Genomic DNA, 44,324 nt, shown 5'->3' with positions numbered 1-44,324 from the left:
GTCAGCCAGAACAGGTTGCTCGTCATATCCGCCTCCTTGCGGAGCCGTGAATCACGACGAGCCAGGCAGATCAATGGGTCCTGAGCCTAGTGCAACCGCGCCCCGGTGCGCGAAACGAGGTTCTGCGCGCAACTCGATACCTCGGTAGGGCTTCCGGACGGAATGGACAGGCTGCCACGCCCGAAGCCGCGTCGAGGCCCAGATGAACCGCCTCAAGCTCTTCGGCGAACGGATCATGTCGCGAGACGCCGGCCGTCCTGCTGCCCTCATCCAGATCCGAACTGCCATCGTGAACCGCTGCTCGGCCCTTGGAGGGGCTGAAGCCGAGGCCATTGCGCGAGGCCTGCGGGGAAAGGGGCAAGGCGTCCTGTCGTTCGATTGACGCACCAAGGTTGAAGCGGAAGCGCAATCGCCAGTAGAAAGTGTCTCATTATTTGGATTGCTGACCAACTATTTGACGCCGTCTCGCAGTATGTGGTACGAGTGCGCCGCGCCAGGGAGGGCGACGATGGGCGCTGAAAGCAAATCAGAGAAAAAACTCGTGCCCGGGACGCAGACGCTGTCCCGAGGCTTGGCCTTGCTCGAGCTGGTGGGCGAGGGGCTCAGTGACGTGCGTGGGATTGCCGAGCGGCTCGACATCCCGCGGAGCACGGCGGCACGGATGCTCTCGAACCTCGTGGCCGAGGGCTATCTTCATCACATCCCCTATCGCGGCTACACGCTCGGACCCAAGCTCATCCTGCTGGGGCAGCGCGCGACCGAGCAGCGGCCGCTCGTCTCAATAGCTCATCCGTTTCTCGAGGCGCTGGCCCAGGAGACCCGCGATACGGTGCATTTCGGTGTGCTGGACCGGGGCGAAGTACTCTACCTCGAAAAACTGTCGGGAACGCGCGGGCTGGAAATGCGCTCACGCGTCGGCTCGCGGATGCCTGTCGCATCGACCGGTCTTGGCAAGTCGATGATGATGGCGCGTCCGAAGCGGGAGTGGCAGGCATTCTACCAAGATGCCTGGACCTTCGCGGCGACCCAACCGGATCGGCCGCCGCTGTGCAGCTTCGACGCCTTGTGCGCCGATCTGACAGAAGCGGCGGCGCGAGGCTGGACCTACGACCTGGAAGAGAACGAATGGGGCATTCGCTGCATCGGCGCCCCCGTTCGCGACGCGAGCGGTCAGGCGATCGCAGCGGTCAGCGTTGCCAGCGCCATCACCTTCATGCCCGAGGACCGCATGGAGCGGCTTGGTCCGACCGTCGCGCGCATCGCCCGCGAAATTTCCGAAAGCCTCGGATGGAGAGCAGACCAATGACCGACCTTATCGCCCTCGACTGGGGCACCTCGAGCCTGCGCGCTTTCCTGATGCGCGATGCACAGGTCGTCGAGGAGCGGTCGAGCCCACATGGCATCCAGAAGCTGCCCGAACCGGGCGGTGAAGAAGGGTATCGCGCGGCCTTCACCCAGATCTGCGGCGACTGGGCCGCGCTTGGTCTGCCTGCGGTCGCAGGCGGCATGGTCGGCTCGCAGCAGGGCTGGATCGAGGCGCCGTATGTGCGCTGCCCCGCCGCCGTCACCGATCTGGTCAGATCCGAAGGTCTGGTCGACACGCCGCAGGGCGGTCAGCTGCACATCGTGCCGGGCGTGCTGCTTGACGATCCTGCGCTGCCGCCGGACGTGATCCGGGGCGAAGAGATCCAGATCGCGGGCGCGCTGGCCGATCGGCCCGACTGGGCACGGGCCGCACTTTTCGTGATGCCGGGGACGCATTCGAAATGGGTCACGGTGCGCGACAGCGTGATCGAGACCTTCTCGACCTACATGACCGGCGAGATCTTCGCGGTGATGGCCGACCATTCGATCCTGGGCCGCCTGATGACCGATGACGCGCCCGCGGCCGACGTGGCCGCCGACGCCTTTGCCAAGGGGATCGAGGTCGCGCGGGCCGGTGGCGCCGGGGATCTGGGCCATCAGCTGTTCTCGACCCGGACCATGGGCCTGACCAAGCGGCTGCCGAACAACGCATTGCGCGACTACCTCTCGGGCCTGCTGATCGGGAACGAGATCCTGTCGGCCGCCCGGGCGCTGGAAGGTCGGGCCGCCGCCGCGATCCTGATGATCGGCGAGGGCAGGCTTTGCGACCGCTACCGCGACGCGATGGCGATGTTCGGGCTGACCGTCACCGCCCAGCTTGGCAACACCGCGCCGCAGGGACTGTGGCGCTTTGCGGAAACGAGGGGGCTCGTGGCCCCGGCAAGCCAGCCGTCGCTGGCCTGAGATCGAGGAAGAGTAGCATGAAAGCTCTGGTCTATACCGGCCCGAAAAGCGTCGAAGTCCGCGAGGTCGCGACCCCCGCGCCCGTCGCCGGGGCGGTCAAGGTCAAGATGCGCTTCTGCGGCGTCTGCGGCACCGATATCGGCATCTTTTCCGGCAGGCATCCGCGCGCCAAGGCGCCGCTGGTGTTGGGCCATGAATTCGTGGGCGCAGTATCCGAAGCGCCTGCGGGCAGCCGCTTCGCCGTGGGGGACCGCGTCGTCGCCTATCCGCTGATCTCCTGCGGGGAATGCCGCCCCTGCCGCACCGGCACGCCGCATGTCTGCCAGACGCTGCGCCTTATCGGCATCGACCGCGACGGCGGCATGGCCGATCACCTGTGGGTCAAGGAAGACGTGCTGTTCAAGGTGCCCGACGGCGTGTCGGATGAAGTCGCGTCGCTGGTCGAGCCGCTGGCGGTCGTCGTCCGGTCGCTGCATCAAGCGCAGTTCCAGGCGCTGGACTCCTGCGTCGTCATGGGCGCGGGCCCGATCGGCATCCTGACCGCGATCGTGCTGAAACATGCGGGCGCGTCGAAGATCATCATCTCCGACATCGACGAGGCGCGCCTCGCGATGTGCCGCGACTTCGGCTTCGACGCGGTGAACGTGCGCGAGACGAACCTGATCGAGCATGTGAACGCCGTCACCGAGGGCACGGGCGTCGATATCGTCTTCGAATGCTCGGGCGTCGAAAGTGCCGCGCTCGACATGACCAAGCTCGCGCGCGTCGGCGGCATGCTCTGCATCACCGCGACCCACAAGGTGCCGCATGCGGTGGCGCTGATCGACATCAACTTCAAGGAACAGCGGCTGGTCGGCACCCGCGTCTACACCCTGCAGGAATTCGGGGACTCGGTCGCCTTCGCAGGCCGGATCGCCGACGACCTGTCGAAGCTGATCACGCAGGTCGTGCCGCTGTCGGATGCCGCCTCGGTCTTCGACATGATCGCCGACCCGTCGGTCAACGCCGTGAAGATCCTCGTCGATTGCCAAGCCTGAGGAAGACCAGATGACCAGTTTCGACCTGACCGGCCGCAAGGCCATGGTGACCGGCGGCACCCGCGGCCTTGGCCTCGGCATGGCCGAGGCGCTGGCGGAAGCGGGCGCCGAAGTGGTGATCTTCGGCACTTCGGCCAAGGTGCATGATGTCGCGGCCGACCTGACCGCGAAGGGCTTGAAGGTGCAGGGCACCGTCTGCGACCTGTCCGAAGCCGAAGGCCGCCGCGCAGGCTTCGACGCGGCGCTGGCGCAGTTGGGCGGCAAGCTCGACATCCTCGTGAATGCGGCCGGCATCCAGAAGCGCCACAAGGCCGAGGATTTCCCGCTGTCGGACTTCGCGGATGTGCTGGAGGTCAACCTGACCGCCGTCTTCGACTTCTGCCAGCTGGCAGGCCGGATCATGCTGGAGCAGGGCCATGGCAAGATCGTCAACGTGGCCTCGCTCCTGTCGTTCTTCGGCGGGCTGACCGTCCCGGCCTACGCGGCCAGCAAGGGCGGCGTGATGCAGCTGACCAAGGCCCTGTCGAACGAATGGGCCCATCGCGGCGTCAACGTGAACGCCATCGCGCCGGGCTACATGGCGACCGAGATGAACACCGCGATCCTCGCCGATGCGGGCCGCAACGCCGAAATCACGGCGCGCATCCCCGCCCGCCGCTGGGGCACGGGGGCCGACATGAAGGGCCCGACCGTGTTCCTCGCCTCCCCCGCCTCCGACTACGTCCACGGCGTCGTGCTGCCGGTGGACGGTGGCTATCTCGGCCGCTGACGCGCTGACCCAAGGATTTGGCTCCATGAAGATCATCATCTCCGACCTCGACCACGACTCGCACCAGATCGAGAAGGACGTTCTCGGCGCGGCAGGGTTCGATTTCGACCTGCTGCAGTGCAAGACCGAGGACGACCTGATCGCGCAGGCCAAGGGTGCGAACATCGTCATCAACCAGTACGCGCCGTTCACCGAGCGCGTCTTCGCGGCGCTGCCCGAGGTCAAGCAGATCATCCGTTACGGCGTCGGCGTGAACAATGTCGATCTGGCCGCCGCGACCAAGGCGGGCGTGCAGGTCTGCAACGTGCCCGATTACGGCATGAACGAAGTGTCGGACCATGCGCTGGCGATGACGCTGGCCGTGGTGCGCAAGATCGTTCCGATGAACGCCTCGACCAAATCCGGCACCTGGGACTATGCGATCGCCAAGCCGATCCGCCGCCAGTCGGAAATGACCGTGGGCGTCATCGGTCTGGGCCGCATCGGAAGGCTTTACGCCAAGAAGATGAACGCGCTCGGCTTCAAGGTGCTGGGGCAGGATCTGTTCTACGTTCCCTCGGCCGCCGACGGCACCGACTACATCACCGCCGCCAGCGTCGATGAGATCATCCTCGGCGCCGACATCATCGCGACCTTCTGCCCGCTGACCCCGGACACGAAGCACATGCTCGACGCAGATGCCTTCGCCCGGATGAAGGATGGCGTCGTCATCGTGAACACCTCGCGCGGCGGGATCATCGACGAAGACGCGCTCGCCGCGGCGCTGACGTCCGGCAAGGTTTCGGGCGCGGGCCTCGACACCACGGAAATCGAGCCGCTGCCGATGGAGAGCCCGCTGCGCGGCATCGAAAGCTGCCTGATCACCCCGCACATGGCTTGGTATTCCGAGGATGCCGCGCGGGAACTCAAACGCAAGGTCGCAGAGGAAGCCGTCCGCTTCGCCCGCGGCCAGGCCGTCAACTGGCCGGTCAACAAGCTCTGACCACTTCCCCTGATTTCACTGCATGTAGGAGGCATGACTTGAAGCATTTCGCCAAACTCGCCGCAGCGGCCCTGATCGCTGCGACCACCCTTCCGGCCCAGGCCGAGTCGCTGCGCTTTGCCAGCGTCACCTCGGTCTCGGCCAAGGAGGCCAGCACCAAGTTCGCCGAACTGGTCAAGGAAAAGACCAATGGCGAGCTGACCGTGAACGTGTTCATGGACAACCAGCTGGGTGACGACCGCGTCGCCACCGAAAGCACCATCTTCGGTGACATCGACATCGGCCTGTCCTCGACCAGCCCGCTGGCAAGCCTGTTCCCCGACCTCTACCTCTTCGACGCGCCGTTCCTGTTCCTGTCGCCGGAAGAGACCTATGCCCAGCTCGACGGCGAAGTCGGCCAGACCATCCTCGCCACGCTGGAAAGCAAGGGCCTGAAAGGCCTCGGCTTCTGGGAGAACGGCTTCCGCAACTTCACCGACAACGATGTGGTCGTGAAGCTGCCGTCCGATCTGGCGGGTATGAAGGTCCGCACGATGGAGAACGAGGTGCACCTGAGCGCCTGGCGTGCCTTCGGCGCGAACCCGACGCCGATGGCCTTCACCGAACTCTTCACCGCGCTGCAGCAGGGCACCGTGGACGCGCAGGAAAACCCGCTGGGCATCATCGACGGCAACCGCTTCCAGGAAGTGCAGAACCACGTCTCGCTGACCCAGCACGTCTACACGCCCTACATGTTCTTCATGAACCTCGACAAGTTCAACGGTCTCTCGGCCGATGAGCAGAAGGCGATCACCGACTCGGCGGCCGAGGCCATGGCCTTCCAGCGCGAGCGGTCGCAGGCGATCGAGAAGGACATCCTTGCCCGCTTCGCCGACCATGGCGTCACCGTGACCGAGCTGACCGCGGACGAGAAGGCCGTGTGGCAGAAGGCCGTCAACGACGCCAAGATCTACGACCTCGTGAAATCGAAGATGCAGCATCCCGAGCTGCTCGATGAGGTTCTGGCCGCCGAGTAACCGGCCCGGCCGACATCCTCCGCCGCGGTCCGGCAGGGCCGCGGCGGGGTCCTTTCCCGCAGCCGACGCCTGTCACGCCCGCGGGTCATCTCTGGAGGAGAGAACGACATGAGCGTCCTGCGCTGGCTGGACAGATATTTCGAGATCTCGATCGGCGTGGCACTGATGTCTTCGATGACCATCATCCTCGCGATCCAGGTCTTCATGCGCTATGTGATGGGGGCCTCGCTCTATTGGTCCGAAGAGCTCGCGCGTTACATCTTCATCTGGCTGATCTACCTCGGCATCAGCTATTCGGCCCGCCAGATGACCCATATCAAGGTCGATGCGGCACTGGGACTGTTCCCGCTGAAGCTGCGCCCCTGGGTCGTGTTCCTCGGCGATATGCTGTTTCTTGGCTTCGCCCTCTTCATCGTCTGGACCTCGTGGACCGTGGTGCAGCGTCAGATGATGCTGGGCCAGACCTCGACCGCGATGCAGATCCCGATGTGGTTCGTCTATTCGGCGCCGCTGGTGGGCTTTGCCCTGACCGCGATCCGGCAGGTGCAGACGCTGATCTGGCGCGCCCGGAACCCCGACAAATACATCAGCGAGGAAGTCTGAGACCATGGTCGCTGCCGTTCTCTTCCTCTCGCTCGCGGTCTTCCTGATCCTGAACGTGCCCGTGGGCATCGCCATCGGCCTGGCTTCGGTCGCGGCGATCGTCACCGGCGGCGGGCTGTCGATGGGCTATGTCGCCCAGACGCTCGTCTCCTCGACCGACAGCTTCCCGATCATGGCGATCCCGCTCTTCATCCTTGCCGGCGACCTGATGGGCGCGGGCGGGGTGTCGCGCCGGATCCTCGACGTGGCCAACGTCTTCTTCGGCCGCATCACCGGCGGTCTGGCCATCGTCACCGTCGTCGTCTGCATGTTCTTCGCGGCCGTGTCCGGCTCGGGCCCTGCCACCGTGGCGGCCGTGGGCTCGATGGTGGTGCCGACAATGCTGCGGGCGGGCTATTCGAAATCGTTCACGCTGGCGCTGATCGCCACCGCGGGCAGCATCGGCGTCATCATCCCGCCGTCGATCCCGATGGTGATCTTCGGCGTCTCGACCGGACAGTCGATTTCCGACCTGTTCCTTGCGGGCTTCGGCCCGGGCTTGCTGATCGGTCTCGGCCTCATCACCTATTGCTACCTGCATTCGAAGAAGATGGGCTGGGCCGGGGATGGCGTGCCCTATTCCAATTCCCGCGCCTTCTCGGCGATCTGGGATGCGAAATGGGCGCTTCTGAACCCGTTCATCATCCTTGGCGGCATCTATTCGGGCGTCTTCACGCCGACCGAGGCCGCCGCCGTCGCTGCCGTCTATGCCTTCGTCTGCGGCGTCTTCATCCACCGCGAACTGTCGCCGAAGGATCTGTTCAAGGTCGTCGCGGGCTCGTGCTCGACCACCGGCACCACGATGGTGATCCTCGGGTGCGCTTCGGCCTTTGCGCGGATCCTGACGGTGGAACAGGTGCCGGGCATGGTGGCGGATGCGCTGGTGCAGCTGTCCTCGAACCCGATCCTGATCCTGCTGATCATCAACATCCTGCTCATGCTCGTCGGCTGCGTGATGGACACGACGCCCGCCATCCTCGTGCTGGCGCCGATCCTGTTCCCGGTCGCGACCGCCGTTGGCGTCGATCCGATCCACTTCGGGATCATCATGGTCGTCAACCTTGCCATCGGTTTCATCACGCCTCCGCTGGGGATCAATCTCTTCGTCGCGACACGGGTGGGCAATGCCAGCCTCTCGACCGTCGTGCGCGGGATCGTTCCCTTCGTGCTGGTCATGGTCGCGATGCTGTTGATGATCACCTACATTCCCGGCATCTCGCTGGGTCTGAAGCAGCTGATCACCAACTGAGCCTTCACGCCGGGCGGGTTCATCGCCCGGCGCCTCAGACATTCCCGGAGCCCGGCCATGAACCTCGAAACCGCCTTTGCCGCCTGTCCGCTGGTCGCCATCCTGCGCGGCCTGACGCCCGAAGAGGCGATCGCCGTGGGCGAGGCGCTGGTCGATGCGGGCTTCACCATCCTCGAGGTGCCGCTGAACTCCCCGCGCCCGCTGGAAAGCATCGCGGCGCTGTCGCGCCATCTGAAGGGCCGCGCCATCGTCGGCGCCGGCACCGTTCTGACCGCCACCGCCGCCGAAGAGGTCGTCGCGGCGGGTGGCGAACTGATCGTCATGCCCCATGCCGACACCGCCGTCATCGCCCGCGCGAAGGCGCTTGGCGCGGCCTGCGTCCCCGGCATCGCCACGCCGACCGAAGCCTTCGCGGCACTCGCGGCCGGGGCCGATGCGCTGAAGATCTTCCCCGCCGAACTCGTCGCGCCGAAAGTCGTCAAGGCGATGCTTGCGGTTCTGCCGAAGGGTGTGAAGCTGCTGCCCGTCGGCGGCATCACCCCTGAGACGATGGAGCCCTACCGCGCTGCCGGAGCCGCAGGCTTCGGCCTCGGCTCCGCGCTCTATGCCCCCGGCACGCCCCCGGCGGAAGTGGGCACCCGCGCCCGCGCCTTCATCGCTGCACTTGGAGCCAAATGATGCGTTTCGTCTCTGTCGGAGAATGCATGCTGGAGCTGACCGGCACCGGCGCGCCCAACACCTGGAAATCGGGCTTCGCGGGCGACACGTTCAACACTGCATGGTATGCGCGCCGCGCGCTGCCGACCGAGTGGAGCGTCGCCTATCACACCGTTGTCGGTACCGATCCGCTGTCCGACGGCATGGTCCAGTTCATCGCGGACGCCGGCGTCGAGACGGCCACTATCGGTCGCCATCCGACCCGGATGCCCGGTCTCTACATGGTCACTCTGACGAATGGCGAGCGGTCGTTCACCTATTGGCGCGAGACCGCTGCCGCCCGCACGCTGGCCGATGATCCCGTGGTTCTGGATGCCGCGCTCGACGGCGCGACCCTCGTTTATTTCTCGGGCATCACCGCGGCGATCCTCGGAGACAAGCGCAGCGATTTTCTGCGGGCGGTCGGCCGTGCCCGCGCTGCGGGCGCGACCGTCGCCTTCGATCCGAACATCCGTCCCCGGCTTTGGTCCTCGCCCGACGCGCTGCGGGCGGGTCTGACCGAGGCGGCGGCCGCAGCCGATATCGTGCTGCCCGGCTATGAAGACGAGGCGCACTGGTTCGGTGATGCCGATCCGACTGTGACGGCGCAGCGCTATCTGGCCGGAGGCTCGTCCGAGGTGATGGTCAAGAACGGCGGTGGCGAGGTGGCGCTTGGAACAGCGGAAGGTATCGAAAGCTTCACCCTTGGGCCGGCGGTGAAGCCGCTCGACACGACAGGTGCCGGCGACAGCTTCAATGGCGCGTATCTGTCAGCCCGGCTGCAAGGGGCCAGCCCGCGCGTGGCGGCCGCGGCAGGCGATGCTTTGGCGCGTCGGGTCATCATGCAGCGCGGGGCATTGGTCGAGGACCACTGACCTGCCGCCGGGCCTAGATCCAGTCGCGACCGGAGCCCGCCGGTTGTTTGCGTTTGCCCTCGACGTCGCGGGTGGCTGAGCAATCCTCGTGGCCCCCGGCGCGACCGTTCTGGCGGCTCGGCATGGCTCGAAGCCGACTTGCAGGAATGTCGGCGTGAAACCGTCTCACTGATCCGTGCGGCAACGACGTCCGCATCGGGCGCTGAAGGTGAGCGCGGCCGAGGCGATGCTCTTTCGGCGCCTGCCAGAGCCAGCTCTGTTCCGTCCCGTCGCCGGTAGGCGGCGAAATCAGCGGCTCGAGACGAGGGGCATCAGCGTCGCCGCACTCTCGCGCGCGTAATGCGTCCTGCCGCGCGGCAATTCGAACAGGGCTTCGGGATCGTCCGTGACAAGGTGATCGATCTCGTCGAGCCGGCAGATGGACACGCGGCTCTCGGTGCCAAGCTTGGCCGAGTGGCACAGCATCACGCAGCTGTTCGAGTGGCGGATCATGGCGCGCGCGACCTCGGCCTCGTGCAGTTCGTAATCCGTGGCGCCGCGGTCGCGGTGAAGCGCCACCGGCGAGATCACCGCGAAATCGGCCCAGAACCGGTCGATCTCGGACAGGGTCATTTCGCCGAAAGTCGCGGGCACGTCGGCATGCGGGCGGCCGCCAAGAAGCAGGATGTCGCAATCGCTGCCCGCGCTCATCACCGTCGCGATCTCGAGCGAATTGGTGATCACCCGGATGTGGCCGCGTGCCGCGAGGGCCTCGGCGAAGGCGCGGGTGGTGGTGCCGGCGTCGATGAAGCAGGTCGAACCGGTCGGGATCAGGCTGCAGGCCAGCTGACCGATCGCCTGCTTCTGGGCCGAATACTGCACGAGGCGCGTGGCGAAGGTCGGTTCGGGTTCGACATGCGCGAGGGCGACCGCGCCGCCGTGGACCCGCTGGAGCAGCCCCGCCTCGTCCATCTCGAGCAGGTCGCGGCGCACGGTCTCGCGCGAGACGGCGAAGCGTGTCGCCAGTTCGTTGGCCGAGACCTTACCGTGCTGCCCCAGAAGGGCGAGGATCTGCGCCTGACGCTCGTGTGACCACATGTCGGTCCTCCTTCATTCCCCGCTCTCTGCCTGCTGATGCCACGCAAGTCCACATCGGACGGGCGGATTCGTGCGTTTGACGTCTGGTTCGTGTGGATTCGGCTGCAGGTCGGCGCGGATGCCGCGGAAAATCCGATCACACCCGGGTGTCGAGTGGGTAATTTTTGGGCGGAGTGTGTATTTAAATGCGTTTGGTTGCGTTTGCCTGTGCTTTCGCTGTGCGCCTGCCCTGCGGCGCCACATAGTCGCACAAAAGCGCAGGACCCCAGAGATCATGACACGCCCCCCCGAAGCCGAATTCGCAGCCGATGTGGCAGACGGTGCCCGCGCCATGGCACTGAGCTACTTCCGCAAGCCGCTCGAGGTCGATGCCAAGGAGGACCGCTCGCCGGTGACGGTGGCCGACCGCGAGATCGAGGCCTTCATGCGCGCCCGCATCGCCGAGAGCTTCCCCGCCCACGGCGTCTTCGGCGAGGAGCAGGACCCCGAGCGCCTCGACAGTCCCGACGTCTGGGTGGTTGATCCGATCGACGGCACGAAATCCTTCGTCACCGGGCATCCGCTGTTCGGCAACCTGATGGCGCTGCTGCGCGAGGGCCGGCCGTTCCTGGGCCAGATCGAGATGCCGGCGCTCGGCGAGCGGTGGCAGGGTGTTTCGGGGGCGCCCACGCTGTTCAACGGCGCGCCCTGCCGCACCTCGGACTGCCGCGACCTGTCGGCGGCGCTGGCCTACACCACCGACCCGATGCTGTTCGTGGACGAGGACCGCCGGGCATACGATGCGCTGTTCGGCGCGGTGCGGCTGCTGCGCTTCGGGGGCGACTGCTACAACTACGGGCTTCTCGCCTCGGGTCATTGCGACCTCGTGCTCGAGATCGGGCTCCAGCCCTACGACTACCTTCCCCTCGTCAGCGTGATCGAGGGGGCAGGGGGCGTCATCACCGACTGGTCGGGCCGCGCGCTCGGCCTGAATTCGGGCGGCGACGTGCTCGCCTCGGCGACACCGGAACTTCACGCGCAGATGCTGGCCCTGCTTGACGGGCTGCAGGTGCAGAAGACGGCCTGAGGGCCAGACCACCAAGACCAAAAACAACCATAAAGACCCATCCGACAGGAGACAGCCATGCTCAACAGACGGTCCTTCCTGCGCTATGCCTCCGTGGCCGGCGCCGGCCTTGCATTGCCGCGCATCAACCCCGACTTCTTCATCAGCCCCGCCAATGCCGCGATCACCAAGCCGATGACCTTCCTGTCGGCCGAGAACATCACCGGCAACTGGGATCCGACCTCGCACACCACCCTGTCGCAAAGCACGATCCAGGGCTTCGTGATGGGCTATCTGACCCGCGCGCCGATGCGCGAGGACGACCCGGCCAAGATGAACATGGATCTCGCGACCGAGCTGAACCTGCTCGACGCGCACCGGCTGGAGATCAAGCTGCGCCAGGGCGTGACCTTCCATGACGGCAAGCCCTTCAAGGCCGAGGACGTGAAGGCGACCTTCGAATACGGGGCCCAGCCCGACCGCCCGGCGCAGTGGTATCCCGGCTCGAACGAGACCTTCGAGGTGACCACCCCCGACGACTACACCGTGATCGTCGACACCACCAAGGGCGGCTACGGCGCCCACATGTTCTACTTCCTCGCAGCCTACCTGCCGATCATGTCGGCGACCGACGTGGCCGACGGTCCGAAGGGCAAGCTGACCCAGCGCCTGAACGGCACCGGCCCCTTCAAGTTCGTCGAGCAGCGCGGCAACGACACGGTGATGGAGGCCTCCCCGGGCTACTACAAGGGCGCACCGACCGTTCCGGGCGTCGTCTACTCCTTCGTCGGCGATGCGACCACGCGGATGCTGTCGCTGATGAACGGCCAGGCCGACGTCATCGAGCGCCTGGAGCCCGAGCAGCTCGAGACGCTCGAGGGCAACGAGGACATCAAGATCTCGCAGCTGCTGTCGGTCGAGAACAAGTACCTGTGGTTCCGCTGCTCGAAGGCCCCCTTCGACAATCCGCTCGTGCGCAAGGCCGCGGCCCATGCCATCGACCGTGACCTGATCATGGAGGTCATGGGCTCGGCCGGTCACGCCTCGTCGAACTATGTCTCGCCGATCAAGTTCGGCTACACCGACCTCGAGAACTATCCCAAGTACGATCCCGAGGAATGCCAGCGCCTGCTGGCCGAGGCGGGCTATCCCGGCGGCCAGGGCCTGCCCGAGCTGGAATACATCACCTCGACCGGCTTCTACCCGAAGACCAAGGAATACGGCGAGGTGATCACCGCGCTGCTGCAGGAGCAGGGCTTCCCGGTCACGCTGAACGTGATGGAGGTCGCGGCCTGGAACGAGCGTCTCTATGACCGTCCCGGCGGCGGCCCGGGCCACATGATCGACTGCGGCTGGGCCTCGGGCTCGCCGGAGCCGGACCTGATCCTGCGCACGCACTTCCACTCGTCGTCGAAGCGGATCTGCGGCATCGTCGACCCCGAGATCGACGCGGCGCTCGACGCCGAGCGCAACGCGCCCTCGCTCGAGGCCCGCAAGGAGGCGCTGCAGACCGGCATCATGCCACTGCTGGCCGACAAGGTCCCGGCGCTGTCGCTGTTCACCTCGGTGATGATCCACGCCATGCGCGCGGAATATGACGGGCTGTTCATCTATTCGGACGGTCTCTTCGACGCCTCGCAGGTCACCTCCGCCTGACGTCCCTTCCGGGGGCGGCGACGGCACCCGCCGCCGCCCCCGTTCCGCCAACCCGAAGGGTCCGCCATGTTCATTGCCAGATTCCTCGCCCGCCGCCTGATGCAGGGCGCGCTGATCATCTTCCTCGTCTCGGCGCTGATCTTCACGCTTCTGCGCGTGGTGCCCGGCGACCCGGTGCGTCTGATGGCCGGCGGCATGGCGCCCGAGGCGCTGATCGAGCAGATCGCCACCGAGATGGGCCTGCGCGACCCGATCTACGTCCAGTTCGGCCGGTACATGGGCGGCGTCGTCCACGGCGACTTCGGCCAGTCCTTCGTGCGGCCCGCCAACGGCGCCGCGGTCGGCGGTGCAAGCTATGACGACAGCACCCGCTCGGCCCGCGCCGAAGTCATCGACCTGATCGCCGAGACCGCGCCCAAGACCATCCAGCTCGCCTGCCTCGCCATGGTGTTCGCGCTTCTGATCGCGATCCCGATCGGGGTCTGGGGCGGGCTGCACCCGGGCGGATGGCCGGACCGCATCGCGCTCTACTGCAGCTCGGTCTTCGTCTCGCTGCCGAACTTCTGGGTCGGCATCATGCTGGCGCTGCTGCTGTCGGTGAAGCTGAAGCTGCTGCCCGCCATCGGCTACGACGGGTTTTCCTACACGATCCTGCCCGCCTTCGTGCTGGGGCTTGAGATCGCGCCCTTCGTCATCCGCTCGCTCACCGTCTCGGTCGCGGGGATCATGGGGCAGAACTTCATCGCCATCGCCGGGGTGCGCGGCCTGTCGCGCAACCAGATCGTGTTCCGCCACGGGGTCAAGAACGCCGCGGTGCCGCTGCTGAACCTGCTTGGCGTGCAGTTCTCGATGCTGCTGGGCGGCGTGCTCGTGGTCGAGTTCATCTTCGACTACCCCGGGCTCGGCCTGCTGACGATCAACGCCGTGATGCAGCGCGATTTCCCGCTGATCCAGGGCATCGCCATCGTCACCGCCGCCGCCTTCGTGCTGATCAACATCGTCGTTGATCTTCTGTCCACCATGATCGACCCGAGGCTCGAATACTGATGGCTAGTGCAGACACCTTCGCCCCCGCGCCGACCCGCGCCCAGTCCCGCTCGATCGCGGCGCGCATCTGGCGGCTGGCGCTGTCCTCGGTCGAGTTCCGCATCGGGCTCGTGGTCTTCGTGGTCCTGCTGCTCGCGGCGCTGCTCTACCCCGAGATCAGCGGCATCGACCCTACGAAGATGAGCATCCGCGACAAGATGACCCCGCCGGTCTTCCTGGGCGAGGGCTGGACCTGGGCGCATCCGCTGGGCACCGACCAGTTGGGCCGCGACATGCTGGCGCGCAGCCTCGTGGGCCTGCGCTACTCGATCCTGATCGGGCTCACCACCACGGTGCTGATGCTGATGGTGGGCGCGCTGATCGGCCTGGTCGCGGGCTATTACGGCAAGTCGATCGACACGGTGCTGATGCGCCTGACCGATGCGCAGCTGTCGATCCCGATGATCATCCTCGCGATCACCATCCTCGGCGTCTCGCGCCCGACGATCCCCTCGATCATCCTGGTGCTGGGGCTTGCCGGCTGGCCGGTCTACGCCCGGGTCATGCGCTCGACGATCATGGCCGAACGCAAGAAGGAATACGTGCGCGGCGCGATGGTTCTCGGGGCGACCGACCTGCGGATCATGTTCACGCTGCTGCTGCCGCTGGTGCTGCCGCCGATGGCCTTCGTCGCCGTGCTCGACGTGGCGCGGATGATGATCTTCGAGGCGGTGCTGGGCTTCCTCGGCCTCGGGGTCCAGCCGCCGACGCCGACCTTCGGCAACATCATCGCCGACGGCCGCAAATACCTGCTGAACGCCTGGTGGATCGCCACCATGCCGGGGGTGTTCCTGTTCCTCACCCTCACCAGCATCAACCTGATGGGCGCCTCGCTCGAACGGGCCCGCAACAGCATCTACGGAGGCGCATGACATGACCGGCATCCTTCCGAAGGGACCGCTTCTCGACGTCGCCGACCTCAGCGTCGTGGCAGAGCTGCCGGGAACCACCCGCACCATCCTCGACAAGGTGTCCTTCACGCTCGACAGCCGCCAGATCCTGTCGGTGATCGGCGAGAGCGGCGCGGGCAAGACGGTGCTCGCCCGCACGCTGGCCAGCTGGATCGCACCGCCTCTGGCAGTGAGCGGCGGCACCATCACCTTCCGCGGCCGCAACCTGCTGACCGACCGCGCCCATGCCCGCACCCTCGCCGGGCGCGAGATCGCCTATGTCGGCGGCAACCCGGCGGGCGCGCTCGATCCCACGATGACCGTGGGCGCCCAGCTGGTCGAGAAGCTGCGCGCCGTGCGCCCGGAAACCTCGGTCGAGGCGGCGCGCAAGAAGGCGGTCGATCTTCTGGATGCGGTGCGCATCCCCTCGGCCAAGACCCGTTTCCACGAATACCCGTTCCAGTATTCCGGCGGCATGATGCAGCGCGCGATGATCGTCGATGCGCTGATCTCCGACCCGGCGCTGCTGATCGCCGACAACATCACCCAGCCGCTCGACGTGACGGTGGCCGCGCAGATCCTCAAGCTGATGCGCGAGCTGACGGAAAGCTTCGACACCGCGGTCCTCTTCATCTGCTCGTCGCTGCCGGTGGCCTGCGACGCCTCGGACGAGGTGCTGGTGCTGAACCGCGGCCGGGTGGTGGAACGCCAGACGCCGAAGGCGCTGGTCGCGGCCCCCCGCCATGCCTACACCCAGCAGCTGATCCAGGAGCTGCCGAAGCTTTGGGACGCCTCGGTCGCCGCGCGGCCCGAGGAACGCGAAACCCCGCGCCCGATCATGTCGGTGAGCGGCGTCGCCAAGTCCTATTCGGCGCGCAACCGCGCGCAGGGCGGCACCTCTGTCGTCCAGGCGGTGCGCAACGTGTCCTTCGACGTGTTCGAGGGCGACAACTTCGGCCTCGTGGGTGAATCCGGCTGCGGCAAGTCCTCGCTGATGCGGCTGCTGACCGGGCTCGAACGCCCCGACGAGGGCAAGATCCTGTTCGAGGGCGAGGATGTCGGCACCGCCTCGGCCGGGCGGCTGCGCGCGCTGCGCCGCAAGTTCCAGCTGGTGCTTCAGGACCCCTACGGCTCGCTGCCGCCGCAAAGCTCGATCGGCGCGATCCTCGAGGAACCTCTGAAGATCCACCGCATCGGCAACCGCGCCGAGCGGCGCGAGCGTGCCCGCGCGGTCATGTCCGAGGTGGGCCTGCCCGATGCGCTCTACGGCGAGCTGCCCACCGGCCTGTCGGCGGGCCAGCGCCAGCGTCTGAACGTCGCCCGCGCCATGACGCTCGAACCGCGGCTGCTGATCATGGACGAGACGCTCTCGGCGCTGGACCAGACCGAGCAGGGCAAGATGCTCGACCTCTTCGAACGGCTGCAGGCCCAGCACGGCTTCACCTACATCTTCATCTCGCACGACCTCGCGATGGTGCGCCGCGTCTGCTCGCGCATCGCGGTGATGTATCTGGGCGAGACGGTCGAGGTCGCACCGAACGAACGGCTGTTCTTCGACCCGGGCCACCCCTACAGCCGTGCGCTCCTGTCGGCGGCGCCGACGCTGGAGCCGCGCCGCTACGATCCGGCCGACTGCCTGCTGGAAGGCGAACCGCCCAGCCCGATCGACCTGCCGCCGGGCTGCGCCTTCGCCAGCCGCTGCCCGCAGGCCTTCGCGCGGTGCAAGACCGTGAACCCCGGCCTGACCACCCGCGGCGGGCGCGCGCTTGCCGCCTGCCACCTGATCCCCGAGCCCGATTTCAAGGGCCTCACCCAGACGACGCCGGAGACGATCCATGCCTGACACCCAGATCCGCGCCGGCTTCGACGCCGCGCTGTTCCAGGAGCTGATGACCAAGGTCTCGGAATTCGGCGCGACGCCGATGGGCGGCGTCGACCGCATGGCGCTGACCGATGACCACGCGGCCGCCCGCAACTGGTTCAAGGCCGAGATGGCCGCGCGCGGCTACAGCGTGCTCGTGGACGCGATCGGCAACCTCTTCGGCCGGATCGAACTGGCCGGGCCCGACGCGCCGGTCGTGATGATCGGCTCGCATATCGACAGCCAGCCGCTCGCCGGGCGGTTCGACGGCGCCTATGGCGTGATGGCCGCGCTGGCCGCGATCGAGAGCTACCGCGCCGAATGCGCCGCCTCCGGCACCGCGCCGGGCTGCACCTTCGTCATCGCCGACTGGATGAACGAGGAGGGCGCGCGCTTCCAGCCCTCGCTTCTGGGCTCTTCGGTCTTCGCGGGCCAGCTGACGCTCGACTTCGCGCTTGCCCGCAAGGACCGCGAGGGCCGCAGCGTCGGCGACGAGCTCAAGCGCATCGGCTACGACGGCACCGACGTGGTGGGCATCCCCGACGTCTACCTCGAGATCCACATCGAGGGCGACGACAAGATGGAGAAGGCCGGGGCCCGCATCGCGCCCTTCATCCGCCACTGGGGCGCGCTCAAGGTGCGCATGGAGGTGACGGGCCAGCAGAACCACACCGGCCCGACGCCGATGGAGGACCGCCACGACGCGGTGCTGGGCGCGGCCTACATCATCGCCGAGTACAAGCGCCTCGCCGATACCGCGCCCGACACGCTCTTCACCTCGGTCGCGCGCGTCGACATCTCGCCGAACTCGCCCAACATCGTGCCGGGCAAGGCGATCCTGTTCGGCGAGCTGCGCGCGCCCGAGGCGGCGACCCTCGACTGGGCCGAGGCGGGGCTGAAGGCCGCCCTTCCGGGGCTGATGGAGAAGGCCGCCGTCACCGGCGAGATCGTCTCGATCGACCGCCGTCCGGCAGGCCGGTTCGATCCGCGCCTCGTGCAGCTGGCGGAAGAGGCCGCGGACGGCTTCGGCCTGCCGCGCATCCGCATCGACACGATCGGCGGCCATGACGCGATCCCGGTGCTGACCCGCTGTCCGGCGATCGTCGTCGCGGTGCCCAGCGTCGGCGGCGTGATCCACCGCCACGACGAATACACCTCGCCCGAGGATCTTGCCGCCGGCGGCGAGGTGCTGGTCGAGATGATCCGGCGCATCGACGCGGCGAAGGCCGATCTCGACCGCGCGGTGGCCGGCTGATGGAGGGCGCGCTCGTCTCCGACGCCGCGCTCGCCGCCGCGCTGGCGGCGGCGCGCCCCGATCTCGCCGGGGCCGAACTGCGCCCCGGCCCGGCCGCGCTGGCCTCGCCCAGCTACCTGGGCCTCGAGAGCCGGTCGGCCCATGTCGCCGCGCCCGAGGGCGGGCTGTTTTTCAAGCGGATGCACCCCGAGATGCGGGCCGGGCGCGATCTGGCCTCGGCGATGCGGCTTGCGACCGCCGCGGGCGGGGTCGGCGCGGGCCCCGAGGTGCTGTGGTCCGACGCCGCGACGGGCGCGATCCTGATGCGCGATCCCGGCCCCGGCTGGGCCGCATGCCGGCAGGCGCGCCTGCAGGATCCTGCCTTTGTCGCCGCCACCCTCGACCGCATGGTGCGCCTGCACGCGACGCCGGCCCTTGCCACGCGCTTCGACGCCTTCGCCGAGATCGACCGGCTGGTGGCCGAGGCCGATAGCGGCGCCATCGCGCTCGTGCAGGACATCGGCTGGATCCTCGACATGATCGCGCCGCTGCGTGCGCCGCTGCTGGCCGCGCCGCTGGCCCCCTGCCGCAACGACGGTTCGGCCTCGAACCTGCTGGGGGGGCCGGGCGCGCGCGACGTGCTGCTGGTCGACTACGACCGCGCGGGAATGAACGACCCGATGTACGATCTGGGCGTCCTGCTGGCCGAGGTGACCGATTTCGAAAGCGACATGGTCGAGCCGGCGGGCATCTACATGGGCCGGTTCGACGCCGCGGCCTTCGCCCGGGCGCGGCTGTGGTCGATCGTCGACGACGTGATGCATTCGGTCTGGGCACGGGTCGCGGGCGCGGGGTCGTGCCGCGGCTCGATCGAATGGCTGAAATATTCCGAATGGCGGATGATGCGCGCGCGCCTCGGCCTGCGCCATCCCGGCTACGAAGAGAAGATCCGCACCGTGGGGGGGCAGGCATGAAGGTGCTGGGACAGGCCGACCGGGCCGAGGAGCACGCGCTCGAGGCCGCGATGCGCGAGGCGGCGCTGTTCAGCGCCGATGCCGGGGCGCGCTACGCCCCGGTGTCGGGCGGGATCAGCAACTCGAACTGGCGGGTGCGTCTCAGCTCGGGGCGCGACTATTTCGTCAAGCTGCCCGGCAACGGCACCGAGATGTTCATCGACCGCGTCGCCGCGCTCGACGCCTCGCGCAAGGCGGCCGCCGCGGGGCTGGGGCCGCGGGTCTACGACGACCTCGCCCACCGCGGGATCGAGATCAACGACTTCATCCCCGATCGCCGGCCCAGCACGCACAGCGATTTCGCGCAGCGCGACCGCCGCGTCGCCGCGATCGAGGCCTATCGGCGCATGCATGCGATGCCCGCGCTGGGGCTGACGAAGACCGTCTTCGACATGATCGACGAACATCGGGTGCAGATGGCCGAGCTGGGCGCGCCCGCCTTCCGCGACGCGGGCTGGATCGAGATGAACGACCGGATGGCGCGGCAGGCGCTGATGGCCTCGGGGCTCGATCTCGTGCCCTCGTTCAACGATCCGATGCCGGGCAACTTCATGATCGGCGAGGACGGCTCGATCATGCTGATCGACTACGAATACGCCTCGATGAACGACCGTTGCTACGATCTCGGCATCTGGTTCGGCGAGATGTTCTTCACCGCCGAGCAGGAGGCCGAGCTGATCGAGGCCTATTTCGGCCGCGTGACCCCGCAGCTGGTGGCGCGGGTGACCATCCACAAGGCGCTGGCGGACGTGAAATGGGCCGCGTGGTCGATGGTGCAGCTCAAGGTGTCGCATCTTGATTTCGACTTCCACAAGTATGGGATGTGGAAGCTGATGCGGTTCCGGACGATCGTCGGCGATCCGTCCTGGGCCACGCATCTGCGCAACGCCTGAGGAGACCGCCATGCCGATCTACACCGCCATCGCCGGAGGCGAGAGCTTCCGCTTCGACGGGTTGGCCCGGCTTCTGGCCGCGGCGACCCCCGCGCGCTCGGGCGACCAGCTGGCCGGGATCGCGGCCGAGACCGAGGCCCAGCGCGTCGCCGCCCGCTATGCGCTGGCCGCGCTGCCGCTGGCGGAATTCCTCACCGAGGCGCTCGTCCCCTACGAGACGGACGAGGTCACGCGGCTGATCCTCGACGGGCACGACCGCGCGGCCTTCGCGCCGGTGGCCGCGATGACGGTGGGCGATCTGCGCGACTGGCTTCTGTCCGACGCGGCGACGCCGGTGACGCTGGCGCGGCTGTCGCGCGGCCTGACGCCCGAGATGGTGGCGGCGGTGTCGAAACTGATGCGCAATCAGGACCTGATCGCGGTGGCGCGCAAATGCGAGGTGATCTCGCGCTTTCGCAACACGATCGGCGGGGCGGGGCGGCTTTCGACCCGGCTGCAGCCGAACCATCCGGCCGACGATCTGCGCGGCATCGCGGTCGCGGTGCTCGACGGTCTGTTGCAGGGCGCGGGCGATGCGGTGATCGGCATCAACCCGGCCTCGGACAACATCGGGAACTGCACGCGCATCCTGCAGGCGCTCGACGGGCTGCGGCAGGATTTCGGCATCCCCACGCAAAGCTGCGTGCTGACCCATGTCACCAACACGATCCGCATCATCGAGGCCGGCGGCCCGGTGGACCTGCCGTTCCAGTCGATCGCCGGGACCGAGGCCGCGAACCGCGGCTTCGGCGTCGATCTGGCCGTCCTGAGGGAAGCCAACGAGGCTGCCCGCAGCCTCAACCGCGGCACGGTCGGCGACAACGTGATGTATTTCGAGACCGGGCAGGGCGCGCCCCTGTCGGCCGACGCCCATCACGGCGTCGACCAGCAGACGCTGGAATGCCGTGCCTATGGTGTCGCGCGGGTGTTCGAGCCACTTCTCGTCAATACCGTCGTCGGCTTCATCGGGCCCGAATACCTCTATGACGGCAAGCAGGTGATCCGCGCGGGTCTCGAGGACCACTTCTGCGGCAAGCTCCTCGGCCTGCCGATGGGGGTGGACGTCTGCTACACCAACCATGTCGAGGCCGATCAGGACGACATGGACACGCTGATGACGCTGCTGACCGCGGCCGGCGTGAACTTCGTGATCTGCGTGCCCGGGGCCGACGATGTCATGCTGAGCTACCAGAGCCTCGCCTTCGAGGATGCGACCTACCTGCGCCGGACCTTCGGCGTGCGCCCGGCGCCGGAATTCGAGGACTGGCTTGAGCGGATGGCACTGGGTCCCGCACTTGGTGCCACGGGGCCCTGGGCGCTGCCCGATCTGGGCGGGCTTATTAGGCGGATGGGGCTTTCGGCATGACGGACAAGGATGTGCCGAAGCTTCTTCATGGCCTGCGTGCGCTGACGCCGGCGCGGGTGCGCCTTGACGGCGGCACCGGCGCCCAGCCGCTTGGATCGGTGCTCGATTTCCAGCTGAGCCACGCCCGCGCCCGCGACGCGATCCGCCAGCCCGTCGATTGGGAGGCCGTGCGCGCCGCTCTCGACGGCCGCGCGCTGATCGAGCTGCAGAGCCGTGCCCCCGATCGCGACACCTACATCCGCCGGCCCGACCTCGGCCGCAGGCTTTCGGACGAGAGCCTCGCTCGGGTGCCGCGAACCGCGCCGGACCTCGCCATCGTCATCGCCGACGGGCTGTCGGCCTTTGCGGTGCGCAACCATGCCGCGGCGATGGTAAAGGCGCTGACGGCGGCTTTGCCGGACCTGACCATCGGCCCGATCGCGCTGGTGCGCGAGGGCCGGGTCGCCATCGGCGACGAGATCGGGGCCGCGATGGGGGCGGGGCTCTGCCTCGTGCTGATCGGCGAGCGGCCCGGACTGTCGGTGTCGGACAGCCTTGGCGCCTATCTGACGCTGGGGCCGAAGCCGGGCACGCCCGACAGCGGCCGCAACTGCGTGTCGAACATTCATGCCAACGGCGGGCTCGACTATGCGCGGGCCAGCGACCTGCTGGCCTTCCTGATCCGCCGCGCGCGCGAGATCGGGGCCACGGGCGTCGCGCTGAAGGACGACAGGACACAGACCGGACGGATCGGCGAGGGCTGAGAGCGCCCCGCCCGGGCCCGAGCGCCCCGGCCCGCCACCCGCGGGACCGAAGGGCGCAGCCCCCGCCTGAACGAGAGGAACGAGGATCATGACAGACATCTGGACGCTGAGCGCGACCGAGCTTCTGGAGGGCTACCGCAGCAAGGCCCTGTCGCCGGTCGCGGTGATGCGCGCGCTGCTCGAGCGCGCGGAACGGATCAACCCGCGCATCAACGCGCTTTACGAGATCGACGCCGAGGGCGCGATGGCGGCGGCCGAAGCCTCGGCCGCGCGCTGGGCGGCAGGGCGGCCGATGGGGCCGCTCGACGGCGTGCCCTGCGTGGTCAAGGACAGCATCGAGGTCGCGGGAATGCGGATGCTGCGCGGGCTTGCGGCACATTCCGACGCCGCGGCGGGGGCCGAGGATTCGCCGCCCGCGGCGCGTCTGCGCGAGGCCGGCGCGATCCTCTTCGCCAAGTCGACGATGCCCGACATGGGCTTTCTGGGCGCGGGCGTCAGCTCGGCCCATGGCGTCACCCGCAACCCCTGGGACCTGTCGCTGAACACCGGCGGCTCGTCGGCGGGATCCGCGGCGGCGGTCGCGGCGGGGCTTTCGCCCCTGGCGATCGGCAGCGATGTCGGCGGCTCGGTGCGCCTGCCCGCCAGCCATTGCGGGCTCTTCGCGCTGAAGCCCACCGCCGGCGTGATCCCGCACCTGCCCTACAGCCGCGACCGTGTGGCCGGGCCGATCACCCGCACCGTCGCCGATGCGGTCCTGATGATGTCGGTGCTGGGCCGGCCCGATCCGCGCGCCTACGAACCGGGGGCCGAGATCGCGCCCGTCCTCGCGCCGCTGCCGATGGCGGGCAAGCGCATCGGGCTGATGCTGTCGGTGGGCGACGGCCCCGCGGTCGCGCCCGAGGTCGCCGCCCTGATCCGCGCCGCGGCCGACACCTTCGCCGCCCTCGGGGCCGAGATCGTCGAGATGGCACCGCCCGTGGGCTTCCCGTTCCTGCGCGCGCTCACCACCTATTTCTCGGTCAAGGCGGCATCGGAACGGGCCGGGCTGCCGGCGGAGAGTCGGGGGCAGATGCTGCCGGTTCTGACGCGCTGCTGCGATGCGGGCGACGCGCTGTCGGCGCGCGACTATGCCGCGGCGCAAGGCACGGTCGACAAGGCGCAGCGCAGCTTCGCCCGCGCCTGCGCGGCCTTCGACTTCGTGCTGTCCCCGACCATGCCGATGGCCAACTACGCCGCCGAGGCGGTGGGCGCGGATCCCGAGCATCCGCATGACCACGTCGGCTTCACCGCGCTGATCAACCAGTCCGGCCAGCCGGCGGCGACGGTGCTTTGCGGTTTCGCAGGCCCCTCGCCTGTCGGCCTGCAGCTGATCGCGGCCCCCGGCGCGGATGCCGGGCTGCTGGCGGCCTGTCTTGCCTACGAGTCCGCGCGCCCCGCGATGCCGGGCTTCCCCGATCTTGCCGCACAGCCCGAGGCTGCCCATGAGTGACCAAGGCCAGCTGCCGGTCCGCGACCGGCATGCGCAGGCGCTGGCGGCGCTTGGCGGCACCGCGAGCCCGGTGCCGGCGCTGGCGATGCCCGCGCATTCCGGGCTCGACGGGTTGATCTCGATCCTGCCGGGCACCGAGGACGCCCCCGGGCGGGTGGTCAAGACCTTCCACCGCGCGGCGCTCGCCCCCTATGCCTTTGCCGGCGCGGCCGAGGCGGCGGCGCTGGCGGGCGGCATCGGCATCGGGCCGGACCTGCTGTCGGCCGATCCCGCGACCGCGACGCTGGTCGGCGCGCATCCGGGCGGGGGCTGGCGGACCGCGATGGTCCCCGACTTCCTCGAGCCCGAGCGGCTTGCNCTGTCGGCCGATCCCGCGACCGCGACGCTGGTCGGCGCGCATCCGGGCGGGGGCTGGCGGACCGCGATGGTCCCCGACTTCCTCGAGCCCGAGCGGCTTGCGGCGCTGATGGCGCTGAAGCGGCGCTGGCACGGGGCGGGAAGCGTGGCCGCGGCGACGAGCCCGCGCGCGGTGTTCGACGCGCTCGCCGCGCGGCTCGCGGCCGAGGCCACGCTTCCCTTGCCGGCGACGGTGGCGATGACGCCGGCCGAGCTTGGCCAGTGGGTCGCGCGCATCGCCGGGGCGATCGAGGCCGCCGGCAGCGACCCGGTGCTGCTGCATGGCGAGAACATGGTGTCGAACGTGCTCTGCGGGCCGGACGGCGCGCTGCGGCTTCTGGATTTCGACCGTGCGGCGATGGGCGACGCCTATTGGGACCTCGGGGCGCTGTCGGTCGAGTTCTGCGTCGACGACACCGATCGCGCGGCGTTGCTTGAAGCCTACCTGGGTCATGCGCCGGCGGCCGACCAGATGGCGCGGCTGAAGCTTTACGCACTGCTCGACGATGCGATCTGGGCCGTCTGGGCGATCCTCGGCGAGGCCGATCCCGAGCGACGGGGCCCCGAGCTTTACAAGTATGCCTGCAACCGGCTGGTCCGGCTGCGTCTGCACCTGTCGATCTTCGACATGGCGAAACTGCTGCGGGAGGTGTGAGCCGATGATGGACATCGACAGCGCGATCGCGACCGTGCCGGCCTTCGCCGGACGCGAGCTGAAGGCCTTCCGGATCAACGGCGGGATCACCAACATCAACTGGCGCGTCGTCGACGAGGCCGCGGGCGAGACGTTCTTCGTCAAGCTGCACGGCGCGGGGACCGAGCAGTTCATCGACCGCCGCACGGCGCTGGTCGCGGCCGAGATCGCGGCCGAGCGCGGAGTGGGGCCGCAGGTGCTGCATTACGACGAGGGCACCGGGGTCGAGGTGCACGAATTCCTGACCGGCTTTCGCAGCTGCGGCATCGACGACGTGCAGGATGATCGCGTGCGCGAGGGGATCATGCGCGCCTACAAGGGCGTCCACGACAGCCTGAGGCTGGGCAAGGCCAACACCGGGCTCGATCAGCTAGACGATTTCGTGGCCAAGACATCCGACCTGTCCGGGCGCACGCCGCGCGATCTCGACCAGCTGCGGTGGAACGCCGGACGGGCGGGCGCGGCGATCCGGGCCTCGGGGATCGACCTCGTGGGGTGCTACAACGACAGCTACATCTCGAATTACATGCGCAACGCGGCGGGCGAGATCAGGATCATCGACTGGGAATATGCCGCCGACAACGATGCCTACTGGGACATCGGCATGTTCGGGGTCGAAAGCTTCTTCGACGACCGGCGCGGCGTGGCGGCGCTGCTCGAGATGTACGAGGGCCGGGCACACGAGGACAAGGTGGCGCGCGGCTATCTCTATGTCGGGCTCGCGATGTTGCGGTGGGGACTTTGGGCGGTCTATCAGAGCGCCCATTCGGACGTGCCGTTCGACTTCGCCAAGTACTCGCGTCTGCTGCTGCTGCGGGCCCGCCGCCAGATGCTGTCCGCGGACTGGGACTGGGCGCTTTCGCGCGTCTGATCCCGGCCTGCCGCTTTCAGGGAGACTTCCCCGTGATCCTCGCACTATCCGGCCTCGCGGCAGGCCTTGTCGCCACGGCGCTGTCCGACCTGTGGCAACGGCTGTTCATGGCGCTTCTTGGCGAGCCCGCGCCGCGCTGGGGATCGGTCGGGCGCTGGGTGCTGGGCTTTGCCGAGGGCCGCTTCGTCGACCTGTCGCTGAAGAGCCGCCCCGCGCGGCGCGGCGAAGAGGCCGCGGGCTGGGCCTTCCACTATGTCGTCGGGGCGGGCTACGGGCTGGCCTATGCGCTGGGGCTCGTGCTTCTTGGCCTGTCCGCCTCGCTTGGCGCGGCGATCGGCTTCGGGATCGTCTCGCTGGTCGGGCCCATGCTGCTGATGAAGCCCGCGACCGGGGCAGGGGTCTTCGGGATGAAGGCGCCCAAGGCCGGGTTCGGCGCGATGAAGACGCTTTCCGCGCATCTGTCCTTCGGCCTCGGACTCTGGCTGGCGGGGCTCGCGCTGCTTTGAGGCCGGCGGGCCGCGCCGGTCGCAGCGGCAGTGGCCGGGCCCGCGACCGGGACCGCGGCTGAGACCGGGACCGTGATGGCGGCTGAGACCGGGACATCCTGCGATTGTTTGGCTCAGCTCACCCAGCTTGCAGATCATTGAAATAGACTTCGCGGTCCCCGGACCGCAGGCTCGGATCGAGGCAGAGACCTGCCCGTCCGTGTCCGGCTCCCCCCGGCGCGCCCCTCCCGCCGCCGGAGACGCTCTCCCGGTCCCATGAACCCCGAACAGGACGGACCCTGCGCCGCAAGGCGCCGGATCTTCCGATCATGTCCGCGCCCGTAAACGAGCCACGGCGAACGCTGGCCGCACCCCGCCCGAAAACCCAACAGGAACACCCGGATGACCCTCAGAACCTGCCTGCTCACCCTGACCTGCGCCGCCGCGCTGGCGGTGCCGGCGGCCCTTGCCCCGGCCGCGCCCGCGCGCGCCGCCACCGACATGAAGGCCGTGCTGGAAGCCGAGATCGTCACCCTCGATCCGCATGCCACCGGCGCCTACATCACCCGCACCTTCGGCTTCATGGTCTTCGACATGCTGTTCGCCATGGACAGCAAGGGCGAGATCAAGCCGCAGATGGTCGACAGCTGGACGACCTCGGACGACGGGCTGACCTGGACCTTCACGCTGCGGGACGGGCTGAAGTTCCATGACGGGGCCCCGGTCTCCGGCGCCGATGTCGCGGCCTCGATCACCCGCTGGATGCCGCAGTCGATGATGGGCAAGCTGCTGAAGGAAGCAGGCGGCGTGGTCGAGGGCGGCGATGGCAACACCTTCACCATCACCGTCACCACGCCTTTCCCGCTGATGACCACCGTGCTCGGCCACACCAGCTCGCCCTCGCCCTTCATCATGCCCGCGCGCCTCGCCGCCACCCCGATCGGCCAGCCGCTGCCCGAGATCGTGGGCTCGGGTCCCTTCGTCTACGATCCCGCCAAGCACCAGCCCGGGGCCTCGATGACGCTGACCAGGTTCGCCGACTACGTGCCGCGCGACGAGCCTGCGGACTTCCTGGCCGGCGGCAAGGTGGTCAATGTCGACGAGCTGACGATCGATGTCATCCCCGACGCGCTGACCGCGACCTCGGCGCTCAACGCGGGCGACATCGACTACATGCAATACCTGCCCTTCGACATGCTGCCGATGGAGGAGGCCGACCCCAACGTCGAGGTGATGAACTTCCACGGCGGGAACATGTTCATGGGCTACTACCCCATCAACTTCAGGAACCCGCCCTTCGACAATCCGAAGATCCGCCAGGTCCTCTACAGTTTCGTCGACCAGACCTCGGTCCTCGCGGCGATGGGCCTGTCCGAGCAGTACACCGTACCCGACTGCCAGTCGTGGTTCATGTGCGGCATGCCCTACGAGACGACGGCCGGCTCGCTCTTCCCCGAGAAGGTCTCGATCGAGGCCGGCAAGGAGGCGCTCGCCGCATCGGGCTACAAGGGCGAGGAGATCGTCATCCTTCAGGCGACCGACCTCGAGGCGGCGCGCGTGTCTTCGGCGGTGCTGTACGAATGGATGCGCCAGGTCGGCTTCAACGTGAAGCTCGAGGCGATGGACTGGGCCTCGCTGCTGAGCACCCGCAAGGACGAGAAGGCCTGGCACATCTATGGCATCCACTCGCTGGGCGTCGACCTAGGCAACCCGATGACCAACTTCATGACCGCCCGCAACTGCATGCCGATGCCCGGCTGGTACTGCGATGACGCGATCGGCAAGGCGCTGGACGGCTTCCGCACCGCCGACGGGGCGGACGCGCAGAAGGCCGCCGCCGACGAGGTCTCGCGCGCGGTCTATGCCGCCAACACCGGCCTGATGTGGGGCCAGTTCGCCCAGCCCGCGGGCCTGAAGGCCGGCGTCACCGACATGATCCCCTCGGCGATCCCGGTGTTCTGGAACGTCAAGCTGCCCGAGTGATCGCCGCGCGGGCGCCGCAGCGCCCGCGCGCGTGAGACAAGGCCCCTTCCGGCGCGCCCGGGGGGGGGCGCACCACCCCCCTCCGCGCCGCGCGGACCCGCCTTCGGTCCACGGTCCGGGGCCGCTGCCGCCCAAAGGAATTTCCCATGATCCAGTCCATCATCGGCCGGCTGGTCTCGACGATCCCGGTGATGTTCGTCGTCTCGCTGATCATCTTCTCGCTGCTCTATCTCACGCCCGGCGACCCGGCGCGGATCATCGCGGGAACCACCGCGACCGAGGAGGACGTGGCACGCATCCGCGAGACGCTGGGGCTGAACGAGCCGTTCCTGCACCGCTATCTCGACTGGCTGGGGGGCGTGCTCCACGGCGATCTGGGCCGGTCGATCTTCATGGACCGCACCGTGATCGAGCTGATCGGCCAGCGGATGGAGCCGACGCTGTCGGTGATGGCGCTGACGGTGATCTTTGCCGTCCTCGTCGCCGTGCCCTGCGGCGTGATCGCCGCCTGGCGGGTCAACAGCCTGACCGATCGCGTGGTGATGCTGTTCTCGATCGCCGCCTTCTCGATCCCGGTGTTCATGATCGGCTACGTGCTGGACTATTTCGTCGCCTTCAAGATGCGCTGGCTGGCGATCCAGGGTTACGCCGGCATCTCCGACGGCATCGGGCCCTGGCTGTCCTACCTGGTGCTGCCGACGGTCTCGGTGGGGCTTGTCTACATCGCGCTGATCGCCCGGGTGACGCGGGCCTCGATGCTCGAGGTGCTGTCCGAGGACTACATCCGCACCGCGCGCGCCAAGGGTCTGCTGGGCCGGCGGATCCTGTTCCTGCACGGGCTGCGGAACGCCGCCAATCCGATCGTGACGGTGGTCTGCGTCGGCATCGCGCTGCTGCTGGGCGGCGCGGTGGTGATCGAGAGCGTGTTCAACATTCCCGGCATCGGGCGGCTGACGGTCGATGCGATCCTGCGCCGCGACTACCCGGTGATCCAGGGCGTGATGCTGCTGTTCTCGCTGATCTACATCGCGATCAACCTCCTCGCCGACGTGCTCTACCTCTTCTTCGACCCCCGGATCCGGTACTGACCATGACGAAGCCCGCCGCCCTTTCCCTGCCCGTGCCGCGTCTGTCCGCATCCTGGATCGGCGGCGGCATCGTGGTGCTGATCGCGCTTGCCGCCGTGTTCGCGCCGATCCTCGGCACCGTCGACCCGATGGCGATGAGCCCGCTGAACCGGATGAAGGCCCCCTCGGCCGACTTCTGGTTCGGCACCGACACCTACGGCCGAGACCTCTATTCCCGCGTGCTCTACGGTGGCCGCACCTCGCTCGCGGTCGGCTTCGCCGTCGCGATCCTGTCCACCGTCGCGGGCCTCGCGATCGGGCTCTTCGCCGGCTATTTCCGCCGGGTCGACGGTATCGTCATGCGCGTCATGGACGGGGTGATGGCGATCCCCGCGATCCTTCTGGCCATCGCCTTCTCGGCGCTGCTCGGCGGTTCGCTCGGCACCGTCATCGTTGCGATCTCGATCGCCGAGATCCCGCGGGTGGCCCGGCTGATCCGGGGGCTCGTCCTGTCGCTGCGCGGCCGGATGTATGTCGAGGCGGCGATCCTCGCCGGCGTCTCGCAGCCGCGCATCATCTGGCGCCACATCCTGCCCAACACGCTTGCGCCGCTGATCGTCCAGGCCACCTACATCTTCGCCTCGGCGATGCTGCTCGAGGCGATCCTGTCCTTCATCGGCGCGGGCATCCCGCCCACGACGCCCTCCTGGGGCAACATCATCTCGGAGGGCCGGGCGGTGTGGCAGATCAAGTTCCACATCATCCTCTACCCGGCCATCTTCCTGTCGCTCGCCGTCTTCGCCATCAACACCTTCGGCGACGGGCTGCGCGACGCACTCGACCAGCGGGGCATGAAGCACCAATGAGCAGCACCCTCACCAGCGCCAAGCTTCTGTGGGACGATCAGGCCGTCCCCGCCCCCGTCCTGTCGGTGTCGAGCCTGTCGACGTCGATCGCCGGCCGGGGCACCGAGAAAAGCCTGATCCGCAACGTGTCCTTCGACATCCAGCCGGGCCGGACACTCAGCATCGTGGGCGAGAGCGGCTCGGGCAAGAGCGTGACGGCGCTGTCGCTGCTGCGCCTGTTGCCGCCCAGCGCGCGCATCGCGGGCAAGGTGCGCCTTCAGGGACAGGACATCTCGGATCTGGGCGACCGGCAGATGGCCGACATCCGCGGCAACCGGATCGGGATGATCTTCCAGGAGCCGATGACCTCGCTGAACCCGGTGCTGCCGGTGGGCCTGCAGATCGAGGAGGCGCTCGCGCGCCACGCCGTCGCGAAGGGGGCCGAGGCGCGCCGGCGCGCGGTCGAGCTTCTGGACAAGGTGCGCATCCCCCATGCCGCGCGCCGCTGCGGCGAGTATCCGCACCAGCTGTCGGGCGGGATGCGCCAGCGGGTGATGATCGCGATGGCGCTGGCCTGCGGCCCGGACCTGCTGATCGCCGACGAGCCCACCACCGCGCTCGATGTCACGACCCAGTCCGGGATCATCGACCTGCTCAAGGCGATCCAGGCCGAGGACGGCACCGCGATCATGTTCATCACCCATGACATGGGCGTGGTGGCCGAGGTCGCCGACGACGTTCTGGTGATGCGGGATGGCGAAGTGGTGGAGCATGCTTCGAGCTTCGACATCTTCTCGCGGCCGAGCCATCCCTACACCCGCCAGCTGATGCGCGCGGTGCCGCGCATCGGCGACATGCGGGGCAGGGAGGGGCCCGAGCGCTTCGCCGCGGTCGGGGCCGAGGCGCCCTCGGCCGGGCCGCAGACCCGCCACCTGGTGACGCGTGACAGCGCGCACAAGGTGCTGAGCGTGCACGGACTGTCGGTCACCTTCCGGGTGCGCGATGACAGGCGGCGGCTCCGCAAGACCGACCTGCATGCGGTTCGCGACGTGAGCTTCGACCTCTTCGCGGGCGAGACGCTGTCGGTGGTGGGCGAGTCGGGCTGCGGGAAGTCGACGCTGGCGCGCGGCATCATGGGCCTGCAGCCGATCAACGCGGGCTCTGTCGCGATCGACGGGCGCACGCCCGCCGCGATGCGTGCCGACGGCCGGAAAGCGCTGCAGATGGTGTTCCAGGATCCCTTCGCCAGTCTCAACCCGCGCCTGACCATCCTGCGATCACTGACCGAGCCGATGACGGCGAACGGCATCGCGCCGGCCGAGGCAGCCGAAACCGCCGCCGGGCTGATGCAGGAGGTGGGGCTGTCGGCCGAAATGCTGTCGCGGCTGCCGCACGAGTTTTCGGGCGGGCAGCGGCAGCGGATCTGCATCGCGCGCGCGCTCGCGCTCAAGCCCAAGGTCGTGGTCGCGGACGAGGCGGTCTCGGCGCTGGATGTCTCGGTGCAGGCCCAGGTGCTGAACCTGCTGATGGAGCTGCAGGAACGGCGCAACCTGGCGCTGCTGTTCATCGCCCACGACATGGCGGTGGTCGAGCGGCTGAGCCACCGGGTGGCGGTGATGTGCTTCGGCCGGCTGGTCGAGATCGGGCCGCGGGCCGCGGTCTTCGACAGCCCCGCGCATCCCTACACCCGCCAGCTGCTGAGCGCGGTTCCGGTTCCCGATCCGGCACGCCGCTTCAGCACCGCCGGGCGCGCCGACAGTTTCGAACGCCCGGTGATCTCGGCCTCGGCGCGGATGAAAGACCTTGGCGGCGGCCATCTGGTGCTGGCCGACTGACCGCGCCCGGCCCCTGCGGCGCATCTTGGAAGACTTGGAGGCACTAGATATGTCAACGACTTACGACGTCATCGTGGTGGGCGGCGGCTCTGCCGGCGCGGCGCTTGCGGGGCGGCTTTCGGAAGATCCGACCTGCAAGGTCCTGTTGCTCGAGGCGGGGCGCGACTGGCGCTCGGACGAGGCACCCGAGGCCGCGCGTTCCGCCAACATCATGCCGTTCATGTTCGCGCCCGAACATCAGGCCGCCTGGCAATGGCCCGGCGTCTGGAGCCGGCGCACCGCGGTGCAGGAACCGCGCCACTATTGGCGGGGCAGGGGGCTCGGCGGCAGCTCGCTCGTGAACGCGCAGATCGCGATCTGGGGCGTGGGTGCGGCCTTCGACGCCTGGGAAGGTCTCGGCTGCGAAGGCTGGGGCGCGAGCGACGTGCTGCCGTTCTTCGCGAAGATGGAAAGCGATCCGGACATGGCCGACCGCAACCATCACGGGCAGGAGGGCCCGATCCCGATCTACCGCGCCCCGCAGGAGACCTGGGGCCCGGTCGACAAGGGGCTGCGCGACGCGGCGCTGGCGGGGGGCTATCCGTGGAACCCCGATCTGAACGCGCCCGAGGGCGAGGGCGTGTCGTGCTACCCGATCAACAGCCGCTCGCTGAAGCGGGTGACGACGAACGACGGCTATCTGGAACCGGCGCGCGGCCGCGAGAACCTGACGATCGTCGGCGGCGCGCTGGTCGACAAGGTGGTCATCCGCGACGGCCGCGCCGTGGGCGTGCGGGCGCGGGTCAACGATGGCTGGCAGGAGTTCACGGGGACCGAGATCGTGCTTTCGGCCGGGGCGGTGCATTCGCCCGCGATCCTGATGCGCTCGGGCCTTGGCCCCAGCATGGAGCTGCGCGCCCACGGCATCGAGGTGGTGCGCGAGATGCCCGACGTCGGGCGCCACTTCATGGACCACCCGATGCTGCGCGTCTCGCTGGCACTGAAGCCCGAGCACGCGACCTCGGACCCCGACCAGCGCCACACCAACTGCTGCGTGACCTATTCCTCGGGCCTGGGTGAGGGCGGCACGCGGGACATGATCCTGATCGGCTTCAACCATCGCAACATCCCTGCCGACGGCAGCCCCGACAACCGCGGCGCGATCGGCATCGGGCTTTATGACGCCTTCTCGCGCGGGTCGGTGTCGCTGCGGTCCGCCGACCCGGCCGCGGATCCGATCATCGAGGAGAACATGCTCGCCGATCCGCGCGACATGCTGCGGATGTGCGATGCGCTGAAGCGAGTGCAGAAGCTGGTCGCGGATGGCGCGATCCAGACGATCGCGGACGGCGTAACTCTGTCCGAGAGCGGCATCCCCCTCGATGCGGCGCTGGCGTTGCCGCAGGCCGATCTCGAGCGGCTGATCCTCGAGCAGGTGGGCGACATCCAGCATGCCGCCGGCACCTGCCGGATGAGCGCCTATCGCGATCCGGTGGGGGTGGTGAATCCGGACCTGCGGGTCAAGGGCGTGCCGGGGCTGCGGGTGGCCGATGCCTCGATCATGCCACTCGACTGCCGGGCGAACACGCACATGACCTGCGTGATGATCGGCGAATGGCTGGCGGACCGGATCAAGGCCGAGCGCGCCGCCTGAGCGCACGGCGCGCAAGACGGGAACGCGCCGCCCGGGGCCAGCGGGCGGCGCGTCCTCGTTTCGGCCGCTGGTCGCGGCGGTCAGGCCATCTCGACCACGCGGGCGTAGAGCGCCGCGCCGTAGGGAATGGCCTCGTCGTTGAACATGTAGGTCGGGTTGTGGACATTGGCCCCGGGGCCGTTGCCGACCAGCATGTAGGCGCCCGGCACCTTCTCCATCATGAACGAGAAATCCTCGGAGCCCATGGTCGGGGGCTGCTGGCCGTTGACCTTGTCGGCACCGATCAGGTCGGAGGCGGCGGCGATCACGGTGGCGGTCTGCTCGGGCGCGTTGATCGTCGGCGCGAAGATCAGCCGCCAGTCGACGGTGGCGGTGCAGCCGAGGCCCTCGGCCACGCTCTCGGCGATCTTGCGCATCCGCGCCTCGAGCTGTTCGCCGACCTCGCGCGAGTAGAAGCGCGCCGTGCCGCCAAGTGAGGCCTCGTTCGGGATCACGTTGTAGGCGTCGCCGCCGGCGATCTTGGTGACGCTGAGCACCGCCGGATGCGCGGGCAGCACGTTGCGCGCCACGATCGTCTGCAGCGCGGTCGCGATGTGGCAGGCGGCGATGACCGGGTCCTTGGCCTGCTGGGGCTGCGCGCCGTGGGTGCCGTAGCCCGAGACGGTGATGTCGAAGAATGCCCCGCCCGCCATGGCCGGGCCATCGCAGATCGCGTAGCTGCCCACCGGCAGGCCGGGGCGGTTGTGCATCCCGAAGACCTGATCGCAGGGGAAGCGGCCGAAGAGATCGTCCTCGAGCATCGCCAGCGCCCCGCCGCAGCCTTCCTCGCCGGGCTGGAAGATGAAGTTGACCGTGCCTTCGAAGTCGCGGGTCTGGGCCAGGTATTTCGCCGCGCCGAGCAGCATCGTGGTGTGGCCGTCGTGCCCGCAGGCATGCATCTTGCCGGGGATGGTGCTGCGGTAGGGCACGTCGTTGGCCTCTTCGATCGGCAGGGCGTCCATGTCGGCGCGCAGTCCGATCGCGCGGTTGCCCGGCCGGCCGCGCAGAACGCCGACGACGCCGGTCCGGCCCACGCCGCGGTGCACCTCGATCCCGTATTCCTCAAGCTTCTCGGCCACTTTCTGCGCGGTGCGCGTCTCTTCGAGGCCAAGCTCGGGATGGGCGTGGATGTCCTGCCGGAAGGCGGCGAGTTCATCCTGGTAGCTGCGGATCGTTTCGATGATCGACATGGGGTCTGCTCCGTTGGCCGCGCCCCGGGGGGCGGCCTGCTGTTGTCTCGACGGGTGGGGACATGCGGTCGCGCGCAGTCGCGCGGGGGCGCAAGGCCCCGGCCAGCCTCGCCGAGAGGCCGGGGCGCGTCCATTAGAATGATCCGAACGGACGTCCGCGGAACCGGGACAATCGGCGCGGCGACCCGAGTCGAGGCGGAAGGGTGCCCGAATTTTAGGCCTGATCGCCATGGCTTGCCCTCTGCGTCCGCAGAGTGTGCGGTGCCCTGGATGCAAGCGCCCGGTTCCGGCGGACCCGGCGTATCGGTCGGGGACCGTCCCGGCATAAGGTCGGTTCGGGATCGGAGGGGACAGGCAACCTGCGGGTCGCAGAGGCGGGCCGCACCTTCGGCGGTGGCATCACATGGACTACAAGCTTGGCAGCTCGAAGAATGTCTCGATCAAGCAGATCAGGGCCTTCCTTGCGGTGGCCTCGACACGGAATTTCTCCAAGGCGGCCGACGACCTGTGCGTTTCCGCCTCGGCGCTGTCGCTGACGATCCGCGACCTCGAACGCAGCATCGGACGCAAGCTTTTCGAGCGCACCACGCGCGCCGTGGCCTTCACCGAGGCGGGCTCCTATTTCTATCCGCTGGCCGAGCGGCTTATGACCGAATTCGTCACCGCCATTGACGAGGTCGCGACCTTCGACCGGGTCGAACGCGAGGTGATGCGCGTCGCCGCCTCCGAGCCGGTGATGAACCTGCTGGTGAGCCGCGCGCTGCGCGGCTGGGCCGAGGACGAGCCCGACATCGCGTTGGACCTGAGCGAATCCACGACGCAGGACGTCATCAAGGGCGTGATCGAGCATCGCTACGACATCGGGGTCACCACGCTCTGGACGAAGATCGATGGGGTGAACGCCTTCCCGCTGGTCGAAGACCAGCTGGGCGTGCTCATGCATCCGGGCAATCCGCTGGCCTGTTCGAACGAGCCGCTGTCCTGGGAAGCGATGCGCAACGAGCGGATCGTGTCGTTTCTTGACGGTGCCGGGCTGAAGGCGCGGGTCGAGCGTGACCCGAACTTCGGTTATCTGGTGGACCGTGCGACGCACCATGCCTCGTCCTCCTCGGGGCTGAAGGTGCTTGTCCGCAACGGCTTCGGCAGCGCCATCGTGGCCGCGATCAGCGCCGAAAGCACACGCGACGAAGGCTTCGTGTTCCGCGCCCTGATCGACCCGCCCGGTTGGCGGTCGCTCTACATCATCACCCCGCAGGACATCCCCCTGTCAGAGCCCGTCCGCCGGCTGATCCGCGACATGATCGCCACGCTCGACCGCTTCGCCGACAATCCGTACATCCGGCCCTGCGCGAACCCCTATCGGGCTGTCTAGAAAGTCCGGGCCCGGATGTGGAGTTGACCATTGCAGTTGCCCGCGCGTGGACTGCGGGCGCCTGGTAGTGCAAAAACCGATCCGCCTGCCGGTGTGCGGCCCGCGCCACCGACCCGGTCTCGACGGCGAGGAGGCAGACGTGCTCGCATGTCCGGGACCGCCATGACCGCTCGGTGATCGAGGGCATGACTGCCACACATTCGACGGACGGCACGGGGCGTCCAGCAGCAGCTGGGTACACCGGGGCTGGTAAACTGGCTGGCCTCGCGTCGGATGAAGGCTCTGACCGATGGCGCGACCCAGTTCCATGTTGAAGATCTCGAGCCTGCCGCGCCGCCGAGAGGGATCCTCCAGCGCCTCGATACAGAATTTCGGTGTCGCTGCGCCATTGTCCTCGGCGGTGCGAGTGGTGCGCCATCGGTTCGAGCGACCATGGCGAATGATCCAGATCTGTATCACTGCGGTCTCTCGATCCGGGGCGCCGGAGGCCCTGAGGTCGAGCAGGTGAACGCCACTGGTTCCAGAGAACCCGCGTCATCCGCGCCTCTACCTGACTTCGGAGGTGGCAGCCGACGTTGCTCCGCACCCGGAGAAGGTCTCCGGCGATCTGCGCGACCGCTATCCAATGCTTCAAGCGGGTTCGGCGGAAAACGTTGCCGCCTCCATCGTGGATCGGCCAAGGCTGCGCACGTCCGGTGGTTTCCCCGCACATATCTCATTTTGTGAAACCCAGCACGCGAGGCGCGGACTGTCGCTGATCCGGCATGAAGGATGAATGCGCCCATTGCAGAACTTCACGACTTAACGTTATGTCGTGAAGCAAGAGGAGAATCGCATGCTCGGACAAAGCTTCGCCACCCGCATCAATTCGTTCGCGTCGGCCAGCCACACCTACTGGCCGGATCTGGTGGGCAAACCGTCGCTGGCCCAGATGATCGCCCGCGCGGCGACGGTTGAGGGCCTGACCGAGCTGGACCTCAACTATCCCGACCATGCTTCGGGTGACGCGGCCGAGATCGGGCGGATCGTTTGGGATAACGGCCTTGCCCTGAACGGGTTGGCGATGCGCTATTATTCGAACCCTGCCTTCAAGCGCGGCGCCTTCACCAATCCCGATGCCGCCGTTCGCCGCGAGGCGATCGAGCTGACCAAGCGCGGCATCGATGCGGCGCGCGAGATGGGGGCGCCGATGATGACCCTCTGGCTGGGGCAGGACGGCTGGGACTACTCGTTCCAATGCGATTATCAGAAGCTTTGGGCTGACGAGATCGAGGGCATTGCCGAAGTGGCGGCGCACGATCCCGACTGCCTGATCTCGATCGAGTACAAGCCCAACGAGCCGCGGTCCTTCAGCCTGCTTCCCGACGCGGCGACGACGCTGATGGCGATCGACGAGGTCGGCCTGCCGAATCTGGGCGTGACCATCGACTTCGCGCACTCGCTCTATGCCAACGAACAGCCGGCGCTGGCCGCGTCGCACATCCTGCGCCGGTCGAAGCTGCTCGGCCTGCATCTCAACGACGGCTATGCGAAGCGAGATGATGGCCTGATGGTCGGGGCGGTGCACCCGCTGGAGACGATGGAACTGCTGCGCGCGGCAAAGGCCGGGAATTTCGGCGGCGCCATCTACTTCGACACTTTCCCCGACGCCTCCGGCCTGGACCCGGTCGCCGAATGCGCCGCCAACATCCGCGCCGTCAAGCGAATGCTCGATGCGATCGATCGCCTTGATGGCGACAACCGGCTGTCCGAGGCGCAGGCCGCCCAGGATCCGGTGATCGCGGTGGAGATCGCGCAGCTTGCGATGCCGGGGCGCGGCCTTTCGGCCTGACCCCGACCCCTATACGTGTTGAACCTGGGAGGAGACCACATGCAACACATCCTGAAAGCGGCGCTGGCCGCCAGCGCGCTGGCCCTGAGCGTCGGCCTCGCGCAGGCGCAGGACCTTGCCCCGCTGAATTCGGACAGCGAGCCGGACCGCGCGGACTGGTCCGAGCTGGAGGCCAAGTTCGGCGCCTTCCCGGAGCCCGCGGCCGGCACCAAGGTCGGCGGTGTCTCCAAGACGCTGACGAACGAATACTGGCGTTCGCTCGGGCAGGGCTACGAGACCTTCGGCAAGGCCCATGGCGTCACGGTCGTCTACCAGGCCGCCCAGAGCGAAGGCGATCAACTCGGTCAGCTCTCGATCGCCGAAAACCTGATCAGCCAGGGCTTCGACGCACTTCTCTTCTCGCCTCAGACTGACGCCAACCTGATGCCGGCGCTGGAAAGCGCGACGGATGCGGGGATCCCCGTCGTCAACGTCAACGACGCGGTCATTCCCACGGTCGCGCATTACGTCGGCAACGTGCAGAAGGAAAACGGCGTGCGGGTCGCGCAGTGGTTCATCGAGAACCACCCCGAGGGCGGCAAGGTCGCGGTGGTCGAGGGGCAGGCGGGCGTCTTCGCCGCCACGCAGCGCACCGCGGGCTTCACCGAGACGATCGCGGCGAACGACAAGTTCCAGATCGTGGCCTCCGTCCCCGCCGACTGGAGCCGCGAGCTGGCCTTCAACGCGGCCTCGACGATCCTGCAGCAGCATCCCGACCTGATCGGCTTCTATGCCAACAACGACGGCATGGCGCTTGGCGTGGTCGAGGCGGTGAAAGCCGCGGACAAGGCCGAGCAGGTCGCGGTCTTCGGCACCGACGGCACTTCGGATGCCTACAATGCCGTTCGCGACGGCGACCTGACCGGGACCGTCGACAGCTTCGCCGTGCTGACGGGGGAAATCGCGATGGAAGTGGGCCTTCGTCTTGCTGCGGGGCAGGATCTGCCGCGCGTGGTCGCCACGCCCCAGGCCCTTATCACCAAGGACAACGTGGAAACCTACGCCACGACCGACATGCAGGAGCTTCGCAAGGTCCTGACCTCGCAGTGACGCCTGCCGCCCGCCACCGCACGTGTCGCGGTGGCGGGCTCCCTTGCCCCGGACGGAAATCGCCCAATGACTCCGCGCCTGTCTCTATCCAACATCGAGAAATCCTTCGGCCCGCTCAAGGTGCTGCACGGCGTCTCGCTCACCGTCGAACCCGGAGAGGTTCATGGACTTCTGGGCGAGAACGGCGCGGGCAAGTCGACGATGCTGAACATCCTGTGTGGTGTGCTGCGCGCGACGGCCGGCCAGATCGCCGTCGACGGCACCGAAGTCACCATCGCCACGCCGCGCGACGCCGCCGCCGCCGGCATCGCGATGATCCATCAGGAGCTTCAGCAGGTTCCCGAACTCACCGTCGCCCAGAACATCTTCCTCGGGGCCTCGCTGCGCCGTGCGGGCGGCGCCTTCGTTGACCGGCGCGCGCAGGAAGCCGAAGCGCGGCGCCTGCTGGCCGAGCTTGACCCCGGCATCGACGTGACGGCAAAGGTCAAGACCCTGCGCGTGGCGCAACGCCAGATCGTCGAGATCGCCAAGGCGCTGAGAGCCAACGCCCGGCTCATCGCCATGGACGAACCGACCTCGAGCCTCACGCCCTCCGAGTTCGACCGCCTTTGTGAAGTCATCGAGCGGCTCACCGCGCAAGGCGTCTCGATCATCTACGTGTCGCACAAGATGGATGAGGTGTTCCGCCTCTGCCGTTCGGCCACGATCCTGCGCGACGGTCGCTTCGTCTCCCGCGTCGCGCTGCCCGAGACACCTGTCCAGAAGGTCATCGAGTCGATGGTCGGGCGCGAATTGGCCCATGCCGAGCATCGCAGCTTCGCGACGGCCGAGCCGATGATGAAGGTCAGCGGACTGGGTCGCGGCACCGCTGTGCGTGATGTCAGCTTCACCCTGCACAAGGGCGAGGTGCTGGGCATCGCCGGCCTCGTGGGGTCCGGTCGGACCGAACTGCTGCGCCTTCTCGCCGCGGTCGATGCGGCGGATGGCGGCACGGTCGAGATCGAGGGGCGGGTGATCGCGGGCAGCTCTCCGCGTGCCCGCATCGCTGCGGGTCTCGGGCTGGTGCCCGAAGAGCGCAAGCGCGACGGCATCATCCGCCACCGACCCGTCACGAGCAATGTCGGCCTTGCGTCGATGCCCCGATTCAGCCGCTTCGGCATGATCCGCCGGGCTGCGCTGCGTCGACGCTCGGAAGAGCTGATGCGCGAGGTGAACCTGCGCCCCTTCGACGTGACGCGGCCCATCGGCAGCTTCTCGGGCGGAAACCAGCAGAAGGCGATCATCGGACGCTGGCTCGCCGCCGACAGCAGGATCCTGCTCTTCGACGAGCCGACCCGCGGCATCGACGTCGGTGCCAAGGCCGAGATCTACGACCTGATCGAGAAGCTCGCGGCCGAGGGCCGCGGCGTGATCGTGGTCTCATCCGAGCTGACCGAGGTGATCCGCCTGTCGGACCGGGTTCTGGTCATGCGCGAGGGCGCCCTATCAGCAGAACTCGGCCAGGGCGAGATCAGCGAGGCGTCCATCGCCCGCGCCGCCATCCCGGCCAACTGACACTTCCCGGAGGAACCCATGACGACTGTCACAACCGCCCCCCTCCCGCTGCTGAGCCGCATCCGCTTTCGGGATGCCGGAACCGTCGTCGGCCTGCTGCTGATCTGCGCGATCTTCGCCGTGCTGACCCCGAGCTTCCTCACGCTTCCGAACCTGATGAACATCCTGCAGCAGAGCGCGATCAACGCCTGCATCGCGCTCGGGATGACGCTGGTCATCATCGCGGGCGGCATCGACCTGTCGGTGGGCCCGGTGGCGGCACTCTCCGCGGTGCTTGGCGCGGCGATGCTGGCGGCTGGCGTCCCGGTGCCGCTCGCGCTCCTGGGGGCCATCGCCGTCGGGGTCGCCAGCGGGGCGATCAACGGCGCGCTGATCACCTGGGGTGGCCTGCAGCCCTTCATCGTGACGCTGGGCGGGCTGTCGCTCTACCGTGCGCTTGCCCTCATCTACACGGGCGGCCAGCCGATCTTCGGCCTGCCCAAGGAATTCCGGGCATTCACCAACGGCAACCTCGCGGGCATCCCGAACTCGGTGCTGATCGTCGCCGCGCTGGCCTTTGCGGCCTGGGTCATCCTCAACAAGACGCCGTTGGGCGAGTATTTCATGGCCGTCGGCGGCAATCCCGAGGCGGCGCGCGTGGCCGGCGTGCCGGTAACCCTGACCAAGTTCGCCGCCTACATGATCTCGGGCGCGATGGCCTCGGTTGCCTCCATGATCCTGATCGGCCGCCTTGGTGCGGCAGAGCCGACGCTTGGCACCCTGTGGGAGCTTGACGCGATCGCTGCGGCCGCCATCGGTGGAGCGTCGCTGATGGGCGGGCGCGGGTCGATCTTCGGCACGATCGTCGGCTGCGTCATCCTGGGCGCGCTGCGCAACGGACTGACGCTGATGAACGTGCAGGCCTTCTACCAGCTCCTCGCGACCGGTATCATCATCATCGTGGCGATGCTGATCGACCGAGCGACCAGCGGCAAGCAGGGATAAAAATATGGGTGACGCAAGAGCGGTCGGGGCACAGATCCGTGTCAGGCTCCCCAGCCTGACACCGCTCGAAGGCAAGGTCGCCGCCGCCATCCTAGCGCGTCGCGACATCACCGATGCGACGCCGCTGAAGGAGATCGCCGAAAGCGTCGGCGTGTCGGAACCCATGGTGGTCAAGGTTGCCAAGAAGCTGGGCTTCGCGGGTTTCCGCGAATTCCGCCAGGGGCTGATCGACTACTACCAGTCTGAAAGCGCGCTCCTGCATACCGAGATCTCGCCCGAGGACACGGCGGGAACCGTTGTGCAGAAGGTATTCCGGACGGCCATGCAGGCGCTCGAGGAAACCTTCGCGATCCTGGATCTCGAAGCGTTCGAACGCGCCGCCGCCTATCTGCACCGGGCGAAACAGCGCGACTTCTACGGGGTCGGTGGCTCGGCCCAGATCGCGCGGGACGTGTCGCACAAGTTCCTGCGCATCGGCATCCGGGCGACCGTCTTCGATGACAGCCACATGATGATGATGTCCGCCTCGCTTTTGGGCAATGACGACTGCGCCATCGCCTTCTCGCACTCCGGGGAGACCGCCGCGGTCATCGAGGCGGTCGAGTTGGCCCGCAAGAACGGGGCACGGACCATCGCCGTCACCAACTACTCTCAAAGCACGCTCGCCAAGTCGGTGGACGTGGTGCTTTGTTCGACCGCCGAGAACTCGCCGCTTTTGGGCGAGAACGCGACCGCGCGTATCGCGCAGCTCAACCTCCTCGACGCGCTGTTCGTCGCTGTGGCCCAACGCGACAGGGCGACGGCGGACGCCAATCTCGCCCGCACGATGCGCGCCGTGCAATTCAAACGCAAACAGTGAGATCGCCTCCAGTGTCGAACGAAACTTCCGCCGTCGTGGTCGTCGGCAGCCTTCACTATGACATCATGGTCGAGGCCGATCACTTGCCCCGGCGCGATGAGACTGGTGTCGGTCGCCGCTGGTATCCGAAGTTCGGCGGCAAGGGTGGAAACCAAGCTGTGGCGGTCGCCAAGGCGGGAACCCCCGTGACGATGGCGGGTGCGCTTGGTGAGGACGACTTCGGGCGCTTCATGCGGTCGGTCCTGCATGCGGCGGGGGTTGATCTGACCCACATCCAAACCGTGCCCGGTGGGTCAGGCATGAGTGTCGCGATCGCCGATGCCAATGGCGACTACGCCGCGACCATCGTGTCGGGCGCGAACCTCCTGATCGACGAAAAGCGGCTCGGCGACCTGCCCTGGGCGACGGCCAAGGTGCTTGTCCTGCAAAGTGAGGTGACCGAGGCGTTGAACCTTGCCGCCGCGCGTCTCGCGCGGTTGCACGGCGCGACGGTGATCCTGAACGCCGCCCCGGCCCGCGCGCTCTCGCCGGAGTTGGCGGCACTGATCGACGTGCTGGTCGTGAATGCGGTCGAGGCCGAAATGTTCGGCACGGCTCCGGTGACGGATCTGGCCAGTGCGCGGGCGGCCGGAGGCGCTCTCGCGGCACGCTTTCCCGCGGTCGTGGTGACGGCTGGTGGCGCGGGTCTGGCCTGGTCCGATGGGACGTCGAATGGTGTCGTCCCCGCGATGAAGGTGCGTGTCGTCAGCACACACGGCGCGGGGGATTGCTTCACGGGAACGCTTGCTGCGGCGATCGCAGCGGGTCGAACCCTCGGCGAGGCTTGCGAGTCCGCCTCGGAGGCAGCCGCACTCCATGTTTCCCAAACACCGTCCGCATGAGCTTTGCGCACGGTGGCATTCCAGCGGAGCCCGACGAGCCCGGCGCCGAACTGCAGTGCTGTGGCAGGTCAGCAGCGGCGCGGCCATGCGACAGCGAGCGCGTGGATGCTGACGTCGGTTCCGGCGGCGGCGAGGCTCACCTCGGCGTCGCGGGCGATCCGCGTCATGATGCCGATGAAGACGAACTCGGCCATTCCGACGGGCTGAAGCGCGCACCGTGCCGGCTTGCGTGATCCTCAAGCTTCCACGGCGGTCCGCGATGCATATCAAACGTAAGCGAAGTATTGAGTAACCCCTCCCGGCCGACGGGGGTCTGTTGCAGCATGTCGAGGTTCACGAAGGAGCCCGACATGGCCAACATTAGCGCCACCCTCAGCGAGTCCTGCTCGCCGCCTAACCAGGGCACCGCGTCCCATCAGGCGCTGCCGTTTGGTGGCACCCAATGATCAACAGCCTCGGCAACGTGAAGATCTACGTCTGGACCCAGCCCATCGACTTCCGGAAAGGCATGAACGGTCTGGTCTCGATGATCGTCTCCCAGCTTGGGCTGAAGCCGTTCAGCGGTGCACTGTTCATCTTCCGCTCGCGCCGTGCTGACCGTCTGAAGCTGATCTTTTGGGATGGGTCCGGCTTGGTGATGGTCGTGAAGCGCCTCGATGATCGGGCGTTCAGCTGGCCCACCGCCACGAATGACGCGCTAGGCTCAGGACCCATTGATCTGCCTGGCTCGTCGTGATTCACGGCTCCGCAAGGAGGCGGATATGACGAGCAACCTGTTCTGGCTGACAGA

The 44,324-nt window shown here is 67.9% G+C and carries 40 protein-coding genes and 1 pseudogene; 38 read left to right on the top strand and 3 right to left on the bottom strand.

Annotated elements, in window-relative coordinates; translation table 11 throughout:
* Positions 1 to 95 precede the first annotated feature (95 nt).
* From V8J39_RS22710 to V8J39_RS22660, 11 genes and pseudogenes are all read left to right on the top strand, one after another.
* Positions 96 to 382 (top strand): annotated as a pseudogene (locus tag V8J39_RS22710) (hypothetical protein); the annotation flags it as partial.
* Between the two features lie 126 nt (positions 383 to 508).
* On the top strand, positions 509 to 1,306 hold the full coding sequence (locus V8J39_RS22705) for an IclR family transcriptional regulator (RefSeq protein ID WP_336463265.1): 798 nt from the start codon (positions 509 to 511) through the stop codon (positions 1,304 to 1,306).
* Complete coding sequence (locus V8J39_RS22700) at positions 1,303 to 2,268, top strand: 2-dehydro-3-deoxygalactonokinase (RefSeq protein WP_336463264.1); 966 nt, start codon at positions 1,303 to 1,305, stop codon at positions 2,266 to 2,268. The genes V8J39_RS22705 and V8J39_RS22700 overlap by 4 nt, the downstream gene beginning before the upstream one ends.
* A gap of 17 nt (positions 2,269 to 2,285) precedes the next feature.
* A complete protein-coding gene (locus V8J39_RS22695; RefSeq protein ID WP_336463263.1) occupies positions 2,286 to 3,305 on the top strand; it encodes a zinc-dependent alcohol dehydrogenase in 1,020 nt (339 codons plus the stop codon).
* Between the two features lie 10 nt (positions 3,306 to 3,315).
* Complete coding sequence (locus V8J39_RS22690; RefSeq protein ID WP_336463262.1) at positions 3,316 to 4,074, top strand: SDR family oxidoreductase; 759 nt, start codon at positions 3,316 to 3,318, stop codon at positions 4,072 to 4,074.
* A 25-nt stretch (positions 4,075 to 4,099) separates the two neighbouring features.
* Positions 4,100 to 5,056, top strand: a complete 957-nt coding sequence (locus tag V8J39_RS22685) for a C-terminal binding protein (protein WP_336463261.1) — start codon at positions 4,100 to 4,102, stop codon at positions 5,054 to 5,056.
* Between the two features lie 38 nt (positions 5,057 to 5,094).
* Positions 5,095 to 6,072 (top strand): DctP family TRAP transporter solute-binding subunit, encoded by a 978-nt coding sequence (locus tag V8J39_RS22680; protein WP_336463260.1) that lies wholly within the window; start codon positions 5,095 to 5,097, stop codon positions 6,070 to 6,072.
* A gap of 108 nt (positions 6,073 to 6,180) precedes the next feature.
* Positions 6,181 to 6,675 carry a TRAP transporter small permease gene (locus V8J39_RS22675; RefSeq protein ID WP_336463259.1) on the top strand — a complete coding sequence of 165 codons (495 nt, stop codon included), beginning with the start codon at positions 6,181 to 6,183 and terminating at the stop codon, positions 6,673 to 6,675.
* Positions 6,676 to 6,679: 4 nt separating this feature from the next.
* The gene (locus tag V8J39_RS22670; protein WP_336463258.1) at positions 6,680 to 7,963 is read left to right on the top strand and encodes a TRAP transporter large permease; all 1,284 of its coding nucleotides are present in this window, start codon (positions 6,680 to 6,682) and stop codon (positions 7,961 to 7,963) included.
* Between the two features lie 57 nt (positions 7,964 to 8,020).
* Complete coding sequence (locus V8J39_RS22665; protein WP_336463257.1) at positions 8,021 to 8,641, top strand: 2-dehydro-3-deoxy-6-phosphogalactonate aldolase; 621 nt, start codon at positions 8,021 to 8,023, stop codon at positions 8,639 to 8,641.
* Positions 8,638 to 9,534, top strand: a complete 897-nt coding sequence (locus V8J39_RS22660) for a sugar kinase (RefSeq protein ID WP_336463256.1) — start codon at positions 8,638 to 8,640, stop codon at positions 9,532 to 9,534. The genes V8J39_RS22665 and V8J39_RS22660 overlap by 4 nt, the downstream gene beginning before the upstream one ends.
* Positions 9,535 to 9,822: 288 nt before the next feature.
* On the opposite strand, the gene V8J39_RS22655 is transcribed toward V8J39_RS22660, so the two are convergent.
* Positions 9,823 to 10,611 carry a DeoR/GlpR family DNA-binding transcription regulator gene (locus tag V8J39_RS22655; RefSeq protein WP_336463255.1) on the bottom strand — a complete coding sequence of 263 codons (789 nt, stop codon included), beginning with the start codon at positions 10,609 to 10,611 and terminating at the stop codon, positions 9,823 to 9,825.
* Positions 10,612 to 10,885: 274 nt separating this feature from the next.
* Here V8J39_RS22655 and hisN point away from each other — a divergent pair, with 274 nt between their 5' ends.
* The 19 genes from hisN to V8J39_RS22560 all read left to right on the top strand — a co-directional run bounded on the left by hisN (position 10,886) and on the right by V8J39_RS22560 (position 33,735).
* Positions 10,886 to 11,677: a histidinol-phosphatase gene (gene hisN / locus V8J39_RS22650; protein WP_336463254.1), complete on the top strand. Its 792-nt coding sequence runs from the start codon at positions 10,886 to 10,888 to the stop codon at positions 11,675 to 11,677.
* Positions 11,678 to 11,734: 57 nt separating this feature from the next.
* Positions 11,735 to 13,312 (top strand): ABC transporter substrate-binding protein, encoded by a 1,578-nt coding sequence (locus V8J39_RS22645; protein WP_336463253.1) that lies wholly within the window; start codon positions 11,735 to 11,737, stop codon positions 13,310 to 13,312.
* A gap of 66 nt (positions 13,313 to 13,378) precedes the next feature.
* Entirely contained in the window at positions 13,379 to 14,359 is a 981-nt protein-coding gene (locus V8J39_RS22640) for an ABC transporter permease (RefSeq protein WP_336463252.1), read from the top strand.
* Positions 14,359 to 15,270 carry an ABC transporter permease gene (locus V8J39_RS22635; protein ID WP_336463251.1) on the top strand — a complete coding sequence of 304 codons (912 nt, stop codon included), beginning with the start codon at positions 14,359 to 14,361 and terminating at the stop codon, positions 15,268 to 15,270. Before V8J39_RS22640 ends, V8J39_RS22635 begins: the two co-directional genes overlap by 1 nt.
* 1 nt (position 15,271) lies before the next feature.
* A complete protein-coding gene (locus V8J39_RS22630) occupies positions 15,272 to 17,131 on the top strand; it encodes an ABC transporter ATP-binding protein (RefSeq protein ID WP_336463250.1) in 1,860 nt (619 codons plus the stop codon).
* A complete protein-coding gene (locus V8J39_RS22625; RefSeq protein ID WP_336463249.1) occupies positions 17,124 to 18,404 on the top strand; it encodes a Zn-dependent hydrolase in 1,281 nt (426 codons plus the stop codon). The genes V8J39_RS22630 and V8J39_RS22625 overlap by 8 nt, the downstream gene beginning before the upstream one ends.
* Positions 18,404 to 19,357, top strand: a complete 954-nt coding sequence (locus V8J39_RS22620; protein WP_336463248.1) for a phosphotransferase family protein — start codon at positions 18,404 to 18,406, stop codon at positions 19,355 to 19,357. The genes V8J39_RS22625 and V8J39_RS22620 overlap by 1 nt, the downstream gene beginning before the upstream one ends.
* Positions 19,354 to 20,289, top strand: coding sequence for a choline/ethanolamine kinase family protein (locus V8J39_RS22615; RefSeq protein WP_336463247.1), 936 nt, complete (start codon positions 19,354 to 19,356; stop codon positions 20,287 to 20,289). The genes V8J39_RS22620 and V8J39_RS22615 overlap by 4 nt, the downstream gene beginning before the upstream one ends.
* A gap of 10 nt (positions 20,290 to 20,299) precedes the next feature.
* Positions 20,300 to 21,694: an ethanolamine ammonia-lyase subunit EutB gene (locus tag V8J39_RS22610; protein ID WP_336463246.1), complete on the top strand. Its 1,395-nt coding sequence runs from the start codon at positions 20,300 to 20,302 to the stop codon at positions 21,692 to 21,694.
* Positions 21,691 to 22,437 (top strand): ethanolamine ammonia-lyase subunit EutC, encoded by a 747-nt coding sequence (gene eutC, locus V8J39_RS22605; RefSeq protein ID WP_336463245.1) that lies wholly within the window; start codon positions 21,691 to 21,693, stop codon positions 22,435 to 22,437. The genes V8J39_RS22610 and eutC overlap by 4 nt, the downstream gene beginning before the upstream one ends.
* An 88-nt stretch (positions 22,438 to 22,525) precedes the next feature.
* A complete protein-coding gene (locus V8J39_RS22600) occupies positions 22,526 to 23,926 on the top strand; it encodes an amidase (RefSeq protein ID WP_336463244.1) in 1,401 nt (466 codons plus the stop codon).
* Complete coding sequence (locus V8J39_RS22595; RefSeq protein ID WP_442902627.1) at positions 23,826 to 24,977, top strand: phosphotransferase family protein; 1,152 nt, start codon at positions 23,826 to 23,828, stop codon at positions 24,975 to 24,977. The genes V8J39_RS22600 and V8J39_RS22595 overlap by 101 nt, the downstream gene beginning before the upstream one ends.
* A 4-nt stretch (positions 24,978 to 24,981) precedes the next feature.
* Complete coding sequence (locus V8J39_RS22590; protein WP_336463242.1) at positions 24,982 to 25,887, top strand: choline/ethanolamine kinase family protein; 906 nt, start codon at positions 24,982 to 24,984, stop codon at positions 25,885 to 25,887.
* A gap of 32 nt (positions 25,888 to 25,919) precedes the next feature.
* Positions 25,920 to 26,393 (top strand): DUF2938 family protein, encoded by a 474-nt coding sequence (locus V8J39_RS22585; protein ID WP_336463241.1) that lies wholly within the window; start codon positions 25,920 to 25,922, stop codon positions 26,391 to 26,393.
* A 381-nt stretch (positions 26,394 to 26,774) separates the two neighbouring features.
* Positions 26,775 to 28,355: an ABC transporter substrate-binding protein gene (locus V8J39_RS22580; RefSeq protein WP_336463240.1), complete on the top strand. Its 1,581-nt coding sequence runs from the start codon at positions 26,775 to 26,777 to the stop codon at positions 28,353 to 28,355.
* Between the two features lie 146 nt (positions 28,356 to 28,501).
* Positions 28,502 to 29,443, top strand: coding sequence for an ABC transporter permease (locus tag V8J39_RS22575; RefSeq protein WP_336463239.1), 942 nt, complete (start codon positions 28,502 to 28,504; stop codon positions 29,441 to 29,443).
* Between the two features lie 2 nt (positions 29,444 to 29,445).
* On the top strand, positions 29,446 to 30,288 hold the full coding sequence (locus V8J39_RS22570) for an ABC transporter permease (protein ID WP_336463238.1): 843 nt from the start codon (positions 29,446 to 29,448) through the stop codon (positions 30,286 to 30,288).
* Positions 30,285 to 32,102 carry an ABC transporter ATP-binding protein gene (locus tag V8J39_RS22565; protein WP_336463237.1) on the top strand — a complete coding sequence of 606 codons (1,818 nt, stop codon included), beginning with the start codon at positions 30,285 to 30,287 and terminating at the stop codon, positions 32,100 to 32,102. Before V8J39_RS22570 ends, V8J39_RS22565 begins: the two co-directional genes overlap by 4 nt.
* Positions 32,103 to 32,151: 49 nt before the next feature.
* Positions 32,152 to 33,735 carry a GMC family oxidoreductase gene (locus V8J39_RS22560; RefSeq protein WP_336463236.1) on the top strand — a complete coding sequence of 528 codons (1,584 nt, stop codon included), beginning with the start codon at positions 32,152 to 32,154 and terminating at the stop codon, positions 33,733 to 33,735.
* A gap of 80 nt (positions 33,736 to 33,815) precedes the next feature.
* Here the strand turns inward: V8J39_RS22560 and V8J39_RS22555 are convergent, their stop codons facing one another.
* On the bottom strand, positions 33,816 to 34,964 hold the full coding sequence (locus V8J39_RS22555; RefSeq protein WP_336463235.1) for a M20 aminoacylase family protein: 1,149 nt from the start codon (positions 34,962 to 34,964) through the stop codon (positions 33,816 to 33,818).
* Between the two features lie 403 nt (positions 34,965 to 35,367).
* Here V8J39_RS22555 and V8J39_RS22550 point away from each other — a divergent pair, with 403 nt between their 5' ends.
* The 7 genes from V8J39_RS22550 (at position 35,368) to V8J39_RS22520 (ending at position 43,534) form a co-directional block, all read left to right on the top strand.
* The gene (locus V8J39_RS22550; RefSeq protein ID WP_336463234.1) at positions 35,368 to 36,336 is read left to right on the top strand and encodes a LysR family transcriptional regulator; all 969 of its coding nucleotides are present in this window, start codon (positions 35,368 to 35,370) and stop codon (positions 36,334 to 36,336) included.
* Between the two features lie 835 nt (positions 36,337 to 37,171).
* On the top strand, positions 37,172 to 38,167 hold the full coding sequence (locus tag V8J39_RS22545) for a sugar phosphate isomerase/epimerase family protein (protein ID WP_336463233.1): 996 nt from the start codon (positions 37,172 to 37,174) through the stop codon (positions 38,165 to 38,167).
* A gap of 39 nt (positions 38,168 to 38,206) precedes the next feature.
* Positions 38,207 to 39,256, top strand: a complete 1,050-nt coding sequence (locus V8J39_RS22540) for a sugar ABC transporter substrate-binding protein (RefSeq protein ID WP_336463232.1) — start codon at positions 38,207 to 38,209, stop codon at positions 39,254 to 39,256.
* A gap of 66 nt (positions 39,257 to 39,322) precedes the next feature.
* Complete coding sequence (locus V8J39_RS22535) at positions 39,323 to 40,810, top strand: sugar ABC transporter ATP-binding protein (protein WP_336463231.1); 1,488 nt, start codon at positions 39,323 to 39,325, stop codon at positions 40,808 to 40,810.
* Between the two features lie 18 nt (positions 40,811 to 40,828).
* Positions 40,829 to 41,794 carry an ABC transporter permease gene (locus tag V8J39_RS22530; protein WP_336463230.1) on the top strand — a complete coding sequence of 322 codons (966 nt, stop codon included), beginning with the start codon at positions 40,829 to 40,831 and terminating at the stop codon, positions 41,792 to 41,794.
* Positions 41,795 to 41,798: 4 nt separating this feature from the next.
* On the top strand, positions 41,799 to 42,653 hold the full coding sequence (locus V8J39_RS22525; protein WP_336463229.1) for a MurR/RpiR family transcriptional regulator: 855 nt from the start codon (positions 41,799 to 41,801) through the stop codon (positions 42,651 to 42,653).
* Positions 42,654 to 42,664: 11 nt separating this feature from the next.
* Complete coding sequence (locus V8J39_RS22520) at positions 42,665 to 43,534, top strand: PfkB family carbohydrate kinase (protein WP_336463228.1); 870 nt, start codon at positions 42,665 to 42,667, stop codon at positions 43,532 to 43,534.
* 68 nt (positions 43,535 to 43,602) lie between these two features.
* Here the strand turns inward: V8J39_RS22520 and V8J39_RS22515 are convergent, their stop codons facing one another.
* On the bottom strand, positions 43,603 to 43,728 hold the full coding sequence (locus V8J39_RS22515) for a hypothetical protein (RefSeq protein WP_336463227.1): 126 nt from the start codon (positions 43,726 to 43,728) through the stop codon (positions 43,603 to 43,605).
* Positions 43,729 to 43,976: 248 nt separating this feature from the next.
* Between V8J39_RS22515 and tnpB the strand changes: the two genes are divergently transcribed.
* Positions 43,977 to 44,270, top strand: a complete 294-nt coding sequence (gene tnpB, locus V8J39_RS22510) for an IS66 family insertion sequence element accessory protein TnpB (protein WP_336463226.1) — start codon at positions 43,977 to 43,979, stop codon at positions 44,268 to 44,270.
* The last annotated feature ends 54 nt before the right edge of the window (positions 44,271 to 44,324 follow it).

The organism is Frigidibacter sp. MR17.24 (assembly GCF_037095655.1).
Classification (GTDB): Bacteria; Pseudomonadota; Alphaproteobacteria; order Rhodobacterales; family Rhodobacteraceae; genus Frigidibacter.
Note: the sequence above shows the minus strand (reverse complement) of the source record. Positions and strands in the feature narration are given on the sequence as shown.

Excerpts from the sequence above, each read along its gene's own strand:
- V8J39_RS22575 (WP_336463239.1), top strand. The coding sequence starts at position 28,502 with ATGATCCAGTCCATCATCGGCCGGCTGGTCTCGACGATCCCGGTGATG.
- V8J39_RS22515 (WP_336463227.1), bottom strand. The coding sequence starts at position 43,728 with ATGGCCGAGTTCGTCTTCATCGGCATCATGACGCGGATCGCCCGCGAC.
- hisN (WP_336463254.1), top strand. The coding sequence starts at position 10,886 with ATGACACGCCCCCCCGAAGCCGAATTCGCAGCCGATGTGGCAGACGGT.
- V8J39_RS22555 (WP_336463235.1), bottom strand. The coding sequence starts at position 34,964 with ATGTCGATCATCGAAACGATCCGCAGCTACCAGGATGAACTCGCCGCC.
- V8J39_RS22550 (WP_336463234.1), top strand. The coding sequence starts at position 35,368 with ATGGACTACAAGCTTGGCAGCTCGAAGAATGTCTCGATCAAGCAGATC.
- V8J39_RS22690 (WP_336463262.1), top strand. The coding sequence starts at position 3,316 with ATGACCAGTTTCGACCTGACCGGCCGCAAGGCCATGGTGACCGGCGGC.
- V8J39_RS22545 (WP_336463233.1), top strand. The coding sequence starts at position 37,172 with ATGCTCGGACAAAGCTTCGCCACCCGCATCAATTCGTTCGCGTCGGCC.
- eutC (WP_336463245.1), top strand. The coding sequence starts at position 21,691 with ATGACGGACAAGGATGTGCCGAAGCTTCTTCATGGCCTGCGTGCGCTG.
- V8J39_RS22565 (WP_336463237.1), top strand. The coding sequence starts at position 30,285 with ATGAGCAGCACCCTCACCAGCGCCAAGCTTCTGTGGGACGATCAGGCC.
- V8J39_RS22530 (WP_336463230.1), top strand. The coding sequence starts at position 40,829 with ATGACGACTGTCACAACCGCCCCCCTCCCGCTGCTGAGCCGCATCCGC.
- V8J39_RS22700 (WP_336463264.1), top strand. The coding sequence starts at position 1,303 with ATGACCGACCTTATCGCCCTCGACTGGGGCACCTCGAGCCTGCGCGCT.
- V8J39_RS22540 (WP_336463232.1), top strand. The coding sequence starts at position 38,207 with ATGCAACACATCCTGAAAGCGGCGCTGGCCGCCAGCGCGCTGGCCCTG.
- V8J39_RS22660 (WP_336463256.1), top strand. The coding sequence starts at position 8,638 with ATGATGCGTTTCGTCTCTGTCGGAGAATGCATGCTGGAGCTGACCGGC.
- V8J39_RS22525 (WP_336463229.1), top strand. The coding sequence starts at position 41,799 with ATGGGTGACGCAAGAGCGGTCGGGGCACAGATCCGTGTCAGGCTCCCC.
- V8J39_RS22635 (WP_336463251.1), top strand. The coding sequence starts at position 14,359 with ATGGCTAGTGCAGACACCTTCGCCCCCGCGCCGACCCGCGCCCAGTCC.
- V8J39_RS22615 (WP_336463247.1), top strand. The coding sequence starts at position 19,354 with ATGAAGGTGCTGGGACAGGCCGACCGGGCCGAGGAGCACGCGCTCGAG.
- V8J39_RS22535 (WP_336463231.1), top strand. The coding sequence starts at position 39,323 with ATGACTCCGCGCCTGTCTCTATCCAACATCGAGAAATCCTTCGGCCCG.
- tnpB (WP_336463226.1), top strand. The coding sequence starts at position 43,977 with ATGATCAACAGCCTCGGCAACGTGAAGATCTACGTCTGGACCCAGCCC.
- V8J39_RS22620 (WP_336463248.1), top strand. The coding sequence starts at position 18,404 with ATGGAGGGCGCGCTCGTCTCCGACGCCGCGCTCGCCGCCGCGCTGGCG.
- V8J39_RS22670 (WP_336463258.1), top strand. The coding sequence starts at position 6,680 with ATGGTCGCTGCCGTTCTCTTCCTCTCGCTCGCGGTCTTCCTGATCCTG.
- V8J39_RS22630 (WP_336463250.1), top strand. The coding sequence starts at position 15,272 with ATGACCGGCATCCTTCCGAAGGGACCGCTTCTCGACGTCGCCGACCTC.
- V8J39_RS22665 (WP_336463257.1), top strand. The coding sequence starts at position 8,021 with ATGAACCTCGAAACCGCCTTTGCCGCCTGTCCGCTGGTCGCCATCCTG.
- V8J39_RS22625 (WP_336463249.1), top strand. The coding sequence starts at position 17,124 with ATGCCTGACACCCAGATCCGCGCCGGCTTCGACGCCGCGCTGTTCCAG.
- V8J39_RS22655 (WP_336463255.1), bottom strand. The coding sequence starts at position 10,611 with ATGTGGTCACACGAGCGTCAGGCGCAGATCCTCGCCCTTCTGGGGCAG.
- V8J39_RS22685 (WP_336463261.1), top strand. The coding sequence starts at position 4,100 with ATGAAGATCATCATCTCCGACCTCGACCACGACTCGCACCAGATCGAG.
- V8J39_RS22640 (WP_336463252.1), top strand. The coding sequence starts at position 13,379 with ATGTTCATTGCCAGATTCCTCGCCCGCCGCCTGATGCAGGGCGCGCTG.
- V8J39_RS22705 (WP_336463265.1), top strand. The coding sequence starts at position 509 with ATGGGCGCTGAAAGCAAATCAGAGAAAAAACTCGTGCCCGGGACGCAG.
- V8J39_RS22570 (WP_336463238.1), top strand. The coding sequence starts at position 29,446 with ATGACGAAGCCCGCCGCCCTTTCCCTGCCCGTGCCGCGTCTGTCCGCA.
- V8J39_RS22590 (WP_336463242.1), top strand. The coding sequence starts at position 24,982 with ATGATGGACATCGACAGCGCGATCGCGACCGTGCCGGCCTTCGCCGGA.
- V8J39_RS22645 (WP_336463253.1), top strand. The coding sequence starts at position 11,735 with ATGCTCAACAGACGGTCCTTCCTGCGCTATGCCTCCGTGGCCGGCGCC.
- V8J39_RS22560 (WP_336463236.1), top strand. The coding sequence starts at position 32,152 with ATGTCAACGACTTACGACGTCATCGTGGTGGGCGGCGGCTCTGCCGGC.
- V8J39_RS22600 (WP_336463244.1), top strand. The coding sequence starts at position 22,526 with ATGACAGACATCTGGACGCTGAGCGCGACCGAGCTTCTGGAGGGCTAC.
- V8J39_RS22695 (WP_336463263.1), top strand. The coding sequence starts at position 2,286 with ATGAAAGCTCTGGTCTATACCGGCCCGAAAAGCGTCGAAGTCCGCGAG.
- V8J39_RS22610 (WP_336463246.1), top strand. The coding sequence starts at position 20,300 with ATGCCGATCTACACCGCCATCGCCGGAGGCGAGAGCTTCCGCTTCGAC.
- V8J39_RS22580 (WP_336463240.1), top strand. The coding sequence starts at position 26,775 with ATGACCCTCAGAACCTGCCTGCTCACCCTGACCTGCGCCGCCGCGCTG.
- V8J39_RS22675 (WP_336463259.1), top strand. The coding sequence starts at position 6,181 with ATGAGCGTCCTGCGCTGGCTGGACAGATATTTCGAGATCTCGATCGGC.